The organism is Paenarthrobacter sp., from assembly GCF_031180005.1.
Classification (GTDB): Bacteria; Actinomycetota; Actinomycetes; order Actinomycetales; family Micrococcaceae; genus Arthrobacter.
In genome coordinates this window covers 114596-156605 of the sequence record NZ_JAPSHI010000008.1, presented here as the reverse complement: position 1 = coordinate 156605, position 42010 = coordinate 114596, and the positions used below count along the sequence as shown (strand labels likewise).

The window sequence follows — 42010 nt, the reverse complement described above, 5'->3', positions numbered from 1 at the left end:
AACGATCCGCGGACAAAACCAACCGCACTGCTTCCTCACGGAACGCGGCATCATATTTTCTTCTGGGCGTGCTCATCCGAAACGCAATCTCCCATCAAGCTGTCTCAGAAAACCATACGGCCGCAGTTGGGTTCAAGCCCGAGGGATGTGCGAGACGGTTGGGTTCAAGCCCGAGGGATGTGAGAGAAGGTTAGAAGAGTGCCACCTTCGGCGCCTGTGGGAAGATTTCGTCCAGTTCCTCGCGATCCTGCTGCGTGGGGACCCAGCACACGGCTTCGGCATTTTCACGGATCTGTTCCGGACGGGTGGCACCCGCGATGACGCTGCTCACGCCAGGCTGCGCGGCCAACCAGGAGAAAGCCAACTGAAGCTCGCTGATGTCCCGTTCTTTGGCGAACTGGCCGAAGCGGCCAAGCTGCTCCCAGTCGGCGTCGTGCACCAGGTTGGTGCGGGTGTGGCTCAATCGTGAGCCTTCCGGAGCTTTCCCCTCGGAGTACTTCCCGGTGAGCAGCCCGTTGGCCAGGGGGAAGTACGGCAGGACACCCAAGGAGAATGCCCCGGCCGCGGGAAGCACTTCGAGTTCAGCACGCCGGTCCAGGAGGTTGTAATGGTTTTGCGTCGAGATGAAGCGGACGCTGCTTGATGGTGATTGTCGTGCTACGTACTCAGCTTCGGCTATTTGCCAGCCGGCAAAGTTCGAATGCCCGATGTAGCGCACTTTGCCGCTGGAAACCAAGTCACCCAAGGCTGCGAGAGTCTCCTCGATCGGAGTGCGCGGGTCCGGAGTATGGAACTGGTAGAGGTCGATCCACTCGGTGTCCAAGCGGCGGAGTGAAGCTTCGACGGCTTTCACGATGTACCGCCGGGAACCTCGGGCATCGAAGTCTTTGCCGTTGACTCCGCGCATGTCCAAACCGAATTTGGTTCCGATGACCACGTCATCACGGCGGCCTTTCAGCGCCTTGCCCAGCATGACCTCACTCAGGCCGGGCTCACGACCGTAAACGTCGGCGACGTCAAAGAACGTTACCCCGGCATCAATCGCTGCGTGGACAACAGCGTCCGTGCCTTCCTGGGACTCAGTTGGGGTGTTGGCGCGGCCCAGGTTGTTGCAGCCCAGCCCTACAGCTGAGACTGTCAGTCCGGAATGGCCAAGGCGTCGGTATTCAGTCATGAATTCAGCCTATACGGGGCGCGGGGACCAGATGGTCACCCGAGGCAATAAAGGCTTCCCCAAGCTAACGGGCGCCGTAAGAGATTCCGGATTCCTCCATGGCGTCCTCGAGCTGCGCTATGGCTACCGGGCCCATACCGTGGAGCTTGGAAAGTTCCACTTCGCCGAACTCGGCCAGCTGCTCCAGCGTCTCTATCCCTTCGTGGGCCAGGGCCCGTTTCGCCGGCGCGGCGAGACCTTTGGGCAGCGGTGTATGTCCGGGCCAGTTGCTCTTGGGCGACATGGAGATCCCTCCTGATGCGTTGGGTGCTACTTAGAGAGTAAAGCCCGCGCCCTGCTTGGGCGAGTGCTTCACCCGGAATGCTGTGGGGTCGCTGTGCGGCGCTGCGGCAACAGTGAGCTTGGTGAAGTCCAGATCCTCACCACGAACACAGATTTTGATGGCGTTGACGGCTTTGTTGACGTCCGGACAGAGGCAGAAGATGTTCAAGTGGCCGTTGCCAATTTCCGAACGGTCCACCACGCCCAACCCACGCCACGCCAGCTCACCGGTGAGGGCGGCTTTGGCCTTCCGCTCAAGATGCCGGTCACGTTCGGTGCCGTCCTTGGTTTTCAACGCAATTTGGGCCACTACCCAGAACTGTTCGGACTCGGGGATTTCGGCGTAGCCGTCTTCCTCGCATTGCGCGGCGAAAGCGGCCATCAGGCCTTCCACGGCAGATTCATCGGCAACGTTTGCTTCGTCGGTCTTGCTTTGGTGGCCCACTACACCGTGGTTGACCACGAACTGCTGGTCTTCGTCGTCGTACCAGGCCTCCCGGAAGTGAAGTACTCCTTCGTCGTCGCGCTTGTATGCACGGATGATGCCGCTCATGCTCGTCCTTTCCTGAACCACTCGGCGCTGGTGCTGGTGGCTCCATTGACGTCGAAAGGTGCTTTCATGGTGTTCACTGCCTCGAAGAGGGCCGCGCATTCTGCGCGCATTGCGTCCACCGTCCGTTGCGGATAGTCCATGACCATCCGATGATGCTCAAACTCGTCTTCATCGTCCACGAACACTCCGTGCCTGATGGAACGGATAACGTCCAGATCCATATCGATCATGTGGAATTCCATGACGCCGGGCTTGATGGGATTCCAGCTATGACAGGTGGCCAGGTCAACGTAGATCCTGAAGTCGCCCGGATAGCTGTCGTCGTAGAACGTAGCCACAAACTCGCCGGTTCGCGGGACTAACAAGACCGCATCTGACGCCGTATAGAAAGCTGCGCCCGGGCGTGCGCAAAACTCCCCCGCTCCCTGGAATATCCACCAGCCGTGAATGTCCTCACCAAGGTAGCGGCCAGGCACTACCCAGTGGGCCTTTCCGTCCCATTTCCTGTTCCTCGACACCACGAGGTCGCCGGGCTGCAGTGCACCCGGCACGCGCTCGTCCGTCACAGGGTTGGCAGGCTGCCGGTGGTGGGGTGTTCCTGGCCCGGGAGGGGCCTGGCAAACGGGACCTTCGTCCCCAAAACCTGGGCTACGACGTCGTGGGTTATTTTCTGGGCGGTGAGTCCCACGCGTTCCAGGACCTGGCTGCGTGAGCCGTGTACAAGGAATTCAACCGGTAGGCCCACTTCGTTCAGGGCCGTGTCTACACCTGCAGCCCGCATTTCCTGCCGTATGCGGGAGCCCACCCCACCTGCCCGGACGCCGTCTTCGAGGCAGATCACCAAGCGGTGACGGGCAGCTAGTGCGATGATCGATTTCCGGACAGGAAGGACCCACCGGGGATCCACCACAGTTGAGCTGATGCCCTGGTCACCCAATCGCGCAGCGACATCCAGTGCGAGTTCGGACATTGAGCCGACGCTAACAATCAGGACATCGTTTTCGTTGGAGCCCTCCGGGCGCCGCGCGAGGATGTCCACGCCGTCATGAAGCCTCTGGATTGCTTCAACTTCGGAACCTACGCTGCCCTTGGAGAACCGCACCACAGTGGGGGCATCGTTGATCGCCACCGCCTCACGCAGTTCTTCGCGGAGCCGGGTGGCATCACGGGGAGCAGCCAGATGGAGCCCAGGCACGATCTGGACCATGGCCATGTCCCACATCCCGTGGTGGCTGGGACCGTCCGGGCCCGTCACACCGGCACGGTCCAAAACGATGGTGACACCGGCCTTGTGCAGCGCCACGTCCATGAGGAGCTGGTCAAAGGCGCGGTTCAGGAAGGTCGCGTAAACGGCCACCACCGGGTGGAGGCCGCCGAACGCCATGCCTGCCGCGGACGTCAGCGCATGCTGCTCCGCAATGCCGACGTCGATCACGCGCTCCGGATGGCGCTCAGCGAACTTGTGCAATCCCACGGGGATGAGCATGGCGCCGGTGATGCCCACGATGTCGGGGCGTTCGTCGGCAATGTCCGCGATTTCTTCAGCGAATACCGAGGTCCAGGATCTGGCACCAGGCATTTCGGTTGGCTCGCCCGTTTCCGGGTCAATGATTCCTACGGCGTGGAATTGGTCTGCTTCATTGGCGAGGGCGGGGGCATAGCCGTGGCCTTTTTCCGTCATGGCATGAACAATGACGGGTCCGCCGTACGCCTTGGCGGTGTTGAGCGCATGCTCCATTGCCTGGAGGTTATGACCGTCAACGGGGCCGATGTACTTCATGCCAAGGTCCTCGAACATGCCCTGCGGGGCCCACCAGTCCTTGATGCCCTTCTTCATGGCATGCAGGCTCTTATAGGTGAATTGACCGGCAGGGCCGCCGTTCTGGAGCTTCTTCTTCCACCAGTCCAGCATCCGTTCGTAGGCCGGGGTGGTACGCAAGGAGTCGATGGTGGGACGCAATGAAGCAAGGTAGTCAGCAAAACCGCCCACAGTGGGAGCGTAGGAGCGCCCATTGTCGTTGACAACGATCACCACGCGCCGCCGTTTGTCGGCCGCAATGTTGTTGATGGCTTCCCACGCCATTCCTCCGGTCAGCGCTCCATCGCCAACAACGGCGACGACGAACCGGTCGCCCTCGCCGGTCAGCTGCCGGGCACGCGAGATGCCATCTGCCCAGGACAGGGAGGAGGACGCATGCGAGCTTTCCACGATGTCGTGCTCGGACTCCGCACGGTCAGGATAGCCGGACAGTCCGCCTTGCTGGCGAAGCGTCGTGAAGTCTTGGCGTCCCGTGAGCAGCTTGTGCACATAGGACTGGTGCCCGGTATCGAAGACGACACTGTCCCGCGGTGACTCAAAGTTCCGGTGGACAGCGAGCGTGAGTTCAACAACGCCCAGGTTGGGACCAAGATGTCCACCCGTTGCGGCTACGTTGGTGATCAGGAATTCCCTGATTTCGCCGGCCAGTTGTTCCAGCTCCGTGCCGGATAGTTTGGCCAGGTCCCGTGGATCCTTGACGGTTTCCAAAAGTCCCAACGGCCCTCCTTAGGGTGTATGACGTGCTTGTTAACTCTAGCGCGTGCCCGGACCCACGCGTTGCGCCGGGGATCCGAGTCCTGGCATAGGCCAGCCGGGGCTGTTCCCGGGACGCCAACAGCCCCGGCTGGTCGGGCGACCAGCCGGGGCTGTCCGGCTTATGAATCAGCTGGAAACCAGCCGGTCCGTTATGCCGAGATGTGGCGCAGAACGTACTGCAGGATGCCACCGTTGCGGTAGTAGTCCGCTTCACCCGGGGTATCGATGCGCAGGACGGCATCGAAGGACTTGGAGGTACCATCTTCAGCCGTCGCAGTTACCTTGAGCGTCTTCGGCGTAGTGCCGTTGTTGAGCTCGGTGACGCCTTCCACCGCGAAGGTTTCCGTACCGGTCAGGCCCAGCGTTGCTGCGGACTCTCCGGCAGGGTACTGCAACGGAAGGACGCCCATGCCAATGAGGTTGGAGCGGTGGATGCGCTCGTAGCTTTCGGCAATGACGGCCTTGACGCCCAGGAGCGCCGTGCCCTTGGCCGCCCAGTCACGGGACGAACCCGAACCGTATTCCTTGCCTGCAAGGACAACCAGGGGCGTTCCTGCTGCCTGGTAGTTCTGGGCTGCATCGTAAACGTAAGCCTGGGGCGCACCTTCCTGGCTGAAGTCGCGGGTGAAGCCACCCTCGACGTTGTCCAGGAGCTGGTTCTTGATACGGATGTTGGCAAACGTACCGCGGATCATGACTTCGTGGTTGCCACGGCGTGAACCGTAGGAGTTGAAGTCCTTGCGCTCCACACCGTTGGCCAAGAGGTACTGGCCCGCAGGGGTGTCCGATTTGAAGGAACCGGCCGGGGAGATGTGGTCCGTGGTCACGGAGTCGCCAAGCTTCAGGAGCACGCGGGCTCCGGAGATGTCCTTGACGGGATCCGGCTGGGCCTTCATGCCCTCGAAGTATGGGGGCTTCCGTACGTACGTGGAATCCTCGGCCCAGGCGAAGGTGTCACCGGCAGGCGTGTCGAGAGCCTTCCAGCGGTCGTCGCCGTCGAAGACGCCTTCGTAACCCTTGGCGAACATGGCCTCATCGATGGAGGAGTCAATGACTTCCTGCACCTCGATGGGGTTCGGCCAGATGTCCTTGAGGAAGACCTCGTTGCCCTCGGAGTCAGTACCCAGGGCGTCGGTGTCGAAGTCGAAGTCCATAGTGCCGGCCAGGGCGTAAGCGATAACCAGCGGCGGCGACGCCAGGTAGTTCATCTTCACGTCCGGGTTGATGCGGCCTTCGAAGTTGCGGTTACCGGAGAGGACTGCAGTGACGGAGAGGTCGTTGGCCTGGATGGCCTCGGAGATTTCCGGCTCAAGCGGGCCGGAGTTACCGATGCAGGTGGCGCAGCCGTAACCCACGATGTAGAAGCCAAGCTTCTCCAGGTAAGGGGTCAGGCCGGACTTTTCGTAGTAGTCCGTGACGACCTTCGATCCCGGGGCAACGGAGGTCTTGACCCACGGCTTGGAGGTCAGGCCCTTGTCCACGGCGTTGCGTGCAAGGAGGGCGGCAGCCAGCATGACGGACGGGTTGGACGTGTTGGTGCAGGACGTGATCGAAGCGATCGACACTGCGCCGTGGTCCAATTCGAACTCGCGGCCGTCGGCAGTGGTGACCTTGACCGGCGAAGAGGGGCGGCCATTCGCACCGTTGGCGGCGGAGTAAACGCGCTCCGTCTCCGTGGTGTGCGAATCAGCATGCGTGAAGGACGGCGCATCCGAAGCCGGGAACGATTCGTCCAGGGACTCGTCCACGCTGCCGTCTTCGATGGCGACGTAGTTGTGGATGTCCTTGCGGAACTGCTCCTTGGCATCCGTGAGCTCGATGCGGTCCTGAGGACGCTTGGGGCCCGAGATGGAAGGAACAACCGTGGACAGGTCCAACTCGAGGAACTCGGAGAAGCGCAGTTCGCGGGAGGGATCGTGCCAGAGGCCCTGTTCCTTGCTGTATGCCTCCACGAGGGCGACATTCGCTTCGGAACGGCCGGTCAGGCGCAGGTAGTCCAGCGTGACGTCGTCGATCGGGAACATGGCGGCGGTGGAACCGAATTCCGGGCTCATGTTGCCGATGGTGGCGCGGTTGGCCAACGGCACGGCGGCAACGCCTTCACCGTAGAACTCAACGAACTTGCCGACAACGCCGTGCTTGCGCAGCATTTCGGTGATGGTCAGCACCACGTCAGTAGCGGTGGCACCAGCGGGGATGCTGCCCTTGAGCTTGAAGCCCACAACGCGGGGAATCAGCATGGAGACGGGCTGGCCGAGCATTGCAGCTTCGGCTTCGATGCCGCCGACGCCCCAACCCAGGATGCCCAGGCCGTTGACCATGGTGGTGTGCGAGTCGGTGCCCACACAGGTGTCGGGGTAGGCGCGGACAACGCCGTCTACCTCGCGGGTCATGACAGTGCGTGCCAGGTACTCGATGTTGACCTGGTGGACGATGCCCGTTCCCGGGGGAACAACCTTGAAGTCATCAAATGCGGTCTGGCCCCAGCGAAGGAACTGGTAGCGCTCACCGTTGCGCTGGTATTCGATCTCCATGTTGCGCTCCAGTGCGCCGGAGTTTCCGAAGGCGTCGATCTGGACGGAGTGGTCGATGACCATTTCTGCGGGCGCCAACGGGTTGACGCGCTTGGGGTCACCGCCGAGTTCCTTGACGGCTTCGCGCATGGTAGCCAGGTCCACGACGCAGGGAACGCCGGTGAAGTCCTGCATGATGACTCGGGCGGGGGTGAACTGGATTTCCGTGTCAGGCTCCGCATTGGGATCCCAACCGGCCAGGGCGCGGACATGGTCAGCCGTAATATTGGCGCCATCCTCAGTCCGCAGGAGGTTTTCAAGCAATACCTTAAGGCTGAACGGAAGGCTGTCTGCGCCCTCTACGGAGTTCAACCGGAAAATTTCATAGTCGGTGCCGGCTACATTCAGTACGCCTTTGGAACCGAAGCTGTCCACAGTGCTCATGGCAGGACTCCTCTCGCAACAGTTTCATCTTTGTCGCGTGGTTGGCCGCTAGCCAGTTAGGCGCACCTTACTTAGCCGGGCGGCATCTCTCGTGGTCACCCCGGTCCGCAGCGTCGGATTCTGCGGAGCGGGGCTACTACAGCCATCGTAGTGGCATACCGCGGCGTTGCGTCACTGATCGGGCATCGCGATGGAAACAGGCAGTTACTCCTTCTGCACCATGGCAGTCGGGCAGCCGCCCGCTAAGCAGCGGGGACGATCAGCCCTACCGTTTCCAAGTGATGGGTGTTCGGGTACAAGTCGAAGGCCCTCAGCGATTCAAGCCGCCAACCACCTTGATGGAAGTAACCCAGATCACGTGCAAAGGAGGCCGGATCACACGACACATAGGCGATCGCACGCGGTCCTGTGGACATCAGTTGCTTGACTACGGCCTTGCCGGCCCCGGCGCGTGGGGGATCCAGAACCAGCGAGTCGAAGCTGCGGGCGCGCTGGTGCAGGACCCGCTCAACACGTCCCTGCACGATTTCCACCTGGGCTTCCCCGTGTAGGTTTTTGCGGGCATCCCGACTAGTGCCCGGCGCGCCTTCCACGGAAAGCACCGAACCGGTAACTCCGACGGCGTCCGCCAAAGGTGCCGTAAACAGGCCGGCACCGGCATAGAGATCGGCAACTGCAGCGCCGGGCTGCAAGTACCCGCCCTCGGAGAGAAAGCCCGTCACAGCGCCCACCAGCGTGTCCGGGGCGTCCTTGTGGATCTGCCAGAAACCCTCACCGGTGACACGGTACTCATGGCCGGCCGCGCTCTCCTGCACCCAGGTCCTCCCCCGCAGCTGCAGGACCTCGCCCTTGGTGGGGTCGAAGCTCGCAACCGAGACGTCATGCGGCAACTGAGACAGGATGCTGTGCAATCTCTTGGGACTCGTTGATTCTTCCGGAGCCAGCAGGATCAGGGGCCGAGAACCGTTGGCGGGCACCGCGACTTCCACACGGGCGATGCCCGACAGCTCGAGGTCCCACAGCTTTAGCTCGTTGAGACCCGCAACCGCCAGAGGCATCTCCTTGATGGGAAGCACGACGTCAGAACGGTGCGCATGCATGCCCAACCGACCCTTGGGGGTCACCGCGAAGCTGGCGCGCGTACGCCAGCCGAGTCCGCCGTCGTGGTTGTCTCCCACGCCTTCCACTTCGGTGGCGAGGTCCAAGCCGGCAAGCCGCTTGAGCTGTTCGGCAAGTACTTCCGCTTTCAGGGCCCGCTGGCGCTGCAGGGAAATATGTCCGAGTTCGGCGCCTCCCACCGGCGGGGCTCCACGGCGCCATGAGCCCAGCGAATCAGCCTGCTTCCAGAAGTGCGGAACACGGTCCGGTGAGGCCTCCAGGACCTCGACGACGTCGGCACGCCAGAAGCGCGACGAGTCGCCGGAGTCAGTCAACCGGACACGGACCTTCTCACCCGGGATTGCGTGCCTCACGAAGATGACGCGCCCTTCGTGCCGGGCAACGAAGTGCCCTCCGTGGGCGATGGGGCCAACGTCCACCACCAGTTCGGTGCCGGGCGCGCCTTCGTGTTCTGCGTTATGGGAATTGTTGTGGGAGGTCATTGGGTATCCTGCAGTGCCTTTGCTTCTTCGGATGACTTCAGCTGCCACGGAACGCTGGCAACCATGACTCCGGGTTCGAAATGGAGCCTTGTCTTGATTCTGAGTGCTGTTTGGTTATGGACGAGTTGTTCCCACCATTTGCCCACCACATATTCGGGGATATACACCACGATCAGGTCCCGCGGTGAGTCGCGGCGCATGTTCTTGATGTACTCCATGATGGGCGTCACGGTCTCACGGTAGGGACTGGCCAACACGGTCAGGGGAACGGGAATCTCCAGCTTCTCCCAATCCTTGACGGTCTGCGCTGTCTCTTCCGGGCTGATGTCCACTGTGACGGCGTCCAAGCGTGAAGGCCTCGACGCCCGCGCGTACGCCAGTGCCCGGAGGACCGGCTTACGCACGTGTGAAACGAGGAGAACCGCGTGAACCCTGGTGGGAAGTGCGCGGGGCGAAGAGTCCTCGTCCACGGCCAGCTCCCTGGCCACATTGTCGTAGTGTGCCCGAATGCTCCACATGATGAGGAAGAGGACAAACATGGCTAGAAGGGCGATCCAGGCGCCCTGCTCGAACTTGGTGATGAGGACGATGACAAGGACCAAAGCCGTCATTCCGAAGCCCAGCATGTTGATGGTCCGCGATTTGATGATGCGCCGGCGGACAGCCTTGTCCCGGGCGAGTTTCAGCTCACGGCCCCAGTGCCGGATCATGCCGAGCTGGCTGGCTGTGAAAGAGATGAAAACGCCCACAATGTACAACTGGATCAGCTTGGTGACATCTGCGTTGAACGCCAGAATCAGGACCAGCGCCCCGGCTGCAAGCGCAAGGACGCCGTTGCTGAATGCAAGCCTGTCGCCTCGCGTACGGAGTTGTCGGGGCAGGTAGCCGTCCTGGGCCAGGATCGAACCCAACACGGGGAAGCCGTTGAACGCCGTGTTGGAGGCGAACACCAGGATGATGCCCGTGGCCGCAACTACGACGTAGAAAAGAATGGAACCGGACCCAAAGATGGTGTCGGCAATTTGGCTGATGGCAGGAGTCTGGATGTACCCCTCAGGCAACGGCTTTCCGTCCACCAGGAATTCCCGTGCCGGGTCCAGGACGATGTGCACCTTGGTGGCGTTGGCAAGGTAGAGGATGCCGGCCATCATGGATACCGCAATGACGCCGAGCAGCAGCAACGTAGTGGCCGCGTTTTTGCTTTTGGGCTTCTGGAAGTTCGGGACGCCGTTGCTGATGGCTTCGACGCCGGTCAGCGCCGCCGCGCCCGAAGAAAAGGCACGCAGAAGCAGGAAGGCCCCTGCCAGCCCTACCAGGCCTTCATCGAATCCGGGCTCGGGGACAATCGTGAAGTTGGCGGACGGCGCCTCCCCCAAGGTGCCCGTTACGGCCTGGAAAATGCCCACGGCGGTCATGCCGAGGATGGACGCCATAAAGATGTACGTGGGGACGGCGAACAGCGTCCCGGCTTCCTTGACTCCGCGAAGATTGACCAGAGCCAGGATGATCACGCCGATAGCAGCAATCAGTGCCTGCTGGCCATGCAGGGCCGGGACGGCCGTGGTCAGGTACGTAGCGGCCGATGACATGGACACGGCAACCGTCAGTACGTAATCCACCAGCAATGCTGAGGCTACGGTGAGCCCGGCATGCTTACCGAGGTTGACGCTGGCGATCTCGTAGTCGCCACCGCCGGACGGATAGGCGTGCACGTTCTGGCGGTAGGACGCCACCACTGTGAGCAACACCACCATGACGGCGAGGCCTACCAGTGGGGAGAAGGCCACGGCGCTCACGCCGGCAAGGGCCAGCGTCAGCAGGATTTCGTCCGGGGCATAGGCCACTGAGGACAGGGCATCCGAGGCGAAGATCGGCAAAGCGATGCGTTTGGGCAACAAGGTGCGGGACAGACGGTCGTTCCTGACTGGCCGGCCCACCAACACCCGCTTCGCGGCATTCAGAATTGTCAGCACTCCGCAAAGCTACTCTGAATCCCCAGGGATGTCATGACGGTTGTCGCGAGCTTGCCCGCGGTGCACCGGTAAAGTCATACCGAGCGGGATGGACAAGACACATAAGGAGACACGGTGGCTCACTTCGTGATCATGGGTTGCGGCCGTGTTGGCGCAACCTTGGCACACACTTTGGAGGATGCAGGCCACTCGGTGGCCATCATCGACCAGGACGAGCGGGCCTTCCGCCGGCTCCGCAACACCTTCACGGGTCGCAAAGTCACCGGGGTCGGCTTCGATCGGGACACCCTGAAGCAAGCAGGCGTTGAAGAGGCCTACGCCTTTGCGGCCGTCTCCAGCGGCGACAATTCGAACATCCTTGCCACGCGAGTGGCCCGCGAAACATTTCATGTTGCCCATGTGGTGGCACGCATCTACGATCCCGGCCGCGCCGAAATCTACCAGCGGCTAGGCATCCCCACCGTCGCAGCCGTCCGCTGGAGTGCCGACCAGGTCCTGCGCCGCATACTTCCCGAGCAGCACCTCGCCGGTGACTATCGAGAGCCCTCAGGCCGCCTGGTACTGGCTGAAGTGGACCTGCACGAGGATTGGATCGGGCACAGCATGGACTCCATTGAGTCCGCCGCCGGGATCCGCATTGCGTTCCTCACCAGATTCGGTGAGGGCCTGCTGCCGCAAGCCGGCACCGCATACCAGGAGGGTGACACGGTCCACGCGATGGTGAACCTGGACAGAACCACAGAGATCAGCCGGATTCTCGCAAAAGCACCCGCCAAGGAGTCTTAGTGAAAGTTGTCATTGTTGGCGCAGGCAGCGTCGGCTCGTCCATCGCGCGTGAACTGCTCGCCCACAAACACGAGATTCTCCTCATTGACTTAAAACCCGAGGTCATTGGGCGCAGCGGGCTGCGAGGTGCCCGCTGGCTTGTGGGCGATGCCTGCGAACTCAGCACATTGCAGGACGCCAAACTTGAGGATGCCGACGTCGTGGTTTCTGCCACGGGTGACGACAAAGTGAATCTGGTGGTATCGCTGCTTGCCAAAACCGAATTCGGCGTGGGGCGGACCGTGGGACGCGTCAACAACCCCAAGAACGACTGGATGTTCAATGACTCCTGGGGCGTGGACGTGGCCGTCAACACCCCGCAGCTCATGACAGCCCTCGTGGAAGAGGCTGTGGAGATTGGAGACATCGTGCGTCTGTTGACCCTGCAGACAGGTGTCGCATCGATCGTGGAGTTCACTGTTCCGCATGATTCCCACGTCATTGGCAGCACGGTGGGCGGTATCGACTGGCCGGAAGACGCGACGTTGGTGGCCATCCTGCGCGACCACGCCCCCATCACGCCTACGCGTGACGACGTCCTCGATGGTGGTGACGAACTCTTCTTCGTCACCACCATCGCCGCCGAGGACGGCCTGAGGGCTCTGTTGTCACCGGGTTCCGACGACGGCCGGGATCCCCGTGACGATGCTGCCGTGGCAGCCGATCAATCAGCTGAGGACGACGGCTTCGACGGCTGAGGTGTCGGTTCGGGAACAGCAGGCTTAGTGACAAGCCAGGCCACCCAGAGGCCCAGGATGTACAGCGGAGCGCCCATCAGCAGCCTGGTGGTAGCCAACGCTGTCAGTCCGGGCTCCCCCATGAAGTACAACGGCACCTGAACCACCAGGCGGAGAGCAAGCACCGCCACCACGATCCACGTACCCAAGCTGTAGGCACGGAGCCTTTCTGCATCCTTCCGCCACTCAAGTCCCTCGTTGCGCACGAAGCCAAACAGCAGGCCCGCAACCGGCCACTTGAGCGCGATGGAAAGAACCATGGCCGCTATATAGGCGATGTTGGTGAAAAACCCGAGGACGTAGAAGTCCTCCGCCTTACCCGTGGTGTTGGCCAACCACGCGGAAATGCCCACACCCACTACGCCTGCCAGCGCCTGGGTCAAAGGGCGCCGTTGGATCAGGCGCACTACGGTGAAAACTGCTGCAGCCGCCAAAGCTGCGATCAGGGACGGCGTTAGATCGCGGGTGATGGTGAAGGTCACCAGGAAGACCAACCCGGGAAGGATGCTCTCGGCGATACCCTGGACCCCGCCAGCTGACTTCAGCATGTCCACGTGCCCCGCGCTGTTCCGGTGTAGACCGGCTTTTTCGGCGTAACCGGCAGCAAGGTCGGACACAGTGGGTGAGTCCGCACCGGGGCTGGCCGGACTCGCCTTGGCGGTGCCGGGTCCGGGGGCGCCGGGCAGCGGTACTTCGTCGTGCGGGGGCGTCGGGCGCCCTGTGTCCTTCGGTTCTGATCCGTTGGCCACGGTCATAGGTGCTCCTGACGGGAAAGTATTTCGTATCGGGGATTGAACATGGCGGGAAGGCCATCAACCTGGGTCACCATGCCGTTCAAGCGAAGTTCCACGCCGGCTTCAATACCGGGGACCCGTGTCCTGCCCAGCCAGATCACGCGGAGGCGGTCATAGGGCTTTTTTGCTCCCCCGGAAGGACGTTGGTCTCCAGGCCTCAGGGAATCGACCACCACAGCCGAGAAGAACGGCTGTTCGCTGGGCGGCTGATGGGTCACAGACTCGATGAAACCGGTACATACAGCCCTGCCCCGCGCAGGAAGATCCCGAACTCCCTGCCCAAGGGGCCCCCGACCGGAAATTTCGCTGTGCCCGGAGGAATCAACCAATCTGGGTAATCTCCGGCCCTCGCTCCGGCTGTTGCATTGCGGGCCCTGCCGGAGGAACGGCACCTTGGGGAGCGCCGGCGTGGCCCGGTACCGCAGAATCCTTGGGCAGGCGCAGCTGCAGCAACTCGCGGGGAGGCATCGGATTGTCGCCCCGGACAACCACAACCTTACGGAACAGATCTTCCAGTCCTGCTGCGGCCTCGCGCTCCAACGCAGCCTGCCCCCCAAGGACACCACGAAGGAACCACCGCGGTCCGTCCACGCCCATGAAGCGGGCGGCACGGAAGCCACGGCTGCCGTCAGTAGCTTCAGCTGGCAGTTTGGCTACCAGTTCCGTGCCGAAAGCTCCGGAAACCTCTTCGGTTTCTCCGCCTTGGCTCGCCACGGACTGGTTGATCTGTTCACGGATCTCGTTCCATAGACCCTCGGAACGCGGTGCCGCAAACGCTTGGAGCTGCAAGCTGGAACCGTTGAGGTCCATGGTCACGGCGACCACGCGTTGGGTGGCTTCTTCCACCTCAAGCCGCAGCTGGAGACCTTCGGCCGGTTCGATCAGCAGAGCACCAAGGTCAACGTAGCCATCGCGGCTCTCGATCTCCTCTATGTCCAAGGGACCTTTGCCAAGCCGGAAGTCACCGGGCGTGCCGGAGCCGGCCGATTCGGAATTAAGTGCCTCGGCACCCGACTCATCGACGATGCCGGCAGTATCCGACCGCTCGTCCTTGGACTTCTTGCCGCGCCCAAAAAGCATTGGGTATCTCCTTAGTAGTGGTCTATCCCCAAGTAAACCGCAACCACGTTAAACGGCGCTAAACCGCGCCAATGCGTCAGGCGTTGGTCTGCGGCACACGCCGGGTTCAGTAGTTTTCTCAGGCCTTCGGTGCGTTGAAGCCGCCCGTGGACCCGAAGCCGCCGGTCCCCCGAACGGAATCGGACAGTTGGTCAACAGCCACGAACCGCGCGTATTCGACACGCTGAATCACCATTTGTGCAATTCTATCGCCGCGCTTGAGGTCAATGGCGTTTTTTTGGTCGGTGTTCAGGAGCGTGACCGCGATTTCGCCACGGTAGCCCGCGTCCACGGTGCCAGGAGCATTGACCACCGTGAGCCCATGCTTCGTAGCCAGCCCGGAGCGCGGGTGGATCAGGGCCACGAATCCGTCCGGCAACGCAATGGAGACACCGGTTGGAACGAGCTTCCGCTCGCCGGGGGCAAGGTGCACGTCCTCCCGGGCACGGAGATCGGCACCCGCATCACCAGGGTGGGCGTACGACGGGGCTTCCAACCCGGCGTCGAGCATTTTCAGCTGTACCTCCAAAGTGGGGGCGCCGTACGCTGTGGTGGTTTCGCTGTTATCCGCGACTGCGGAGGTTGCCTCTGTACTGAATACTGCGGTCTCGTTGCTCACAGTGGTTCATTCTACTGGGATCCGCCGGTACAAGGCCCGGTTGGTCCGGGGCGAAGCCCGTTGCCAATGCCCGATAAGCTGGACCCATGCCTACGCCTGACCAGTCTTCCCCTGTGCCTGCCCGGAACACCCCTTCGGCCTCCGAGGTCCTGTACACCGAGAAGCTGTGGCCGTCCGTATGGATCTGGGTTGTGGTTGTAGGCCTTTCCGGCGCCGGTGTCCTGATGTTTGGTCCCATCAGCGCAGCAGCCGGCATCATCGCCGCTCTGGTGCTCCTGGCCATCATGACCATCATGTTGGTGCTCTCCACGCCAACCATCACGGTCACAACTGACACCGTCAGGGTGGGTCGTGCGAGCATCGAACGGAAGTACGTAGGTTCCGTCCAGGCGTTCAAAAAAGGCGAAGCCACCGCTGAGCGGGGTCCGCGCCTGAATGGACTCGCCTACATGTGCTTCCGCGGGTGGATCGATCCGGTGGTCAGGATTGAGATCACCGACCCCGCAGACCGGACCCCCTACTGGCTGGCATCCTCGCGCCGGCCCGATGAGCTCGTTTCGGCACTCACCACGCCACGGGACTGATCCCGGGACGCTGCGCCTAGCTTTCGCACTCGGTGCAGTATTGGTGCCCGCCCCGTTCCGCAGCAATCTGGGACCTGTGCTTCACCAGGAAACAGTTGAAACACGTAAATTCGTCAGGCTGGGGTGGCATGACCTGAATGAGTAGCTCTTCGCCGGAGAGATCAGCGCCCGGCAACTCAAAGCCATCGGCAAGGTCGGTCTCATCGACATCCACCGCGGAGGACTGCTTCCCCGACTGGCGCGTCTTGAGCTCTTCCAGCGAATCCTCGCTGACGTCTTCCTCGGTTTTCCGAGGGGCATCGTAGTCCGTGGCCATGGTTCCTTCTTCGTCCTCCATACCTGTCCGGGTATACCTGTTCCGGGTTGGAAACCGGATCGCAGGAACTTCCCTGCAACCGGCTTAAGGATGCAAACGCCGGACGCCCCGGATTTGTGCCCGATCTCGGCCAGATTGTCCTCCCCCGGGCCCCGAAAGTCCATAGACCCTCTCCTGCTGCGAAATCAGCCGAAACCCGTCCGGAATGAGCCGGCTTTCAGCGGAATTATCACGGCACGCCCTTTGCCCTAGTAGGAAAAGCCCCCCGCGAGTGGCAGAGTTTCGAATGTCAGTTATGCCATGTGGTGGAGGGTGTTATGCAGGATCTACGACTGGTAGGCGTCCACGACGACGGCGGGCATCTGCTCTTGAGCGGCCCCGGTGGTGCGATGTTCCAGCTTCCGATCGACGAGGCCTTGAGGGCCGCGGCGAGCCGTACCCCTGCCCAGGTGGCCGCTCGCGCCTCCAACACGCCGATTTCCATGTCGCCCCGCGATATCCAGGCCCGGATCCGCAGCGGAGCCACGGCAGTGGAGGTTGCAGAGCTTTCCGGCCTCCCTCTTGCCAACGTGCAACGCTATGAAGGCCCCGTGCTTGCAGAGCGTGAGTACGTAGTGCGACAGGCCCGAAACATCGAAGTTGCCTCCCCTGCTCCGGGGCATGACATCTACCGCTCCGCTTTTGGTGACAACCCGGCCACTCTTGGAGAGATGGTCGACTACCGGCTTTCAGCGCACGGAATCGACTCCTCCTCGGTGGATTGGGATTCGTGGCGCCGCCCGGACGGTACCTGGACCGTCGTCGCACGCTTCGAAACTGTCCCCGCAGCTCACGGAAGCATCGGCGAAGAACCGCCCGCCATGTGGACCTTCAGCCCCCAGCGCAAGTCGCTGCAGAATGCCAACCGTTGGGCCCAGCAACTCAGCGAACTTGAGCCGATGGACGGCCCGGTCCCGGCCCGGCGGCTTGCTGCCGTCTCGGACAGGCCGTTCGATTTCGAGACCGACGCCGAAACGGCAGCACGCGCGTCCGCGAAAGAATCCGACAGCCTGCTGGAAATGCTCCGTTCGCGGCGCGGCCAGCGCCTTGGCGTGGATGAAGACGGCGACGACGCTTTGGCAGTCCTCTTGAGCAACGTTCCCGCAGCGCACCCGCGACCGGGCGAGGAAGCAAACGAGGCTGAAGAAGCCGGCGTAACGGATGTCGAGCCAGAGACTCCTGTAGTCGAAGAGCCCGCACGCAAAGACGGGCGCCCTTCGATGATGTCCAGGCTAAGCCTCGCGCCGCGGCACTTCGATTCGCACGACGACGACGGCGACGACTCACTGAAGCTCCACAATGGCGTCAGCACAGACACACGTGAAATAACGGTGGTAGCCGGCCCGCTTCGACCTGTGACGTCCTTGCCAGGACGCAAACCTGCAGGGCTTGACGAACTCCTCGGCGGCAGCGGCAACCCGCAACCCCGAGCAGATGACGAAGCCGACAGTGCGCAGTCTTCCCATGGCGCGCGTCAGGACGACATGCCGACAGAGGATCAGAAAGACGCTGACGTGCGTAAGGATGTGGACGCCCCTGCGGAACGCCAGCCGTCCCGCCCAAAGCGGTCAAGTATCCCGAGTTGGGACGAGATCGTTTTTGGGGCGCGCGGCGACTAGACCCGCTTAAGGGCCCCTGCCCCGGGCCAGAGGCAAGCATCGACGTCGAACGGCAGCGGTTGGTCCGCACCTGCCATCAGGTTTGCACCATGAGCCGTGACGCGCCTCATGTAGTGCCGTCGGCACAACGTCTCGTAGCCTACTGCGTCAGCAGGACCGCCTTCTGCGGGCAGATTCTCAGCCAAGGCAGTCCCCGTAAGCCCAGCTTTGTCGGCGCTGTTTTGCGGGGCAACGTCGCCCACCATCACCTGGTCACCCTCCACCACCATGATGCCGTTCACGGTGCGGGCATTCTGCGTTGCCCGGCGGCCGCACCAGCACAAAGCTTCGACCTGCAGTACCTGCACTTTATCGGCGAGTTCAATGAGTCGCTGCGAGCCAGGGAACAATCTGGTCCGGAAGTCGGAAGTGATGCCGAACGCAAAGACATCCACATCCATCTCATCCACAACCCGCGCCAATTGTTCCACCTGGGTGGGCGAGTAGAACTGCGCCTCATCACAAATGATGTAGTCCACCCGCAGTCCGTTGGTTCGCCGGGCCACCACTTCTTCCCAGAAATCGGTGTCGCCCACAACCTCCACCGCGTCGGTTTGCAGGCCCAGCCTGCTGGAGATCCTTGAATCACCTGCGCGGTCGTTACAGCTGAACCGTACACCTCCGCGGCCGCGTGCGCGGTGGTTATGGTCCATTTGAAGGGCCAGGGTGGACTTGCCACAGTCCATAGTGCCTGAGAAGAAGACCAGCTCAGCCACGTTTGCCCTTCTTGCCGGCAGCGGCGAAGCACAGCAGGGGTACTTCGCGTTCGGCCTTGGTCAGTGAACCGTGCTGCCCCACAACCTGCAGGGATGCCGGGCGAGCCCTCCGTGTGTCGTAGAGGGCCAAGGTGTCGCGTGCTGCAATCATGACGTCACCAATGCGCGGGGCCACCTCAGGGCGCACTGCACCGAACAACCCTGCATTCACGCCTTGCTCCCGGGTAAAGGCCCAGATCCTTTCGCCAAAGCGGTGACGCCACGCCTCAATCAGGGACTCCCGGTGGGCCGGAGTGGCATCCGGTTCAAGATAGAGGTGGACCATTCGCGGCTCCCCGGCAGTGTGGCGGACTCCTGCCACGAGCGTTTCATCAGCGGAGTAGTCGATCCTCTGGGATTCCGGGACGTCCAACATGCCGTGATCGCCGGTCACCACAATGGTGGTGCCGACAGGCAGCGTGGCGGACAGCCTCTTGACCGTGGAGTCGAGTTCTTCGAGTTGGTGCTCCCAGCGATCCGACTGGCAGCCGTAGCGGTGGCCTGCTTTGTCCAACTCGTTGGCGTAGAAGTACATGAGGGAACGTCCACCACCGGACATTGCCTCAGCAGCCGCAGCGGTGCGGGCATGCAGGGTGGTGCCGCCAACAAAGCGGCTTCCCCGGAGAGCAGCCTGTGTCATCGGCGAGTTTCCGAACTGAGGCAGGCTGACGGTCACGACGTCCAGTTCTCCGGCAAGCCGTTCAAAGACCGTCGCGTGAGGCTGCCACTGCGCTGGGTCCACTTGGGAATCCCAATTGCCCAGGAGGTTGACTACCTTGTCCTGATCGGGATCGAGGACGTCGTAGCCCACCATTCCGTGCTGGCCGGCCGGCAAACCGGTGCCGAGGCTCGCGAGGGATGCCGCCGTGGTGCTGGGGAAGGCAGCGTCTATCCATGTGGGGACGTTGCGTTGTCCCCCGGCCATGACCGACCGGAGGAAGGGCGTGTGGGAAGACTTCTGCTTCAAGAGGCTACGGCCGAGCCCATCGGCAAGGACCACGCAGACACGCTGCGCTGACGGCAGCTGCAGGTGGTTGGTGAAGCCCGGCATGCCCAGGGACGCGGCAGAGCTGGTAAGGACTTCCGCTATGGACTTGCTTCCAAAAAGCGGGGGCGATGGGAGGTCAGCCGCCGGGCTGGTCCCCGAAGACGTGCTCACCGGGTTCTGTGCGGTTTCCCTCAACGCTGGTGTCCGCGGCTGAGGCGGTTGCTGAAGACGCCCGAACGCGGCCTCGGTGCAGGGATGCTGGCATGTTGGGCCGGGGAAGGGTTGCCCGTGTTGACCGCACGGAGTGCACGGGCGAAAATCTTGGCATCCTGGACTGCTTGGAGTCCGTCCGCCTCAGCGCTGATCCGCAGGACGATGTCTTCCTGGGCGATGGTTCCGCTGTAGCCATGATCGGCTTCGCACTGGGGGTCCCCGCAGCTCGCCGGCCCCATGTCCAGGCGCTGCCCGCCGGACCAGGCGATGGACAAGGTCATCTCCCGGACAGGATCGGATGGCTTGTAGTCCTGGGGTTGCGAATACATGTAGCTAAGGACCACCGAGCGGATCTGGGCCACGGGTACCGACTCAGTGGAGACCTGGGCAACGATCTGTTCTCCGGCCTCATCCAGTTGTTGGTCGTCAACGTGAGTGATGACCAGCATGTCCTCCGTGAGCACCAGCACTGTGATGTGCCGGCGGACCTCTGCGCGGTCGAAATGGGTCTCCAAGTGGACCAGGTGGGAGAGGCACTCCCGGCCATCCAGGGCGTCATCGACGACGTCGGCCACCAACCTCGGGTAGAAACCTGCCTGCTGCAACGCCTGGTCCAGGCTCTGTCCCTGCGAGCTGTGATGATGGGCGGTGTGGTGCCCGGCGTTGGACGGACGGGATTGAGGCGTCGGAGACTGGGTGCTCATTCCCCCATTTTCACAGATCGCTTGGTGACTACCTAACCGTGCGGCCCACTCCTGTGGCTAACCCCGCATCGCACGTCGGGCGCTGTCCGTCCGCTGCGCTGCGTTGCCGATCCATACATCCGCCCCAAGGATGGTGGCGCCCGAGGGTCCAGCCAGGACGGGGTTGAATTCCACCAATGCGATGCCGGGGTGGTCATCTTTTAGCTTGGCGAGCCTGGCTGCAATGTCCTCGAGGGCAACCACATCCACGGCGGGCAGGCCTTGGTAGCCGAACAGTTTCCGGGACGCCCGTGGTGAGCGAATGACATCGTGCAGGTCGGCAGCTGACAGCGGCGGGACCCGATGCGCCCAGTCGTCCAGCAGGTTCACGGCATCACCGGCCAGCCCGAACGACAGGACCGGCCCCAGCAGGGGGTCCTCCATGGCACGGAAGATGCAGGCCTGCCCCACAGGCGCCATGGCCTGCACTTCAAGCGACGGCGATCCATATGGTTCCAAGGCACGACGCATTTGGGCGATGTTCTGCCGGAGGGATTCTGCGTCCTGGATGTCCAGCCGAACTCCGCCGAGGTCCAGCCGGTGCCGCAACGCAGGATCGGTGGTCTTGAGGACCACGGGCCAACCCACGGTCTCCGCGGCCTGCACGGCCTCATCAGGGGTACCAAATCCGAGCGTCGGCACCACTTCAATCCCGTAACCCGACAGCAGTGCGGCGGCAGCACCGGCGTCGAGCTTCCTGATCTTTTCGCCCGTTACACCGGCCAGCATCGCGTTCAGCGTTTCCTTGGTGCCGTCGACATCGCAGCCCTCGGGCTCCACAAAAAGCCCTTGGTCCCGGTCGCGCCACTGCGCGTAACGGACGATCGCCGCCAGGGCCGCCACCGCGGCACCGGCATTGGAGTAGCACGGAAGCACAGGCTTACCCACTGCTCCCACCATGCCTTCCACGTGCACGGACGGATCCAGAATTCCAGTGAATGCAGCCACAACAGGCTTTCCGGCCTCGGCTGCGCATTCGGCCAGGACGCCCGCGAGCGCCTCCACGGTAAGCCCGCGGGCCGGGAGAAGGGCCGCCACAACGGCGTGCACAGAGTCATCAGCGAGGCTTTCCTGGAGACTTGCCCGAAGGGCGGGAAGCGCAACTGACATACCGGCGTCCAGGTCAATGTCCGTCACAAGGCGGCCCACGTCCAGACCGAGGGGGCCGGAACTGTCGGCAACCACTTTGGCCAGCGCGACGGAATTTGAGTAAACGGCCACACCCGGCCCCTTGGGCAGTGCCTGCGAGGATGCTATCTGGGCGATGTCCATAAGTTGTTCGATGGTCTCAACACGGATCACGCCGGCCTGGCGCATCATCGCGTCCACTGCTGCCGACGGTGCCTGGGTGGTGCGAACCTCGTGGCCGGGCGGCAAGCTAAGGCCGGTGACGTCCGACTTGGCAACGATCACGGGTTTGCTGCGGGACAACCTGCGCGCCAAGCGGGAGAACTTGCGGGGGTTGCCGATCGACTCAAGGTAGAGCCCCACGGCGGAAGTATCGGCGTCGTCCTCCCAGTACTGCATGACGTCGTTGCCGGAAACGTCGGCGCGGTTTCCTGCGGAGAGGAACGATGACAACCCGAGCCGGCGGCGGCTGGAGGCTGCATAAACCGCCACACCCACGGCAGCCGATTGGCTGAACAAGCCCAGGCTGCCCCGCGGGGGCATCGTGGGCGCCATCGAAGCGTTCAAAGACACCGCCGGGTGTGTATTCAGGATCCCGAGGGATTCGGGGCCAATGACGCGCATTCCGTTCGCCCTGGCCCGCCGCACCAACTCGTGCTGGCGGGCGAGTCCCCGCTCGCCGTCGTCGGCAAATCCCGCGGTGGCCACCACGATGCCTTTGACGCCCACAGCGGCGCAGTCGTCCACTACCTTGGGCACTTCCTCATAGGGAACGGCGACGATGGCCAACTGCACCGGTCCCGGGATCTCGGACAAGTTTCCGAAGGAGATCATTCCGGCAAGTTCAAACGCTTCCGGGTTGACGGCATAGACAGGACCTTTGAAGCCGCCTTCAATAATGTGCTCCAGCAGCTGGTAGCCTACCGTCCCCCACTTGCGGCTGGCACCAATGACAGCCACCGACGACGGCGACAACAGGTCCCGCACGCTGCGCGCCTCCGCGCGGTGCTCGCGGGACTCCATGACGGCCCGCGATTTCTCCGTGGGATCGATGTTGAATTCGACGCTCACGACGCCGTCGTCGAATTGTCGTTTGAGGTCGTAGCCGGCGTCGGCAAAGACCATGAGCATTTTACGGTTGTCCGGCAGGACCTCGGCCGTGAAGCGGCGGATGCCGTTTTCCCGGGCGGCAACAGCTAAATGCTCCAGGAGGATCGAGCCGATTCCACGGCCTTGGTGTGCATCGGAAATATTGAAGGCAACCTCAGCCTCGGTAGGATCCTCAAGCCTGTCGTAGCGGCCGATCCCCATGATTTCGCCGCCGATGGTGATGACGAACGCCACGCGGTTGATGTGGTCCACTTCCGTGAAACGCCGCACTTCCTTGCCGGAGAGCTTTGGCTTGAAGGAGAAGAACCTCATGTAGATGGAGGCCTGCGACTGCCCCGCATGGAACGCCTGCAAAGCGTCGGCGTCTTCGGGTCGTATTGGGCGAAGGTGGGCTGTCCCGCCGTCGCGCAGCACGACATCAGCTTCCCAATATTCCGGATAAATGCCGACGCCGGGCTGATCCACCATAGGCTTAGCCTAGCTAAAACATCCGTAGTACATCTTTAAGGATCCACCGACCCCATGGCCCGCAGCCAAAAATCCGCACGCACAGCCGAGCCCCTCGGCGATTTCACCGAGAACATCGTCGACATCGACGTCACGTCCGAGATGGAAGGCTCCTTCCTGGAGTACGCCTACTCGGTGATTTACTCGCGCGCCCTCCCGGACGCCCGCGACGGACTGAAGCCCGTTCAACGGCGCATCCTGTACATGATGTCCGATATGGGCCTCCGCCCGGATCGAGGACACGTCAAGAGCGCCCGCGTGGTGGGCGAAGTCATGGGTAAGCTCCACCCGCACGGCGACACCGCGATTTATGACGCCATGGTGCGTATGGCGCAGGATTTTTCCCTGCGCCTGCCGCTCATCGATGGGCACGGAAACTTCGGATCTCTCGACGACGGCCCGGCAGCACCGCGTTACACAGAGGCACGCTTGGCGGCCGCCGCGCTGACCATGACGGACCACCTGGACGAAGACGTGGTGGACTTTGTCCCCAACTACGACAACCAGCTGACGCAGCCGGATGTGCTCCCCGCCGCTTTCCCTAACCTGTTGGTCAACGGCACCACGGGCATCGCTGTGGGTATGGCCACGAATATGCCTCCACACAACCTGGTGGAGGTTATAGCCGCTGCGCGTCACCTGATCGCCAACCCCGGTGCCACGTTGGATGAGATCATGCGGTTCATCCCGGGGCCCGACCTTCCCACGGGTGGCCGCATTGTGGGATTGGACGGAATCCGTGACGCCTACGCCACGGGGCGTGGATCCTTCAAGACCCGCGCCAAGGTTGAAGTGGAACAATTGTCCGCCCGCCGTACCGGCCTGGTGGTCACTGAGCTCCCCTACATGGTGGGCCCGGAAAAGGTCATTGAGAAGATCAAGGATGCCGTCAACGCCAAGAAGTTGACCGGCATCAGCGACGTCGTCGACCTCACGGACCGCAATCACGGCCTCCGCCTGGTCATCGAGTTGAAGAACGGCTTCAATCCCAACGCCGTGCTCCAGCAGCTGTACCGCTACTCGCCCATGGAAGATTCCTTCGGCATCAACAACGTCACTTTGGTGGACGGCCAGCCGCAGACGCTGGGCCTCCTGCAGCTGCTGCAGGTGTACGTTGAACACCGCCTCAATGTGGTGCGCCGCCGCACGTCCTTCCGCCTGGGCAAAAAGAAGGACCGCCTCCACTTGGTGGAGGGCTTGTTGATCGCGATTGTGGACATCGACGAAGTCATCCAGATCATCCGTTCTTCGGACGAGGCTTCGGCCGCGCGTGAACGCCTCATGTCCATCTACGACCTCACCGAAATCCAGGCCAACTACATCCTGGAACTGCGCCTGAGGCAGTTGACCAAGTACTCCCGCCTTGAGCTGGAGAAGGAACAGGACGAACTCCGCCGCGAGATCGAGGCCCTGGAGGCCATCCTGGCTTCGGATGAACTGCTCCGCGATCTTGTCTCCGGTGAGTTGGCCGTGGTCGCCGAAAAGTACGGCACCCCCCGCCGCACGGTCCTCTTGGAATCAGAAGCCGTCTCCCCCACGGTGGCTGCGGCCTTGGCAGCGTCAGTACCTGGGCCGAAGGGCAAAGCCGCAGCGCTACCCTTGGAAATTCCGGACGACCCCTGCTGGGCCCTGCTGAGTGTGTCCGGACAGATCGCCAGGACGTCCAACCAGGAACCGCTGGCCGAATCGGGTCCCCGGACCAAGCACGATGTCTTCCGCTCAGTGGTCAAGACCACCGCCAGGGGAGAAATCGGTGCGGTCACATCCCAAGGCCGCATGCTGCGGCTCCAAGTGATGGACATGCCCGTGTTGCCTCCGGTCTCCGGTCTCCCCAACTTGGCCGGCGGCGTCCCCGCCAAGGACTTCATCACCTTGCTCAAGGGTGAAACCTTGGTTGCCTTCGTCCCCCTGGACTCCGTCCTCGCCATCGGTACGGTCCAGGGCGTGGTCAAGCGTGTTCAGCCGGACTACCCGCTGAACCGTGAAGACTGGGAGATCATCGCCCTGAAGGACAAGGACTCGGTGCTCGCGGTGGAACCGGCGCAGGAGGACAACGTCGACCTTGTCTTCGTGACACGGCAGGCCCAATTGCTTCGATTCAGTGCCTCCAATGTCCGCCCCCAAGGACGTACGGCCGGTGGCATGGCCGGCATCAAGCTTGCGGCCGGCGACGAAGTGATCCACTTCGGTACCGTTCGCGCGGACGACCCTGCCGCCGTCGTGGTGACCATTGCCGGAACGAACGGCGCCTTGCCGGGGACGGCACCGGGCACTGCGAAGGTGACCGCTTTCGAGGAGTATCCCGTGAAGGGCCGGGCCACCGGCGGGGTGCGGGTCCACCGTTTCCTCAAGGGCGAGGACACACTGCTCCTGGCTTGGGCAGGTCATGGTCCGGCGAAGGCTTCCTCGACGGCGGGTGTGGCAAGGGCACTTCCCCACGAACATGGCCGCAGGGACGGATCCGGCGTTCCGTTGTCCCAGCCCGTGGAAGCCATCGGTCCGAGCATGGCATGGGCTGATGCCGCGGAATAACGCGGAATAATCACGAGGTACCCGAACAGCACGGCAAAGGCCAGGGGTTACAGACCTCCGGCCTTTGTGCTGCCGTGGCTGTGAAGCCACCGCACGGGCTAGCCGGTTTGGTTGATGCTCAGTATGTTTCCCTCACTGTCCAGGAACCATGCTGCGGCACTTCCATCAGGCATCGTAGCGATGCCGTCTTCAGTCTTCAGGCCCGGGAAGTCGTAGTCTTCGAACTCGACTCCCTTGCCGCGCAGCTCCTGCACTGTGGCCCGGACATCGCTGACCGTCCAGCCCATCTGGGTGTTCTTCGCAGTCCCTGCATTGGACGTTTGATAGACAAAGAATCCGGTTCCGTCGCCACACCTGTACTGAAGGTTGTCGTCGTCGTCCGGATTTTCGGGTTCCAGTCCGAGTTTTTCGCTGTAATACGCGCGTGCCCGGGCTATGTCCTGTGCCGGTAGGACGGCACCAACCTGCTGATCCTTGAGCATTGTTTTCTCTTTCCGGCTCTCCCCCCGGAACGAACTTTACTCTTGGGAGGGCCGGTAAGTAATTGGAAAACGACAGCATATTTCTTGGGCTGTAGAGGGGTCCCGGCGGGATCAGCTTAGACTGGCCGCATGCCGATCATCCCCGATGAAAAAGACTGGACCTGGGTGCTCTCAGAGCCCTGCCCCGAGTGCGGTTTCGACCCCGCCACGGTGACTCCTTCCACGGTGCCCGGCACCGTCCTGAACATGCTTCCCCGGTGGCGGGCAGTGCTGCGCCGGGAGGACGTAGCAACACGTCCCAACGACCACACATGGTCCAACCTGGAGTACGCCTGCCACGTCCGGGACGTCTTCAGCCTCTTCGACCAGCGCCTGAACCTGATGCTCACCGAGGATGATGCCCGGTTTGCCAACTGGGACCAGGATCAGGCCGCGATCGACGGTGAGTACGGTTCCGCTGATCCGCGGACGGTGGCCGACGAACTGGAGGCAGAGGGCAAGGAGATTGCCGAGTCCTTCGCCCGGGTCACCGAGGATGATTGGCATCGCACCGGTACGCGCAGCAACGGATCCTCCTTCACTGTCCTGACGTTCTCCCAGTACTTCCTCCACGACGTTGTGCATCACCTTCATGACGTGGACGGCTGAGGATACTAGAGCATCTTCTCCCACGTCATGCTCCGGTTCACTGGTGTGTAACCCATGCCGAGGTAGAGTTCCAGCGCCCCGGTGGGGTTTGCTGAGTCCACGTCCAGTGAGGCCACGTCCATTCCTGCTGAGACGTAACGCTGCATCGCATCGGCCAGCAGGGCTTGGGCTATGCCCCGGCCGCGATAGGCACGCCGCACGCCAAGCAGCTCTGTGTAGCCTTCCTTGAAACCGCGGTCGGCGGCAGAGTCAGGATCAAAGCTGGTTAGCTGGTATCCGGCTACTTCTCCTGTGCCGGAGTCGATAACCACTGCACTGAGATCGTGCCGGGCCGTAGGTTCCTCGATGGTGAAACGCCATGATTCTTCGTCCCGCGGCTCGCTCCCCCAGTGGTCCCTGAACGCATCGTTGTGGGCTTGGCGCACAGGTTCAAAGAGCGATGGATCCAGTGTCCTAAGCTCAAGTCCGGCACTCAGGGGCGCCTTTGGCAGTTGCCGGGACAGGGGTCGGTGCATTTCGTTGAACCAGCGCACGGCACCGTAGCCATGCCCCATGAGGAGTGTTGCTTGATGCTCGTGCCGTTCCTCCGTCTGGATGCGGAGACGGGGCGGTGCCGTCGTGTGGCCCGCGGCCTGATCCGACTGGAATCGGCTACGTACTTGTCCTTCCTGCCACAGCAGTACTGCAGAGCCGATACCTCGCTGTTGCCATTCCGGGTCAACGCACGCCATTCCGGTGGCTTTGTCGCCGTCGGGATTCTTGACGATGCGCCCGTAGGCGCGTGCCACACCATCGGAGTCGACACCCAGCAGCGTGCTTGTTTCCGCCGGGTTCTTGGTGGACTCCAGGACGTGGACCAGGTCGCCGTGCTTTTCATACCAGACGGGATGTTCGACGGCGGCAGTCCGGACAATCAGGCCTGCCCAGTTGTCGAGGTCTTCCATGGTGGCTGGTCGCCAGTTCAGGCCGGTAGCACCGGCATCGGGCATGACTTGGCTTGCGGTTTCGAAAGGCATGCCAACAGGCTACTGAGGAGTAGCCCTTCCCACCAGTTCCGCCGCGCCTGTGCTTCGCTTCGCAGCATCCTGTGCCGCAGGCAACTCCAGCCGCACATCTGCCGGATCAATATCGTCCGGATTGTGGGTGACAAGGACAACCGTAACGTCCTTGAGTCCTTTGCGCAGAATAGCCATCATTTCCCGCGCCGAGCCCGCATCCAGGTGGGCAGTTGGTTCGTCAAGCAACAACACGGAGGCTCCGGTCAGGAGCGTCCTGGCCATGGCAAGCCGCTGACGTTCGCCGCCGCTCAGGAAAGAACCGCCAGGGCCGATTCGGGCATCGAGCCCATCCGGCAGTGCTTCCACCACTGAATCGAGCCCGACGTCAGCCAGCGCCTTGTGCATTTCAGCCTCACTGGGCTTCGCTGCGGCCGGGCGGCTAAGCAGGAGGTTGCCGCGGATTGTGGAGTCGAACAGGTGTGCCTCTTGCGGGCACCACGCAGCTCTGCCGGAGAGTTTCACAGTTCCTTCAGTCAGCGGCAGGAACCCGAGGAGCACTGAGAGGAGCGTGGACTTCCCCGCGCCGGAGGGGCCGGTCAGAGCAAGCCAACGGCCAGGCTCGGCAACAGCAGTCACACCGGAAAAGACCTTCGGGCCACCGGGCCAGGACGCTGACGCACCCCGCAACTCCAGTCCCTCCCGACCGGGCCGCTCAGGCAGGTGCCGCGTGCCGCCGTCGTGCTCTTCCGCTTGGCTCCCTGGGGTGGGGGTGTCCAAAGCGCCGGATGCTGCCACCCGGCCGAGCACGGCTGTGAGCGCCGGGGCTTGGCGCACGGCGGACACGATGCCACCGTAGGGTTCAACCAGGGCGAGTTGCATCAGGACAATGACGGCTGACAGCTCCGGGGCAACCGTGCCGTTCAGTACAGCGGGCGCACTCAGTGCGCCCGCCCACAAGGCGGCCATCGTGCAGGCCAGGACAATCACCGCCTGGCCGAGCCCTTCGGCCCATGCCGAACGTTGTGCAGAGAGCGTGGCGGCGCGGTCTTTGTCGCGAAGTGCACCGAGGACAGGTTCCCCCACCCCGTTGGCGCTTAGTTCCGCACGGGCGTCGAGGGCTGCGGCCACTCCCCGAAGCACGACTGAACGCATCTCCTGTTCGGCCTTGGCGGCATTCCTGTCAGCCAGGACTGCCAGGACTGGGGCAAGGATCAGGCCGACGACCGCGGCTACCACCACAGCCGGCATTGCAGCTGGCAAAACGATGGCTGTGGCGATGATTGCCGCGGCCCCGACTCCCATGGCAGTCACGGGAGGGAGGATAACCCTGGGCAGAAGATCGCGGAGGGTGTCTACGTCGTCCACGATGGAGCCCAATACGTTGCCGCCTTGGAGGAGTCGCCTGAGGGACAGCGCCCTGCGGCTCAGCGATGCCCACAGCGCACCGCGGAGGCGGGTCATGGCAGCGAAAACTGCATCATGGGTCAGGAGTCGCTCGCAGTAGCGCAGAACGGCCCTTCCAATGCCGAAGAACCTGACTCCGACGATCGCGCCGAGCAGGTAGAGAATGGGCGGCTGTTCGCTGGCGCGGATGATCAGCCACCCGGACAAACCTGACAGTGCCACTGCGAAGAGGGCGGCCAGGACGGCCACGACACCAGCGGCTGCGAACTTCCAACGTACGGGTTGCAGAGCCTGCAGGACACCATGCAGGCTGCTGGTCGTGGGAGCGGGAGGCAGGCCGCTTTGCGGGTTGGCTTCCTTCGCTGGAACTGCAACGACGCCGGGATGAGTGCCGCTCGGATTGCCCGCCCCGCTCACGGTAGGCACCGAGGTCCCGTGCCGGTGCTGGTTACCGACAGGTACCAGGTGGTCGGCGAGCGCCCGCGTGGCGGCGTCATGGGCCACCAGAATCACGGTGACGGTGCCGCGAAGCGACTCGATGGCGCGGTGGACCACACTGGCGGAGTACTGGTCAAGATGGGCAGTGGGCTCGTCCAGCAGCAGGACTGTCGCACCTGCTTCCACGCGGGCAAGTCCACGGGCAAGTGCGATCCGCCGCAACTCTCCGGGGCTTAGTTCCGCAGGGTTCTTGCCAGCCAGGTGCTCTGCAGAGGCCTTCCGAAGGACACGGGTGACAGCCGCGCAGGTGTCCCCCATATATCCGTCGAGATAGAGTTCAATCTCTTGCTGCACAGTGTCGGTGCCCATAACCGGGTGTTGCGGTACCCACGCCACTGTTCCCGGGTCCGCACCCGTGATGGTACCCGTAACCGAAGCAGACGGTCCTTGGCCGATGAGCCCGGCAAGGACACCCAGGACTGTGCTCTTCCCGGAGCCGCTGTCGCCGTCGAGCGCCGTAACGTGCCCGGGTGCGGCAGTGAAGCCGAGGGGCCCGACGGCGGTTGCTGACCTTCCGTGGTACGTCACCGTCAACCCGCTCACCACAACCCCGGCCGGCTCTGTGCTGGACGGCTCTGTGCTGGAAGGCACATGATCCTGCAGCCGCTTGTGTGAGGGGGCATCCAGCACGGCGTGGGTGGTTTCGAGGGCTGCCCGGCCGTCATCGCTTGCGTGGTGTGCGGTGCCAAGTTCCCGGAGCGGAAGGTAGCAATCCGGGGCCAGGATCAGTGCCAGGAGCCCCGCTTCAAGGGCCATGTCGCCATGCACCAGCCGTACACCGATGAACACTGCCACTACGGCCACGGAGATCGTCGCAATGAGTTCCAGGGCAAGCGCGGAAAGGAATGCCGTGCGAAGCGTGCCCATGGTCTTGGTCCGGTATTGCTCGGAAATATCTTCCAGGGCTGCGCGCTGTTCGGTGGCACGTCCCAAGCCCACCAGAACGGGAAGGCCTTTGGCGAGCTCAAGGATGTGGCCGGACAGTTTCCGGAGCGTGCTTTGCGCCTCCCGGACGGTGTCTTCGGTGTACCGGCCGATGAGGACCATGAACAGCGGCACCAGTGGAACTGTCAGGACGATCACTACAGCACTCACCCAGTCAGCGAAGAGGATCCGGGCTCCGATCAGGAGCGGGACCGTAGCGCAGTTCACGATTGCAGGCAGGTACTGGGTGTAGTAGTCGTCCAGCGCGTCCAGGCCCCGCGTGGCAAGGATCGCCAAGCCGCCGTCGTTCATTCCCGCTACGGGCGACGAACCGCCGTCGGACAGCGAGCGCCTCAACAACCGTGCCCGCAGTTCCTCTTTGACGCCCAGGGCGGCCCGTCTCGAGGCAATTCCTTGGCCCCACACGGTCAGCGACCTGAGGACCGCTCCTACCGCGCCCCAGATCAGTCCGTTGCTCCAATCCGCTGAGCCGGACGTGAGCCCGGCCAGCACCCCAGCCACAGCTTGGGCCATGAGCACCAGGGACAGTGCTTTGAGGGCGGACATCAGGCCAACGGCGTAGAGTGCCGATCGCGTAGCGGGGCCGGAAGGGAACACGGGTTTCATGGGGCGACTAATCTCCCGATTGGCTTGGCGTGGATGGCGAGCTGCCCTTGGGGATCATCACCTTTGCGGCTATTGCCGGCAGGAACCCGTGGGCTTCGGGAATGTGGGCCGCGCTCACACGTCGCCGGAACACCCAGTACGTCCATGACTGGTAGGCAATCACGAGTGGCAGGCCAACGGCTGCAACGATGCTCATGAGGCCCAAAGTGTAGTCCGAGGACGAGGCGTTGGAGATGGTCAAGTTGAAGGCGGGATCGATCGTGGAAGGGATGACCACAGGGAATGCTGCTCCGAAGATCGAGGCTGTGGCGCACGCAATGAAGGCGCCGAGGGCACTGAACGCGCGCCCTTCGGACCCGGCACGGGCCAGCAGCCATGCCAGGATGACTGTAACGGTGGCTGCTGCCACCAAAGCCCAGGTCCAGGGCTTGCCGCTCAGGAACTGGACGGCCAGCATCCAGCCGAACATCGGCAACACTGCGAACGGCAGCAGACGAATGAACCAGCGGCGGGCGCGATGCCGCACATCGCCGTCGGTCTTGAGGGCAAGGAACGCCAGGGCGTGCACCAGGGCGAACGCCACCACACCGAAACCGCCAAGGAGTGCGTAGCCGCTGAACCAGGACATTGGGCCTCCGACGCGGTCCCCGTTGGCGTTCAAGGGTAGGCCGGTGGTGGTGAGCGCCAAGGCTGCGCCGATGCCGAAGGCGGCCACGAAGGACCCGACGGCGATCGCCCAGTCCCAGCGGTTCCGCCACTGTTCGGAGTCCACCTTTCCCCTATATTCGAAAGCGACTGCCCGGAAGATCAAGGCGGCCAGGACTGCCAGTAGCGGGAGGTAGAGGCTGGAGAACAGCGAGGCGTACCAGAGCGGGAAGGCTGCGAAAGTGGCACCGGCTGCGGTGAGCAGCCACACCTCATTGCCGTCCCATACCGGGCCGATGGTGTTCAGCAACACCCGGCGGTCAGTGTTGTGGCGGGCAAACAGCTTCATGAGCATGCCTACGCCGAGGTCGAAACCCTCCAGGAAAAGATAACCGGTCCACAACACGGCGATGGCCACGAACCAGATGGTTGGCAACAGTTCCATTGTCAGTATCCCTTGGCTTTAGTAGGCGAATGCCAGGACGTCGTCGCCGGACTTGTCCGGTCCGGTGCCGTCGTCGTTCTTGTCACGTTGATCGTCTGAGTCCTGCGCGTGGCCCAGTTCGGGCATCGCCGAAGCCACGCCACCGCGGATGTACTTGACCAGGAGCTTCACCTCCACCACCAACAGCACGGCATAGATGGCGGTGAGGACTACCAGCGAGGTCATGAGCTCCCCTGCGCTGACCCCTGGGGACACCGCGGCAGCGGTGAACATGAAGACTTGGTCTATTCCGTTCATGTCCGGGTTCGGGGCCACCACGAACGGCTGCCTGCCCATTTCGGTGAAGATCCAGCCCGCGGCGTTGGCGCCGAATGGTGCAAGGATCCCCAGGACGGCAAGACGCATGAGCCATTTGGACTGAGGAACCACGCCCTTGCGGGTAACCCAAAGGGCCAACAGCGCAGCGAAAGCGGCGAGGCCACCGAAACCGATCATCATGCGGAAGCCCCAGTAGGTCACTTCCATGACAGGCACGTATTGGATTTCCTGTCCGGCGCGCTCACCGTACAGCGGATTGTCAGGAAGGTGCGTGCCGTACTTCTCCTTGTACTCACCGAGCAGGCTGTTCACGCCCTTGACCTCGGTAGTGAAGTCGCCCTTGGCCAGAAAGGAGAGGATGCCGGGCACTTCGATGACAGCCACGATGTCGTCGCAGTTCGTGGCACCGAGGTTGCCGACGCTCAGAACCGAGAACCCCGTGCCGTCATGGCAGGCAGCTTCCGCTGCGGCCATCTTCATGGGCTGCTGCTCGAACATCAGCTTGCCCTGCAGGTCACCTGTGATGGCCGTTCCTGCGAAGGAGATCATGGCCACCACTGCACCAATTCGCAAGGATGTCATCCACACGGTGTAATCGGCCTTGTCACGGCCCGGGATTGCGGCATCGCCGGGAACCAGCGTGCCGTCCGTGCCCACCACATCAATGCCATCGTGACGTCGACGCCAGAGGTGGTACCAGGCGATACCCAGCAGGAAGGCGCCCGCGACAGCCAGTGCACCGAACAGTGTGTGGGGCACTGCAACCAGCGCCGTGTTGTTGGTGAACACAGCCCAGGCATCGGTCATCACTGGCCGGCCATCCACCATTTCGACGCCTACGGGGTGCTGCATCCAGGAGTTCGCCACGATGATGAAGTAGGCGGAGAAGACTGAACCAATCACGGCGATCCACAAGCACGCCAGGTGGACGCCGCGCTTGAGTTGCTTCCAGCCAAAAATCCACAGGCCCAGGAACGTGGATTCAACGAAGAAGGCCAACAATGCTTCGAGGGCCAGCGGTGCACCGAAAACATCTCCGACGAAACGGCTGTACTCACTCCACGCCATGCCGAACTGGAACTCCTGGACGATGCCGGTGGCTACGCCCATGATGAAGTTGATGAGGAAGAGCTTTCCCCAGAACTTGGTCATCCGCAGGTACTCGGGCTTGCCGGTGCGGTACCAAATGGTCTGGATGATGGCCACAACCAGGCCGAGGCCAATGGTGAGCGGCACCATCATGAAGTGGTAGACGGTAGTGATACCAAACTGCCAGCGTGCGATTTCCAAGGCGTCCATGGCTGTCCTTTGTGCGGTGGACCGAAGTACGATGACCTTACTTCTACGTCACGTAGAAAACTTCTCTTCTACACAGTGTAGAACAAGTGGAGGCCCCGGAAGCCCATTCTTTAAGTGGCGTAACCCACGCACAAGGGCCTGTGTTCGGGTACGGCACGCCGATAGTTCTACCTCACGTAGAATGAAGGCCTGAAAAGCGGTAGATTTATTGTGGAATGTTGGATCATCGCTTCCGGCAGCAGGCACCCTGCGCCGGGAGCGGAAGGTAGGGACGTATCGATGGCAAGTCTTGGGGAACTGGAACGGGCAGTGATGGATCTGCTCTGGGCAGGCCAGGAGGCTGCAACTGCCAACACACTGCGGGATCTTCTGGCGCAGGATTCCGAGGCCGGTGACGGCACCGCGGGTCATCAAGGCAAGGATCTGGCCGTAACCACGGTCCTCACTGTGCTCTCACGCCTGGAAAAGAAGGGCCTGGTGGAGCGCGAACGCGGAACGAGACCGCACCGCTACCAAGCAGTCTCCAGCCGCGCCGACCACACCGCCGAACTCATGCACGAAGTCCTGGGCTCGGCTCCGGACCGCGAGGCCGTCCTGGCCCGCTTCATTGGTTCCGTCACCGAAAGTGAAGCCGCTACCCTGCGCAAACTGCTCGGCTACAATTAGCCTTTATGTTCTGGACCTCATACCTGCTTGCGGTCCTGGCAATCATTCTGGCGTGGCCGGTGCCCGTGCTGCTTTCCCGCGCGCAGTGGCCGGCACGGTCCCCTTTCACCGCCATGGTGCTGTGGCAGGCGATCGCCCTCGCTGGTGGCTTGTCCATGATCGGGGCCATGCTCGTCTATGGGCTGGAGCCCATAGGGGACAACCTCATCGCAGGACTCAAGGGCCTGGCCGGGATGGTTTTCAACAACGAGCCCACCACTGCGTTGGGGTTTTGGCACCTTTTTGCACTCTCCGCAGCGGCACTTTTGACCGCTCACTTGGTCTTCACCCTGCTGTTGACCTATTACAAGATTGAGCGCCAGCGGCGACGCCACCGCGAGCTGCTCGCCCTGCTGGCATCACCGTCGGACGACGGCCCCGGCACCGTGGTGATCAACCACGACTCCCCCGTCGCGTACTGCCTGCCTGGCGGCGCCCGGTCCGTGACAGTGCTGTCCGACGGCCTGATGGCAGCACTGGAACCAGCTGAACTCCGGGCTGTGCTTATTCACGAGAACGCGCACCTGTCTCAGCGCCACGATCTCCTCCTTTGGGCTTTTGCTGCCTGGCGTCAGGCCCTGCCCTGGTTCCCCACCACCCGGCTGGCCCAAACGGCGGTGAATTCATTGATCGAAATGCTGGCCGACGACGTCGCACTCCGCACCGAGAGCAAAGGCACCCTGATCAAGGCCATCGCGATTGTTGCCAGCGGCACCACACAGCCAGCTTTGGACGGACAATCGGTCAGCGGGAGTAAGACCCTGGCCGGCGGCCAGGCATTCAGCGTTGGTGGCGCCGTCGTCGAGGGCAATGCAGTGAGCGCCACCGGCGGCGCTGATTCCCCACGCACGACGGCGTCACGCGTCAGCCGCCTGCTCTCACCCAAGCCGCCGCTCACCAAAGCTGCACGGGTGCTGGTCCTGGCGGCCTCGGCCTTGCTGCTTGCGGTGCCCACCGCATTGTTGATCGTTCCGGGGCTACTGGGCTGACGGGCTTCACCGGCTATTGGGAGCGGCTACGTTCGCCGCCGGCGCCACTGCCCGCACAGCACAGAGGTCCCCGACGATGCCCTGTTCCGCCAACCAAGAGTTAGGCGTCGATGCGCTCCCGGTCCAGGGTGGCCGCTCCGGCAATAATGAACTCCTTACGCGGCGCCACGTCCGAGCCCATCAAAAGGTCAAAGACTTCCTCGGCACGTTGGGCGCTATCGATGCCCACCTTCCGGAGGGTCCGGTGTCGTGGATCCATAGTGGTCTCGGCCAGTTGCTGAGCGTCCATTTCGCCCAAACCCTTATACCGCTGGATAGGTTCCTTGTAGCGTTTGCCTTCCTTGGCAAGGTTGGAGAGAAGCACGTGAAGCTCGACCTCTGAGTAGGTGTAGATCATCTCATTGGCCTTCTGGCCGGGGTTGATCACTTCCACGCGGTGCAGGGGCGGAACAGCCGCAAACACGCGGCCGGCCTCGACCATGGGACGCATATACCGGAAGAACAGGGTCAGCAGCAGGGTGCGGATATGCGCACCATCAACATCGGCGTCGGTCATGAGGATGACCTTGCCGTATCGGGCAGCGTCGATGTCGAAACTGCGGCCGGATCCGGCGCCGACAACTTGGATCAACGCCGCACACTCAGCGTTGGACAACATATCGCCAACGGATGCTTTCTGGACGTTCAGGATCTTGCCTCGGATGGGCAGCAGGGCCTGGAAATCGGAGGAGCGGGCAAGTTTGGCGGTACCGAGCGCCGAGTCACCCTCTACGATGAACAGTTCAGAGCGCGCCACGTCGTCAGTACGGCAGTCTGCAAGTTTGGTGGGCATCGACGAGGTTTCCAGGGCATTCTTGCGGCGCTGGGTTTCCTTGTGCACACGCGCAGAGATGCGGGACTTCATCTCGGCGACCATCTTCTCCAGCAGGAGCGCCGACTGGGCTTTGTCGTTGCGGTTGGCCGAGTTCAGCCTTGCAGTTATTTCCTTCTCAACTACTTTGGCCACAATGGCGCGAACCGCTGAGGTACCTAGGATTTCCTTGGTCTGTCCCTCGAACTGCGGCTCCGCAAGCCGGACAGTCAGAACGGCAGTCAGCCCGGCGAGAATGTCGTCCTTCTCGACCTTGTCGTTACCGGCTTTGAGCTTGCGCGCGTTCGTCTCCACGGCCTTGCGGAAGGTCTTCAGCAGCGCGGCTTCAAAGCCGGACTGGTGTGTACCGCCCTTGGGCGTGGCAATGATGTTGACGAAGCTGCGCATGGTTGTCTCATAACCGATGCCCCAACGCAGGGCGATGTCCACCTCGCAGTCACGTTCAACTTCCGCGATCTTGCTGTGACCGTTCTCATCGAGGACCGGGACAGTTTCCTTGAATTTTCCTGAACCGTGAAGGCGCCAAACATCCGTCACTCCGGAATCGGCCGCGAGGAATTCGACAAACTCGGAGATGCCGCCATCATGATGGAACACTTCCTCATGGACACCGGCCTCCCCAGGCGTTCCGGCCAACTTGCGCTCGTCGCGCACGGTGATTTTCAGGCCAGGTACGAGGAACGATGTTTGGCGTGCCCGTGCTGCCAGATCGTCGTAGGAGAACTTGGCGTCAGGGGTGAAAATTTGACGGTCTGCCCAATAACGCACACGGGTTCCCGTGACGCCGCGCTTTGCCTTGCCCACAACATCCAGCACCGAATTCTCAACAAACGGCTCGAACGGCGCGTTGGGACTTGGCTTTGAACCGGAATCCACGAACCGTCCCGGCTCGCCGCGGCGGAACGACATCTGGTAAGTCTTGCTGCCGCGGTCTACCTGGACATCAAGGCGGCTGGACAAAGCGTTCACCACCGAGGCTCCGACACCATGCAAACCGCCCGAGGCAGTGTAGGAACCGCCGCCGAACTTGCCACCTGCGTGCAGTTTGGTGAACACAACTTCGACGCCGGAGAGTCCGGTCTTGGGCTCTACGTCCACAGGGATACCGCGGCCATCGTCGTGGATTTCCACGGAGTTGTCGGCATGCAGGATGACTTTGATGTCATGTCCGAAGCCTGCCAGAGCCTCATCAACGGCGTTGTCGATGATTTCCCACAGGCAGTGCATGAGGCCGCGGGAGTCAGTGGAACCGATGTACATGCCCGGGCGCTTGCGAACGGCTTCCAGGCCCTCAAGGACAGAAAGATGCCGGGCGTTGTATTCAGAACTCGGTGCCACTCGCGGTGTGCTCCTTCGGGGTATATCTTTGGGTGCTTCCCAGCCGTATGTTGACTGGTAATTCAAGGCAAACGCTGCCCGTACAAGCGTAGCCGGGGAAGTCGTCCTGCACTGTTTGCCACTCCAGCGCGGACGCAGGCTGCCTGGTTACGTTACGCACATGTGATACGCGGACAGCGAAAGTGACCCATCCTTGCCATGGATCTGCATCGAATGCTGGTTATATGGATGTACAGAACTACTAAGGAGGCCGACATGACAACAGCAGTTGCAGACCGCACGCTGAACGCAGCTGACCGCTGTGACCGTTGCGGAGCCCAAGCGTACGTCCGCGTTGTACTCGAGTCCTCCGGCGGTGAGCTGCTCTTCTGCGGCCACCACGCACGTGCAGTTGAAGCTACGCTTCGGCCCATGACTTCTGACTGGCACGATGAGACCGAGCGCCTCAACGAGAAGGCTCCCGTCCCCGTCGACTAGGCAGTCCGGCTATCCGGAAACCCTTTTTGATTACATGACAAGGCTCCTCCCACTCGGGAGGGGCCTTGTTGCGTTGAGCTTGTTGCATTGAGCCCACTTGGTGCTTGTTGTGTTCAAGCTGCAGTGCGCACACGGAAAAGCGGCCCAGCCGAAAGTCCGGCTGGGCCGCTCTCAAAGCCGGCTCTGGATGTTTCTAGTCCAAGTAATCCCGCAGGACCTGCGAGCGGGAGGGATGCCGCAGCTTGGACATGGTCTTGGATTCGATCTGGCGGATACGCTCGCGCGTGACGCCGTAGACCTTGCCGATTTCGTCTAAAGTCTTCGGCTGGCCATCGGTCAGGCCGAAGCGCATTGCAACAACTCCGGCTTCGCGCTCGGACAAGGTGTCCAAAACCGAGTGCAATTGCTCCTGCAGGAGCGTGAAGCTGACAGCGTCGGCAGGGACAACAGCCTCCGAGTCCTCAATCAAGTCGCCGAACTCCGAGTCACCGTCCTCACCCAGCGGGGTGTGCAGCGAAATCGGCTCGCGGCCGTACTTCTGGACTTCGACAACCTTCTCGGGCGTCATATCCAGTTCGAGTGCCAGCTCCTCAGGAGTCGGTTCGCGGCCGAGGTCCTGAAGCATTTGGCGCTGCACGCGGGCCAGCTTGTTGATGACTTCCACCATGTGCACCGGAATACGGATGGTGCGGGCCTGGTCTGCCATGGCGCGGGTAATGGCCTGGCGGATCCACCAGGTCGCGTAGGTGGAGAACTTGAAGCCCTTGGTGTAGTCGAACTTTTCAACTGCACGGATAAGCCCCAGGTTGCCTTCCTGGATCAGGTCCAGGAAGAGCATGCCGCGGCCGGTGTAGCGCTTGGCCAAGGAAACGACCAGGCGCAGGTTGGCTTCGAGCAGGTGGTTCTTGGCACGCTTGCCATCGTGAATGACGAATTCAAGCTCACGCTTGAGCTTGGGATCCATGGATCCGTCGTCAGCGTTGATCTTTTCCTCGGCAAAGAGGCCGGCCTCGATCCGAAGGGCGAGGTCAACTTCCTGCTCTGCGTTCAGCAGTGCGACCTTGCCGATCTGCTTCAGGTAATCCTTGACGGGGTCGGCAGTAGCACCGGCCGACATGACCTGCTGGACAGGAGCGTCGTCGTCGTCGGCATCGGAGTAGACGAATCCCGTACCTGAGGGAGCAGCCTTGTCCTTGGTAGCCGTGGCGCCGTCCTCGACGTCATCTTCTCCGACTTCGACTTCCTCGGCAGCTGCGGGATCAAAGTCTTCATCCTCGCCGCTGGAATCCTCAGCGTCGGATCCTGAGGACTTGTTCGCGGCCTCAGCGGCGGCCTTCGCGCCGGGCTTGGGTCCACGCTTCTTGGGTGCCGGCTTGTCAGAGTCGCCCTCTGAGGCCTTATTGGCAGCACGTGTCGCTGCGCGCTTTGCCGATGTTGCCGCCTTCTTTTCCTCAGCGGACAATTCGGCCTGGGCGGCGGGTTCCTTCTCGACGGAAGACGGGGTCACAGAAAACCTTTCTAGCGGCGGTCTGTGGAATCACCATACGGGCAACACCACTATGACCCTGTCAAGTCCGCGATCAATTTCAAATGCGATCGCCGCCGGCAGAGTCTCTATAGAGAACTCCCGACGACACTGTTTTGTTCCCGATGAAGGGGCCAATTCAGGCATTCGAACGCGGACCCAACCGGGTCTCGGCATCCATTGTCTCACGGTTTTGCGAAACGCATGCCTAAAGAATTTTCAAACCCCCTAGGCCACCGTGTCCTTGAACCCGCGCCATGCGGTCTCGGAGCTCCGCGCCCACGTGCAGATGGTCCCCTGTCCCAGAAGGTCCATGAGCAGTTCGGCCAGCCGGTATCCCGGGTGCGCAGCCTCAGCCCGGCTAAGACAGGCGTGCGCAACGGATCCACGCCCCTTGCACCAGGAAATCCAGCCCTGAAGGGTCAATGCCGCTGCAGGCACTACGCCGGATTCGTCGTCGACACATAGCCCGGCAAGAACCTGTTGCAATGCGTCAAGAGTGTTCCAACAAGGCATGTGCGGTCGCATGCCCAGTAGGACATCTCCGTAGGTGAAGACGTCCCCCGACGTATCGGGCTCATGATGAACTTTGGCAGCCGGAACGGCCGAGGCCGGTATGCCGAGTTCTTGTGGGTCGAAAGGCGTGCCTGCGTCGTCTTCGATGAAAAGTCCGAACGCCGCAGCACCGGACTTTGCGGACTCCATGCCTGCTGCCGCCATGACAACCACAGCGTCCCGCCACGCAGGGACTCTCAGGGTGGTTCTGAGGAAGCCCAGGATTTCCGCGTCAACCCCGGGCTGCAGTGGATCATCCGCTTCGCATCTCTTAAGCACGTGGTGCCACACGGCAAGGACGGCGTTCAGACACCGCTCGCTCCGCCACCCACCGAGAATCTGCTTCCCGTAGCGTGTCTCTGCTGCCAGCACCAGAGGGTGCAACGTCCCCGGACTTGAAAGCCGGGGCTGTCCGTGCCCGCTCCTCGGCGACGGCCCGATGGAGCTCCCCCGGTACACAAGTTCTGCACTGAGCCTGCTGTTCTTGATGCGATCAACAGGCAATCCCGGCACCGGGCAACATTGAAGATCTGTGCAGTAGGCGCTGCGCCAGTACTCGGAGCCAACCAGCCACGCGTCCCGGACCGATAAATCAACCTCGTCCAGACTCCGCTGCAGGGCTTCGAGCAGCGGAATTGCCTGCCGGACCACATCGCCGTCGTCCCATCCGGAGTCGGTGTAGACGGCAAGCACCACCCCGTTAGCGTCCTCATCGGCGATCAGGAAATTGCGGATCTGGTCCGCGAAACCCGAGCGTGCTTGTGCTGAATCAAGGTTCGGCAGGTCCACCCGCAGTGTGGCGCCAAGGACTTTCCCTTGCATGGTGATGGCCACAAGGCTGTCCTCGGGCCAGTAACCCAGCATGTGGGGAATGTAGCCAAGAATGTCTTCGGGTTGGTGGATGCTCAGCGTTCTGTTGGAAGTCATGGTTCCACCCTGCTCAAGTCCTGCCGCAGGAGACAGTAACCATCACGCCTATGTGGAAAAGCTGCCGCAGCAGCGCGGACCGCCTAGTGCTCGTCCGGAGAAACGGTTCGTGCGGCACGTCGCCGCTCGATCCGTTCCCGACGCTGCCTGGCAAGGGCGGCCAGCAGCGGCTGCACGTGAATCCCCTGGGAGGCCATCTGGCGTCGCACCTTCCGCCGTGTTACAAGGATGAGCACCGTACCGAGGCCAAGAAGAACGAACTGAACACTGAGGGCAATACGGAACGGCGCAAGCCCGTACAAATCACCGCCCGAGAAGCCACTGGCGTATAGGAGGTCGAGTACCAGACCGATGAGGTAAATGGCGACGAGCGCCGCAATAAAACCGCCAACGTTGACGATGCCGGTTGCCGTGCCGATTCGATGCGAAGGATTGAATGTCCTGGCGAAGTCGAATCCGATCATGGACCCGGGCCCACCCACAGCCAGTACCACCACCAAGACGGCCAGGAGCC

35 protein-coding genes (1 of these 35 only partly in view) are annotated in these 42010 nt (G+C 62.4%); 9 read left to right on the top strand and 26 right to left on the bottom strand.

Annotated elements, in window-relative coordinates; genetic code table 11:
- Positions 1-190: 190 nt before the first annotated feature.
- The 8 genes from RIF72_RS08525 to RIF72_RS08490 all read right to left on the bottom strand — a co-directional run bounded on the left by RIF72_RS08525 (position 191) and on the right by RIF72_RS08490 (position 11154).
- Complete coding sequence (locus tag RIF72_RS08525; protein WP_309074389.1) at positions 191-1174, bottom strand: aldo/keto reductase; 984 nt, start codon at positions 1172-1174, stop codon at positions 191-193.
- A 64-nt stretch (positions 1175-1238) separates the two neighbouring features.
- Positions 1239-1457, bottom strand: coding sequence for a hypothetical protein (locus tag RIF72_RS08520; RefSeq protein WP_309074388.1), 219 nt, complete (start codon positions 1455-1457; stop codon positions 1239-1241).
- A gap of 30 nt (positions 1458-1487) precedes the next feature.
- The gene (locus RIF72_RS08515; protein WP_309074387.1) at positions 1488-2048 is read right to left on the bottom strand and encodes a hypothetical protein; all 561 of its coding nucleotides are present in this window, start codon (positions 2046-2048) and stop codon (positions 1488-1490) included.
- Positions 2045-2614, bottom strand: a complete 570-nt coding sequence (locus tag RIF72_RS08510) for a DUF402 domain-containing protein (RefSeq protein WP_309074386.1) — start codon at positions 2612-2614, stop codon at positions 2045-2047. The genes RIF72_RS08515 and RIF72_RS08510 overlap by 4 nt, the downstream gene beginning before the upstream one ends.
- Positions 2611-4584 (bottom strand): 1-deoxy-D-xylulose-5-phosphate synthase, encoded by a 1974-nt coding sequence (gene dxs / locus RIF72_RS08505; protein ID WP_309074385.1) that lies wholly within the window; start codon positions 4582-4584, stop codon positions 2611-2613. Before dxs ends, RIF72_RS08510 begins: the two co-directional genes overlap by 4 nt.
- A 188-nt stretch (positions 4585-4772) precedes the next feature.
- Positions 4773-7580 carry an aconitate hydratase AcnA gene (gene acnA / locus RIF72_RS08500; RefSeq protein WP_309074384.1) on the bottom strand — a complete coding sequence of 936 codons (2808 nt, stop codon included), beginning with the start codon at positions 7578-7580 and terminating at the stop codon, positions 4773-4775.
- A gap of 242 nt (positions 7581-7822) precedes the next feature.
- The gene (locus RIF72_RS08495; RefSeq protein ID WP_309074383.1) at positions 7823-9181 is read right to left on the bottom strand and encodes a TRAM domain-containing protein; all 1359 of its coding nucleotides are present in this window, start codon (positions 9179-9181) and stop codon (positions 7823-7825) included.
- Positions 9178-11154, bottom strand: coding sequence for an APC family permease (locus RIF72_RS08490; protein ID WP_309074382.1), 1977 nt, complete (start codon positions 11152-11154; stop codon positions 9178-9180). Before RIF72_RS08490 ends, RIF72_RS08495 begins: the two co-directional genes overlap by 4 nt.
- A gap of 114 nt (positions 11155-11268) precedes the next feature.
- Between RIF72_RS08490 and RIF72_RS08485 the strand changes: the two genes are divergently transcribed.
- A complete protein-coding gene (locus tag RIF72_RS08485; RefSeq protein ID WP_309074381.1) occupies positions 11269-11940 on the top strand; it encodes an NAD-binding protein in 672 nt (223 codons plus the stop codon).
- Positions 11940-12677 carry an NAD-binding protein gene (locus tag RIF72_RS08480; protein ID WP_309074380.1) on the top strand — a complete coding sequence of 246 codons (738 nt, stop codon included), beginning with the start codon at positions 11940-11942 and terminating at the stop codon, positions 12675-12677. The genes RIF72_RS08485 and RIF72_RS08480 overlap by 1 nt, the downstream gene beginning before the upstream one ends.
- Here the strand turns inward: RIF72_RS08480 and RIF72_RS08475 are convergent.
- The 4 genes from RIF72_RS08475 to dut form a co-directional block, all read right to left on the bottom strand.
- Positions 12644-13471 carry a DUF3159 domain-containing protein gene (locus RIF72_RS08475; RefSeq protein WP_309074379.1) on the bottom strand — a complete coding sequence of 276 codons (828 nt, stop codon included), beginning with the start codon at positions 13469-13471 and terminating at the stop codon, positions 12644-12646. The two genes, RIF72_RS08480 and RIF72_RS08475, sit on opposite strands and share 34 nt — an antisense overlap.
- Positions 13468-13728 carry a hypothetical protein gene (locus RIF72_RS08470; protein WP_309074378.1) on the bottom strand — a complete coding sequence of 87 codons (261 nt, stop codon included), beginning with the start codon at positions 13726-13728 and terminating at the stop codon, positions 13468-13470. Before RIF72_RS08470 ends, RIF72_RS08475 begins: the two co-directional genes overlap by 4 nt.
- Positions 13729-13831: 103 nt before the next feature.
- A complete protein-coding gene (locus tag RIF72_RS08465) occupies positions 13832-14590 on the bottom strand; it encodes a DUF3710 domain-containing protein (protein ID WP_309074377.1) in 759 nt (252 codons plus the stop codon).
- A gap of 118 nt (positions 14591-14708) precedes the next feature.
- Entirely contained in the window at positions 14709-15248 is a 540-nt protein-coding gene (gene dut / locus RIF72_RS08460) for a dUTP diphosphatase (protein WP_309074376.1), read from the bottom strand.
- An 86-nt stretch (positions 15249-15334) separates the two neighbouring features.
- Here dut and RIF72_RS08455 point away from each other — a divergent pair, with 86 nt between their 5' ends.
- On the top strand, positions 15335-15832 hold the full coding sequence (locus RIF72_RS08455) for a DUF3093 domain-containing protein (RefSeq protein ID WP_309074375.1): 498 nt from the start codon (positions 15335-15337) through the stop codon (positions 15830-15832).
- A gap of 16 nt (positions 15833-15848) precedes the next feature.
- Here the strand turns inward: RIF72_RS08455 and RIF72_RS08450 are convergent, their stop codons facing one another.
- A complete protein-coding gene (locus RIF72_RS08450; RefSeq protein ID WP_011774483.1) occupies positions 15849-16148 on the bottom strand; it encodes a DUF4193 domain-containing protein in 300 nt (99 codons plus the stop codon).
- A gap of 317 nt (positions 16149-16465) precedes the next feature.
- On the opposite strand from RIF72_RS08450, the gene sepH reads away from it, so the two are divergent.
- Positions 16466-17806: a septation protein SepH gene (sepH, locus tag RIF72_RS08445; protein ID WP_309074374.1), complete on the top strand. Its 1341-nt coding sequence runs from the start codon at positions 16466-16468 to the stop codon at positions 17804-17806.
- Here the strand turns inward: sepH and RIF72_RS08440 are convergent.
- From RIF72_RS08440 to RIF72_RS08425, 4 genes are read right to left on the bottom strand one after another with little or no spacing between them, the layout of a single operon-like run.
- Entirely contained in the window at positions 17803-18561 is a 759-nt protein-coding gene (locus tag RIF72_RS08440) for a thymidine kinase (protein ID WP_309074373.1), read from the bottom strand. The genes sepH and RIF72_RS08440 overlap by 4 nt on opposite strands.
- On the bottom strand, positions 18554-19783 hold the full coding sequence (locus RIF72_RS08435) for an alkaline phosphatase family protein (RefSeq protein WP_309074372.1): 1230 nt from the start codon (positions 19781-19783) through the stop codon (positions 18554-18556). The genes RIF72_RS08440 and RIF72_RS08435 overlap by 8 nt, the downstream gene beginning before the upstream one ends.
- Positions 19780-20505, bottom strand: a complete 726-nt coding sequence (locus RIF72_RS08430; RefSeq protein WP_309074371.1) for a DUF5998 family protein — start codon at positions 20503-20505, stop codon at positions 19780-19782. Before RIF72_RS08430 ends, RIF72_RS08435 begins: the two co-directional genes overlap by 4 nt.
- 57 nt (positions 20506-20562) lie before the next feature.
- Complete coding sequence (locus RIF72_RS08425) at positions 20563-23250, bottom strand: GNAT family N-acetyltransferase (protein ID WP_309074370.1); 2688 nt, start codon at positions 23248-23250, stop codon at positions 20563-20565.
- Positions 23251-23304: 54 nt separating this feature from the next.
- On the opposite strand from RIF72_RS08425, the gene RIF72_RS08420 reads away from it, so the two are divergent.
- A complete protein-coding gene (locus RIF72_RS08420; RefSeq protein WP_309074369.1) occupies positions 23305-25821 on the top strand; it encodes a DNA topoisomerase IV subunit A in 2517 nt (838 codons plus the stop codon).
- A 98-nt stretch (positions 25822-25919) separates the two neighbouring features.
- Here the strand turns inward: RIF72_RS08420 and RIF72_RS08415 are convergent, their stop codons facing one another.
- Positions 25920-26303, bottom strand: coding sequence for a VOC family protein (locus tag RIF72_RS08415; RefSeq protein ID WP_309074368.1), 384 nt, complete (start codon positions 26301-26303; stop codon positions 25920-25922).
- Between the two features lie 129 nt (positions 26304-26432).
- Here RIF72_RS08415 and RIF72_RS08410 point away from each other — a divergent pair, with 129 nt between their 5' ends.
- Positions 26433-26951: a DinB family protein gene (locus RIF72_RS08410; RefSeq protein WP_309074367.1), complete on the top strand. Its 519-nt coding sequence runs from the start codon at positions 26433-26435 to the stop codon at positions 26949-26951.
- 5 nt (positions 26952-26956) lie between these two features.
- On the opposite strand, the gene RIF72_RS08405 is transcribed toward RIF72_RS08410, so the two are convergent.
- From RIF72_RS08405 to RIF72_RS08390, 4 genes are read right to left on the bottom strand one after another with little or no spacing between them, the layout of a single operon-like run.
- On the bottom strand, positions 26957-27967 hold the full coding sequence (locus RIF72_RS08405) for a GNAT family N-acetyltransferase (RefSeq protein WP_309074366.1): 1011 nt from the start codon (positions 27965-27967) through the stop codon (positions 26957-26959).
- Between the two features lie 9 nt (positions 27968-27976).
- Complete coding sequence (cydD, locus tag RIF72_RS08400) at positions 27977-31402, bottom strand: thiol reductant ABC exporter subunit CydD (protein ID WP_309074365.1); 3426 nt, start codon at positions 31400-31402, stop codon at positions 27977-27979.
- A 7-nt stretch (positions 31403-31409) separates the two neighbouring features.
- Entirely contained in the window at positions 31410-32492 is a 1083-nt protein-coding gene (cydB, locus tag RIF72_RS08395) for a cytochrome d ubiquinol oxidase subunit II (protein ID WP_309074364.1), read from the bottom strand.
- An 18-nt stretch (positions 32493-32510) separates the two neighbouring features.
- Positions 32511-34109 (bottom strand): cytochrome ubiquinol oxidase subunit I, encoded by a 1599-nt coding sequence (locus tag RIF72_RS08390; RefSeq protein WP_309074363.1) that lies wholly within the window; start codon positions 34107-34109, stop codon positions 32511-32513.
- A 279-nt stretch (positions 34110-34388) separates the two neighbouring features.
- Here RIF72_RS08390 and RIF72_RS08385 point away from each other — a divergent pair, with 279 nt between their 5' ends.
- On the top strand, positions 34389-34775 hold the full coding sequence (locus RIF72_RS08385; protein WP_011774471.1) for a BlaI/MecI/CopY family transcriptional regulator: 387 nt from the start codon (positions 34389-34391) through the stop codon (positions 34773-34775).
- Between the two features lie 5 nt (positions 34776-34780).
- A complete protein-coding gene (locus tag RIF72_RS08380) occupies positions 34781-35803 on the top strand; it encodes a M56 family metallopeptidase (RefSeq protein WP_309074362.1) in 1023 nt (340 codons plus the stop codon).
- 100 nt (positions 35804-35903) lie between these two features.
- Here RIF72_RS08380 and RIF72_RS08375 read toward each other — a convergent pair whose 3' ends face one another.
- The gene (locus RIF72_RS08375; RefSeq protein WP_309074361.1) at positions 35904-38012 is read right to left on the bottom strand and encodes a DNA topoisomerase IV subunit B; all 2109 of its coding nucleotides are present in this window, start codon (positions 38010-38012) and stop codon (positions 35904-35906) included.
- Positions 38013-38267: 255 nt separating this feature from the next.
- On the opposite strand from RIF72_RS08375, the gene RIF72_RS08370 reads away from it, so the two are divergent.
- The gene (locus tag RIF72_RS08370; protein ID WP_018778705.1) at positions 38268-38489 is read left to right on the top strand and encodes a hypothetical protein; all 222 of its coding nucleotides are present in this window, start codon (positions 38268-38270) and stop codon (positions 38487-38489) included.
- 193 nt (positions 38490-38682) lie between these two features.
- On the opposite strand, the gene RIF72_RS08365 is transcribed toward RIF72_RS08370, so the two are convergent.
- The 3 genes from RIF72_RS08365 to RIF72_RS08355 all read right to left on the bottom strand — a co-directional run.
- Positions 38683-39996 carry an RNA polymerase sigma factor gene (locus RIF72_RS08365; RefSeq protein ID WP_091466703.1) on the bottom strand — a complete coding sequence of 438 codons (1314 nt, stop codon included), beginning with the start codon at positions 39994-39996 and terminating at the stop codon, positions 38683-38685.
- A 246-nt stretch (positions 39997-40242) separates the two neighbouring features.
- Positions 40243-41496: a DUF4192 domain-containing protein gene (locus RIF72_RS08360; protein ID WP_309074360.1), complete on the bottom strand. Its 1254-nt coding sequence runs from the start codon at positions 41494-41496 to the stop codon at positions 40243-40245.
- 83 nt (positions 41497-41579) lie between these two features.
- Positions 41580-42010, bottom strand: the end of a protein-coding gene (locus RIF72_RS08355) for a nitrate/nitrite transporter (protein ID WP_091466699.1). The gene runs 925 nt beyond the window's last position; the window shows 431 of its 1356 coding nt (coding positions 926-1356); the start codon falls outside the window, past its right edge; it ends in the stop codon at positions 41580-41582.

Bases quoted from the DNA above. Each gene is read 5' to 3' on its own strand.
- RIF72_RS08475 (WP_309074379.1), bottom strand. From the start codon at position 13,471: ATGACCGTGGCCAACGGATCAGAACCGAAGGACACAGGGCGCCCGACG.
- RIF72_RS08465 (WP_309074377.1), bottom strand. From the start codon at position 14,590: ATGCTTTTTGGGCGCGGCAAGAAGTCCAAGGACGAGCGGTCGGATACT.
- acnA (WP_309074384.1), bottom strand. From the start codon at position 7,580: ATGAGCACTGTGGACAGCTTCGGTTCCAAAGGCGTACTGAATGTAGCC.
- RIF72_RS08495 (WP_309074383.1), bottom strand. From the start codon at position 9,181: ATGACCTCCCACAACAATTCCCATAACGCAGAACACGAAGGCGCGCCC.
- RIF72_RS08405 (WP_309074366.1), bottom strand. From the start codon at position 27,967: ATGCCTTTCGAAACCGCAAGCCAAGTCATGCCCGATGCCGGTGCTACC.
- RIF72_RS08415 (WP_309074368.1), bottom strand. From the start codon at position 26,303: ATGCTCAAGGATCAGCAGGTTGGTGCCGTCCTACCGGCACAGGACATA.
- cydB (WP_309074364.1), bottom strand. From the start codon at position 32,492: ATGGAACTGTTGCCAACCATCTGGTTCGTGGCCATCGCCGTGTTGTGG.
- sepH (WP_309074374.1), top strand. From the start codon at position 16,466: ATGCAGGATCTACGACTGGTAGGCGTCCACGACGACGGCGGGCATCTG.
- RIF72_RS08425 (WP_309074370.1), bottom strand. From the start codon at position 23,250: ATGGTGGATCAGCCCGGCGTCGGCATTTATCCGGAATATTGGGAAGCT.
- RIF72_RS08360 (WP_309074360.1), bottom strand. From the start codon at position 41,496: ATGACTTCCAACAGAACGCTGAGCATCCACCAACCCGAAGACATTCTT.
- RIF72_RS08410 (WP_309074367.1), top strand. From the start codon at position 26,433: ATGCCGATCATCCCCGATGAAAAAGACTGGACCTGGGTGCTCTCAGAG.
- RIF72_RS08380 (WP_309074362.1), top strand. From the start codon at position 34,781: ATGTTCTGGACCTCATACCTGCTTGCGGTCCTGGCAATCATTCTGGCG.
- RIF72_RS08450 (WP_011774483.1), bottom strand. From the start codon at position 16,148: ATGGCCACGGACTACGATGCCCCTCGGAAAACCGAGGAAGACGTCAGC.
- RIF72_RS08525 (WP_309074389.1), bottom strand. From the start codon at position 1,174: ATGACTGAATACCGACGCCTTGGCCATTCCGGACTGACAGTCTCAGCT.
- RIF72_RS08455 (WP_309074375.1), top strand. From the start codon at position 15,335: ATGCCTACGCCTGACCAGTCTTCCCCTGTGCCTGCCCGGAACACCCCT.
- RIF72_RS08515 (WP_309074387.1), bottom strand. From the start codon at position 2,048: ATGAGCGGCATCATCCGTGCATACAAGCGCGACGACGAAGGAGTACTT.
- RIF72_RS08370 (WP_018778705.1), top strand. From the start codon at position 38,268: ATGACAACAGCAGTTGCAGACCGCACGCTGAACGCAGCTGACCGCTGT.
- RIF72_RS08390 (WP_309074363.1), bottom strand. From the start codon at position 34,109: ATGGACGCCTTGGAAATCGCACGCTGGCAGTTTGGTATCACTACCGTC.
- cydD (WP_309074365.1), bottom strand. From the start codon at position 31,402: ATGAAACCCGTGTTCCCTTCCGGCCCCGCTACGCGATCGGCACTCTAC.
- RIF72_RS08430 (WP_309074371.1), bottom strand. From the start codon at position 20,505: ATGAGCACCCAGTCTCCGACGCCTCAATCCCGTCCGTCCAACGCCGGG.
- RIF72_RS08385 (WP_011774471.1), top strand. From the start codon at position 34,389: ATGGCAAGTCTTGGGGAACTGGAACGGGCAGTGATGGATCTGCTCTGG.
- RIF72_RS08520 (WP_309074388.1), bottom strand. From the start codon at position 1,457: ATGTCGCCCAAGAGCAACTGGCCCGGACATACACCGCTGCCCAAAGGT.
- RIF72_RS08420 (WP_309074369.1), top strand. From the start codon at position 23,305: ATGGCCCGCAGCCAAAAATCCGCACGCACAGCCGAGCCCCTCGGCGAT.